Raw genomic sequence first — 57,671 nt, forward strand, 5'->3', positions numbered from 1 at the left:
TCCACAAGCAAGCCTGCCGTCATTGCGCTGGTGAATCTGGATGAAGTGTCGCCTGACTGCCAGCAGCAAGTCACCATGGCCAGAATCAAAACCGTGGCCTATAGTGAAAGTGGCATGACGCCTGAGAAAATCAAGTTTGACTGGCAAGGCAATGCGCTGGATGTGGCCACCAATGTCGGTGAAAACCCGGTATTGACGCTAGAAGAGATTCAGGCCGCCCACCAGTTTATCCGCGTCGGCAAGCAGTACCTGATTCATTTTCAGCTGTGTTCTGATGGTCAGCAACGCAGCCTGATTAATTTATATGCCACGCTGAATCCGCCGAGTCGGCCAGCACGTAAAATCAAATCGTAAGATCGTTCTCCCTATCAAGATGGAGCATGATGCCAGGGTGGGTTGGATGGCCAGCAACCGCTCGCTTTCAGCCCATACTGTTCCAAGCATAGTGCATCAGACCTAGCGAAGTACGTAATGCCTTAGCTCAGCTTGGTCGGGCCGCCAGCGTCTGGCCGTTGAAACCGCACCCTCATCAACGTGCCTATGCCCTCTGCGCCAGCGCTAACGGTGATGCTGGCACTATGCAGCGCCACAATCTCCTTGACGATGGACAAGCCCAAGCCACTGCCTTCCTGTGAATGGTTGAGCACGCGGTGAAAGCGTTCAAACACCATGGCATGCTCTTCTTCCGGGATGCCGATACCGTTGTCTTCCACCTGGATTTCCGTCCATTTTTCCTGGGCAATCACAGACAGCGTCACCTTGCCCCCTTCCGGTGTATAGCGCACCGCATTGTCCAGCAGGTTGACCAGCAGAATCTTCAGGCGTTGCTTGTCGGCATGGATGGTGAAGTCTGGCAAAGGCCCGGCACCACTGGATTCCAGTCCCAGATCTATATTTTTTTTCAGTGCAAAATGAATCACTTCCACGCAGGCATCTTGGGCCAGGGCCAGCAGATTGACAGGTTTGAGCGCAATCACGTTAGCGGCTTCAGGCTGGTTATTTGACAGCCGCAACAACTGGTTGACGATATGTGTGAGCTTGCTCACGCTTTCGCTGATCATGCCCAGCTGGTGTTGAGACTGGTCCTTGGCCTTCTCATGGCGCAATGCCAGCTCCAGTTGCGCCTGTATGCCCGCCAATGGGGTACGCAATTGATGGGCGGCATCGGCAATAAACTGGTTCTGCGCCAGGATGGCGTTATTGAGCCTGCCCATGAGCAGATTGATCGAGTTGATCAACACCATGGCCTCTTCGGGCACGTTGTTGAGCATGACCGGGTCCAGTTGCGTGCTGGAGCGTTTGGCGATCTCTTCGTTGAGCTCGTGCAGTGGCCGTAGACCCTTGGTCACCCCGGCTAACAGCATGACACTGCAGACCAGCAGCAGGAGCAACTGTGGCAGGACGATGGCGAATAGAATCCGGCTGCGCAAGTCATTACGTTTGTGCACGGTTTCGGCAATCAACACCGAGTACATGAGCGGCTGGTTCTGACGATCGACAATCGTGCTTTTCTGATTAAGCAATCGCACGACCTCGCCATGCGCTCTGGCATAGCGTAAATGACGATGATTCAAGCTGTCCTTGTGGTTAAAGGGCAGTGTCGGGTCGCCACTTAAATAATGGCCTTGCGCGTCGTAAATCGCAAAATAGGTTTTATCATCCTTGTCAGAAAACAGCACTGTTTGTGATTCGGTGCTCATTCTGAAATTTTCCGGGGTCTTGCCGGATTCGCTGATCATGGCGATCACGTCATTGGCAATATCCTCCAGCATCTCATCAAACGATTGCTCAATAAAGTGGCTTCCTACCTTGTACAAAATGGTGGTGTCCAGCGGCACCAGGATGAACATGGGGATGGTCACCCACAAGAATAACTGTTTGCGCAGGGTGCGGCCCTGGCTCAATTTGAACAGTCGATTCATGGGTTTTTTTGTTCCATGATATAGCCCAGACCGCGTACGTTGGAAATGCAGACTTCGCCGTCGCCCAGTTTTTTGCGCAAGCGGTGCACATAAACCTCAATCGCGTTCTGGCCGATATCCTGTTCCCAGTTGCACAGGCTTTCAATCAGCGCCTCTTTGGTCACCAACTTGCCGCATTTATTGGCCAGGGTTTCCAGTAAGGAAAACTCGCGTGGCGACACACTGAGTTTCTCGCCCTTGAGGTGAACGCTATGCTCCTTGGTGTCCAGTTCCAGTGGACCTATCGTAATCTTGGAGGAGTAGTGCGCATTCACGCGCCGGATCTGGGCACGGATCCTGGCAGCCAGCTCGGGCAGTCTGAATGGTTTGATCAGGTAATCATCCGCGCCCATGTCAAAGGCGTTGACGATATCATCCGGGTTGTCATTCGCGGTCAGCACGATGATAGGGACGGATTGTTTGCTGTTGCGCAAGCGCTGAATGACTTCAAAGCCGGTTAAAAACGGCAACCCCAAATCCAGTAACACCAGATCATAGGTTTGTGCTTGTGCCGCCAGTACACCGTCCTTGCCATTTCTGAACCAGTCAACCGCATAGGTTGCATTGACTAGCGATTGCACGACGGCATCACCGAGTACCACATCATCCTCAACCAACAAAATACGCATTCATCTGAGTCCTGCTTCAAGATTACTGCTAGCTTGCCTCATGCCTACTTACAGCTTGCTTACATCAATTTGGCCACTGAATGACTGTAAGTGTTTCGTAAGAATTTGACTGCATGATGACGCCGTAACCAAGATTGACCGGTAGGCGCAACAGGAGAGGCCTGCTGTTCGGACCAGATTGCTGTTGTCGAAAAATAAGGAGAGGGTGATGTTATTTATTGTGGATTTTGATGGCACCATTTCAAAGTCGGACACGATTGATGCCTTGCTGGAGAAGTTTGCCGATGACCGTTGGCAGCAGTATGAGCAGTCGTGGCTGGCGGGCGAGATCGATGCCGTCACCTGCATGAGCAACCAGTTGGCGCTGGTTGAAGCCGATCACATTGCCCTCGAAAGTTTTTTCCGCACCATAGAGCTAGACCGTAGCTTTTGCCAGTTTCATAGCTTTGCCCGCCAATTTGCGCGTGTGGTGATTGCCAGTGATGGCCTGGATCATGCGATCAAGGTTTCCATGCAACACTCCGCCTTTCCTGAGCTGCCGGTGTTTGCCAATCGCCTGAATTTTGAACCCAAAGGCATCCGCATGACTTTCCCTAACCGTCAGCCTGATTGTGCGGGCGGCAACGGCAATTGCAAATGTGCGATTGCCACGGCCCAGCGCGCCTATCCTGGCGAAAAAGTGGTGTTGATCGGCGATGGCAAGTCAGACGCCTGTCTGGCCAAACGCGCTGATGTGGTATTTGCCAAAGGCTCACTGGTCAAGCATTGCGAAAAAAACCAGATTCCTTTTATTCCGTTTTCAACCTTTGACGATGTGGTGGCCGTCTTGCAAGACTGGCCCGAATGTCAGATTTCAACCACCCTTACCCACCAAACAGCCTAGTGAGGCGATTTCATTATGGACCAAAAAATTATAGAAATTCTTGATAAGAACAATCAGTACTGTTCACATGGTGACACGGTGAACTATGCCGATCCTCCCAAAGTGTTTGAGGGCTGTGATGGCAGCTTTTTGTATGACGAAAAAGGGGTGAAATACCTCGATTGGCAAATGTGGTATTCCGCTGTCAATTTCGGCTACAAAAACGAGCGCATTGCCAATGTGCTGAAAAAGCAGATTGATACCTTGCCTCAACTGGCCAGCCAATACCTGCACAAGGAAAAAGTCGAGCTGGCAGAAATCATCTGCCGCTACATGGAAGAAAAATATGGGGTCAAAGGCCGCGTCCACTTCAACGTCGGCGGGGCACAGGCGGTTGAAGACTCCTTGAAAGTGGTGCGTAACCATACCGGTAAAACACATCAGTTTGCATTTATGGGCGGTTACCACGGCCGTACGCTGGGCGCCTCTGCGATTACTTCCAGCTACCGTTACCGCCGCCGGTTTGGCAACTTTTCTGACCGCGCGCACTTTGTGCCATATCCATACTGCTTCCGTTGTCCGTATGACATGAAAGTGGAAACTTGCGATACCTATTGCCACAAAGAGTTTGAAAAACTGTTTGAAACCGAATACCAGTCTTTCTGGGATGAAAAATCCAAACAGTGTGAATTTGGCGCGTTTTATATTGAGCCTATGCAGGGGACCGGCGGCTACATTATTCCGCCTGAGGGATATATGCAAAAGCTGCAAGCTTCACTGAAAAAACGCAATGTGTTGCTGGTGGCCGACGAAATTCAGATGGGCGTTTACCGGACGGGTAAATTGTGGTCCTGGGAAAACTTTGGCATCGTGCCGGATATTTTTGTGTTTGGTAAGGCGATCACCAACGGCCTGAATCCGCTGTCCGGCATCTGGGCGCGTGAAGAATTGATCTCGCCTGAAAAATTCCCACCAGGCTCAACCCACTCTACTTTTGCCTCGAATCCGCTCGGCACTGCCGTGGCGCTCGAAGTGTTGAAGATGACGCAAGAGTCTGATTTTGAGCCGCATGTGCGTCAACGTGGTGCGCATTTCCTCAAACGTTTGCATGAGCTGAAGTCGCGCTGGAAGTGCGTGGGCGATGTCAGCGGTCTGGGCCTGGCGCTCAGAATCGAGTTGTGCGAGAGCGACGGTTTCACCGCGAGTCGTGCCCTGGCTGACCGCATGTTTAACGAAGGCCTGAAAGGCGATTTGCTGATCGGTGACAAGCAGTATGGCTTGGTGCTGGATATCGGTGGCTACGAGAAAAACGTGATCACGCTGGCGCCTTCGCTGATGATTACCGAGGAAGAAATCGACCTGGGTATCCAGCTGTTTGAAATGCTGCTCAAGCGTTGCGGGGCAGAGTAACTTGCTTGAGATGGAAGTGGTCGCTTACGATTTTGATGGCAGCATTCAGGCGCAGCTGGCCATGCTGAACGCGCAAGGGGTGCAGCCGGTGCTGCATGCCATGCGCCAGCATGAAACGGCGACGCGCCTGTGGGCTTCCGCCAAGGCGTTTGCCGCCATGGCCAGCCAGTTGCGGCCGCGCACAAGCCTGCCGCAATTTTCGCTGATTGGTTCCGGCGACTACCACCATATCTCACTGGCCTTGATTGCGCGTTTTGAAACGCCGTTGACGGTGGTGCTGTTTGACAATCATCCTGACTGGATGCAGCCACCGCATCAGTATCACTGTGGTACCTGGGTCTATCAACTGGCCCGTTTGCCACAGGTCAAGCGCGTGATCATCGTCGGCCTCGAAAGTGGCGATATTGATCACGATCAGTTTAAAAAAGGCGATGTAGAAAGCTTTCTGCAGCAAAAAATCATTTTGTTGCCCTATCGCAAGGTGCAGGTGAATGCGCCGCAGCCCCTGTTTTTGCACAGCAAGCTGGCGCAAGACCTGGTGACGGGGATTCAAGAGGTGCTGTCGTACATAGACACTGAGCAGGTCTATATCAGCATTGATAAAGACTGCCTGCAAGCGGCAGACGCCAAGACCAACTGGGAGCAGGGGAGTCTGCCTCTGACCACCGTTACCACCGTGATTCAGGCGCTCAGCCAGCATAAACAGCTCATAGGTGCGGATACAGTGGGCGACTTTTCGCCGTTGCGGTTCCGCTCGCCACTCAAATGGATCGCCTCTTATTTAGACCGCAAAGTGCATCCGCGCGAGACTGTGCAGGCTGCCGCCCGGGTTAATGCTGCCGCCAACCTGCGCTTGTTGCATGCCCTGAAGGGGGGCGCATGATGATACATACCGGCGCATTATTTGTCGCAGCCGTCCTGCTGGATACGCTGGGCACCACCTTGTTTAAGCTGGGTGCCATGCAACCGGAAACCACGGTAGAAACTTCGCCGATGGCGCTGTTGCGGTCTTGCCTGACCCGCTGGCATGTGCCGGCCGGCTTGCTGGTCTACGTGGTGGAATACGTGATCTGGATTACCTATTTGTCCGCCTCTTCGCTGAGCCAGGCTTTTCCGATGTATAGCATCACCATTGTATTGATCATGCTGGTGTCACGACTGGCGCTAAATGAACAGATTGGCATGAAGCGCTGGCTGGGGGCCTTGCTCATTGTGGCCGGCGTTGGGTTGTTAGGGAGCAACACATGAACACATTGCAACAACTGATAGGCGAAAACGGCTTCTGGCTGCAACAGTCAGAACATGCCGTATTACTGGTCCACGGTTTGACCGGCACGCCTGCAGAAATGAAACATTACGGCAAGCAAATCGCCCGCAAAGGCCTGTCTGTCGTGTGCCCGGTGCTGGCCGGGCATTGTGCCTCGGTGCAGGAGTTGAGTCGCACCCGCTGGCAAGCGTGGTTTACCTCGATTGAAGCCGTCTTTCTCGAGATGCGCAAACATTATAAAAGCGTGTTTGTTTCAGGCCTGTCTATGGGCGCACTGATTGCCTTGCTGGTGGCTGCCAAACACGGCAAAGAAGTGGCTGGCGTGGTGCTGTTGTCGGCGACCTTTGTATATGACGGCTGGAATATCCCCCTGTTCAAGCAACGATTTTTGTTGCCCCTGGTGCTGTATTCGCCCTTGCGCTATGTCATGCAGTGGGAAGAAACCGCGCCTTATGGCATCAAGTGCGAGCGTACACGCGCCATGGTGGCTGCCGTGCTTGAAAACAAGGATGCCCGTACCTCGGAAAAAATCGGCTATTTCAAGACCCCGGCGACCGTCATCTACCAGAGTGTCAAATTGATCCGCGCAGCGCGCAAGCAGCTGCCACAAGTCACTTGCCCGGTATTGATTGTGCATTCGACCGAGGATGACATGGCCAGCCTTAAAAATGCCTATCTGGTAGAAAAAGAAATTGCCAGCAAGCATGTGGAAACCTTTTATATCGGCGATACCTACCACGTGGTGACACTGGACAAGCGCAAGGATGATATCGCCAGACGCAGTGCAGAGTTTTGTTTGTCCGTGATTAACGCCTGATCACTAGAAGTGAGATAAGTAAGGAGTGCTTATGCAGAATACACAGAATACATTTGAAGTCGTCAGCGGCCTGATCGCCAGCAAGCTGGAGATAGACCAGAAGACGATTACACCGCAGAGCAAGCTGGTCGACCTTGGCCTGGACTCGCTGGATATTTTTGACATTATCTTCCAGGCTGAAGATCAGTATGGCATCAAGGTGCCTAACCCTTCAGAAGAGATTGCCACCGTAGAAGATGTGGTGCGCATGCTGGACGACTTGCTCAAGACCGAGGCCAGCGCATAATGAGCATGCCGCGTCGGGTGGTGATCACGGGGGCGGGCATCGTTTCGCCGCTAGGCAACGATGTGACGACCTTTCAACAAAGCCTGTTGAATGGGGTGTCAGGCATTGGTGCGCTCAAGGCCGAGTTTGCCGAGCAACTCGAAACGCGGATTGCTGCCCAGTGTCAGTTTGAGCCCGAGCAGCATTTCAGCCGCCAGGAGCTAGCCTTGCTCGACCGGGTCAGCCAGTTTGCCTTGCACAGTGCCGAGCAAGCCTTGCAGCAGTCTGGTATCGATTTAGCTGCCTTCAGTCCAGACGCGCTTGGTTGCTTTATCGGCACCGGCATGGGTGGCGCTGCCGCCACGGAAGAAGGCTATGCGCGCTTGTTCAAACAGGGCCTGAACCGGCTCAAACCGTTTACGGTACTGATGGCGATGAACAGTGCCGCTGCCTCGCAAATTGCGACCAAATACCAGCTCGCTGGCCCGAATCAAACCATTTCCACCGCATGTTCTTCTGCCGCGATTGCCATTGGTGAAGCCGCCAAACAGATTGCCTTTGGCCGCTGTGAAGCGGCGCTGGCCGGCGGCAGTGAAGCCTTGCTCACCTTTGGTACCATCAAGGCCTGGGAGGCATTGCGTACCCTCGCCAAAGAAGACCCGCAAGCCGCTGCAGCCTCCTGCAAACCGTTTTCTGCCGATAGAACGGGCCTGGTACTCGGCGAAGGTGCAGCCGTGTTCGTGCTCGAAACCTACGAACATGCCAGTGCGCGCGGCGCGCATATTCTGGCGGAAATCGTCGGTTTTGGTACGTCAAATGACTTTAGCCATATGACCCAGCCTTCGGTCGAAGGTCAGGCCCTGGCCATGCAAAAAGCCTTGCAAGATGCCGGCCTCAACCCTGAGCAGATCAGCTATATCAATGCTCACGGCACCGGCACCCAGCTCAACGATGTAACCGAGACCCGTGCGATCAAGCAAGTGTTCGGTGAGGCGGCGGCGCAGATTCCGGTCAGCTCCACCAAATCCATGCATGGTCACTTGATGGGCGCTGCGGCCGCGGTCGAGTTGGTCGCCTGCATTGTCGCCTTGCAGCAAAACACCTTGCCACCCACCATGCATTTGCACACCCCGGACCCGGAATGTGATTTGAATTACGTGGCCAACCAGGCGCAACCCGTTCAGCATCTCGAGACTGTCATGAGTAACTCGTTTGCCTTTGGCGGCACCAGCGGTGTCCTTATTTTGAGAAAGATCTAATCATGCAAACTGCCTTATATATGGATTCCAACCTCAGTGCTGAAACGCCTGTGTTTGACGTCGAAGTTGGCTACAGTGCCGCCAAGTTTCCCGAGGAAACCTGGAAAACACTGTTAAAGGATGATCTCGAAGGCTACCGCTTGCATCTGGCGTTTGACTCCGCCAATGTGCAGGGCTTTAAAACCGGTTACCTGGCGGTCAAGAAAAACCAGGTCATTGTTTGCCTGGCGCCGTTTTTTATCACCGATTACAACCTGGATACCACGGTGCAAGGGCGCCTGAAACCCTTGCTGCAAAAAGTCCGCGAGCGTATTCCTTTCCTCATGCGGGTCAAATTACTTTGCGTCGGTTCGCCGATTACGGATGCCTGCAAAATGACTTTGCATCCTGACTATCCGTTTGATCCAGCCATGATGCAAGCCCTCAATGCGCAGTTGCAAAAAATCGCTGCCAAGGCAGGGGCTTCAGTGATTGCGTTTAAAGACGTGCTGGCACGTGACCTGCAAAAAGTGGGTGCCCCGCTCAATGCGCTGGGCTACAGCACGCTCAGAAACATGCCGGTCGCCGTCAATCAGATCGCATTTGAATCGATGGAGGCCTACTTCGCCAGCCTGAGTTATGCCACGCGCAAAGACCTGCGCAGAAAGCTCAAAAAACGCTCGCAGATTGAAATCCGCGAAGTGCAGGGCATGCCGTCCAATCTGGACGAAATCTACCAGCTGTATCTCGAAACCTATGAGCGCAGCGAATTGAAGTTTGAAAAACTGACCAGCAGCTTTTTTGAGTTTGTGGCGGGCCTGATGCCAGAAAATACCCGCTTTGTGCTGTATTACCTCGAAGGCAAACTGATTGCGTTTAACATGCTGCTGCACAACGGCCATAGCCTGATGGATAAATATATTGGCATGCACCAGCCTGTCGCGGCGGAGCACAACATTTACTTCTTAAGCTGGATCTATAACATCGAGATGTGCCTGCGCGATGGCATCACGCAGTTTCAAAGCGGGCAGGCCTCCTACGAGGTGAAGAAAAGACTGGGTGCCGAGCTTGAAGACACTTATTTGCTGTTTAAACATACCAACCGCTTCCTGAATCAACCGCTGGCTTGTCTGGCCAAATTGCTTGCTTATGAAAACTTTGACCAGAACATCTAACGCCAGTGTCGTCTGGTTATTTTCACTGCTGATTTTCTGCGATACGTTTAGTCAGGTGTTATTCAAGATGGCCTCGCTGGAGGTTGGCGCGGCCTCATTGGAAAGCTGGCAGAGTTTTTTTGCCTTTGCCGGCTCACTGTTGCTGCAGCCTGCGCTGGTGGGAGGGGTGATGCTGCTACTGGTGGCGTTTTGTTGCTGGATGCTGCTGATGTCTCGCACCGACCTCTCCAAGGCACATTTGATCTCTGGCATTGCCTATGCCACCGTGCCACTGGTCTCGGTTTATTTGTTTGCCGAGCATCTAAGCCCGGCACAAATCATGGGCATTGGCCTGATCACCCTGGGGGCGACGATTTCCAGTCTCAGCTAGCAGCGGGCGATTAGCGCAATGCCAGCCTCCATTCACGCGTCCAGCATGCGATGTCACACCTGAATGTGCGGGTGACAGGGTTTAAAAATAAAAGTGTCACATCTCCCCACTACAGTGTTGACGGTTTTCCGGTGAAACATCTGACTTTTTTGCTGTTTTAGATAATGTTTTTATGTTTAGATTAATTTTTGTTTGTATAATACATTAATATAAATTTGTTTTTGTAATAAATATGTTTACGGTATTGGTGTATAAAAGTCGCTCAGTGAAGCAGCTGGTGGGGGATGAACTTGCTGCATTGGTTGACGCTGCTGCTGAAAAGAATCAAAAGAATGCCATTTCAGGCGTGCTCTTATACGATGGCGACTATTTTCTGCAATATCTGGAAGGTCCGGATATTGCCATCAAGCTGCTTTATCATCTGATTACCTTGGATGACAGGCATCGTAATGTGGTCAAGCTGATGGAGGACTTTTCTCCTGCGCGGCGATTTGGCGGCTGGTCCATGTACTGCATTGATGTGCAAAAGGTGTATGGTGAAGACATTTATGCCCTGTTGTCAGAGGGGGCTACCTTTAATAGCTGCGAGTCGCTCCCCGATCATGACCGTGTTATCAAACTGATCACGGCCTTTGCCACCTCCCGCTGGAGCGATGGCGAGCGGACACTGCACGCGGAAGACTGGCAGTTTCAGCCCCAACCATCCCCTTTTGATGTCGTGAATCCTGCCCGCATTCAGCAGGCGGCTTGCCAGTTTGCATTTCAACCGATTGTTTCTCCGCTGACCGGACTGATCTCTTCGATTGAAGCGCTGATCCGCAGTCCGTCTGGCGGCTCCCCGCAGCAATGTTTTGAGGGATTGTCAGCCGAGGAGTTATATGTATTCGATCTGGAATCCAAGCAGCACGCGTTGGCCCTGGCATCGCAGATGCAACTCGGGCCGATCAAGTTATCCATCAATCTGTTGCCGATGTCTTTGGTGCGGGTGCCCAATGCGGTGGAAAAGCTGCTCAGTTATATCGCACAGTTTGATTTCAAGCCGCAGCAAATCATCGTTGAAATCACCGAGCAAGAGTCTATCGCCAACTTTGATGACTTTCAGCGCGCCATCAGGGAATTACGTCTGGCAGGCATTAGCGTGTCGATTGATGATTTTGGTGCCGGCTTTGCCGGGCTGACCTTGCTGTCCAAATTCCAGCCTGAGAAGCTTAAGGTGGATAGACTCATTGTCGAAAATATTCACAAGGATGGCCCCAAGCAGGCGATTGTGCGGGCGCTGATTGAGTGTGCTCATGCGCTGGGCATTACGATTGTGGCCGAAGGGGTAGAGACCGTGGAGGAATGGTGCTGGTTACAATCTGCCGGCGTCGATTTGTTTCAAGGGTTTTTATTTGCCAAGCCCATGCTCAATGGGGTGGCACCTATCCAGTGGCCTGTTCAGACTTAATAGTTAGACTGGGGCAGCACGTAAGCGCCACCCAGTGCCACCATCAAAGCCACTGAAGCATTGAGCCTGCGCCCGGTGATGGAGAGCAGGTTGCGCTCGGCGCTCAACAGGGTGGATTGCACGTTGACCACGTATTGGTATTCACTGATGCCGGCACGGTAGCGGTTCTCGGTTTGGGTGACGGCTTCGCGTGCAAATTTGACGGCCGTTTCCTGTTCTTTTGCCTCCGCCTCCAGAATACGCAGCAAGGCCAGATTATCCTCAACTTCGCGCAAGCCATTGATCACGGTTTGTTTATAGGTGGCGACACTGGCATCGTAGCGGGCAATCGCCGCATTGGTATTCGATCTACGCAACTGATTATCAAAAATCGGCCCGGCCAGCGCGGGGCCCAGTGACCAGAGGCGGTTAGGCAGCGAAAGCAGATTGCTCAGGCTGTTGTCGCTATAGCCAAAGGTCGCGCCCAGCGTCAGCGTGGGGAAGAGTGCCGCCCGCGCAACGCCGATCTGTGCATTGGCGGAGGCGACCCTGCGCTCAGCCCCGGCAATGTCTGGTCTGCGTTCCAGCAGGCTGGCAGGCAAGCCAGTATTCGCGGCGGGTAGGGACAAATTGGCCACGTCCTTGTATGGTTGTTCGGGGATGGACAGCTCTGCTGGCGGCTTGCCGATCAGTACTGCAATCGCATGCTCCAGTTGCGCGCGTGAGGCGCTGATATCAATCGACTGTGCCAGCGTATTGCGCAATTGCGTTTCGGCCTGGGCGATTTCCGTGCGCGACGCCAGGCCCACGTTATAGCGGTTGGTGGTCAGCTTGAGTGAGCGATCAAAGCTTTTGGCCGTGTTATCCAGCAGCAGCTTTTGCGAGTCGAGAATCCTGAGCTGAAAATAGGTTTGTGCCAGCGTAGACTGGACCGAGAGCTTGGCCGCTGCCAGATCGGCGGCCGTGGCTTCGGCATTGGTTTCGCCGGCAATCACGCTGTTACGTATCCTGCCCCACAAGTCCATCTCCCAACTGGCGTTGAGGCCAATGCTGTAATCGCTGCGCACGCCTGTGGTATTGGTGGTCTCTCCGCGGGTGGCGCCTGCCTGCCCGTTGAGTGCGGGCAATTGCGGCGAGTGGCTCGCCCGCGCCAGTGCCAGCCCTTGCCGATAATTGGCCTCCGCAATCAGGATGGTATAGTTGGCTTGATTGGCCTGCGTGAGTAAGGCGGTCAGCTGGGGATCGTTGTAGCGTTCCCACCAGGCCGCAGACAGTTCTGGTGAACCGGGCTCGGCCACTTTCCAGCCTGCAGGCGGCGGTTCTTTGTATTGTGCCGGTATCTCGACGCGCGGGCGTACATAGTCTTGCCAGACACTGCATCCTTGTATCATCAGGCCCGCCATGGCCAGCACCCACATTTTGACTATGTTCATACCGTTTGATTCTTCAAAGAATTTGAGTTTAACGAGAGGCCGAAACGCTGGCTGAGCCAACGTCCCGCATCATCCAGATACAGATAAACCACGGGCGTGGTGACCAGCGTCAGTACTTGCCCTACCAGCAGGCCACCGACAATGGAGATGCCCAGCGGCTGGCGGATTTCAGCACCATCGCCGACACCCAGCAACAAGGGCACCGCCCCCAGTACCGCCGCCAGCGTGGTCATTAAAATGGGCCGCAAGCGTTGCAGGCAGGCCTGGGTGACGGCAGCTTCAGCAGAGAGCGCGTGTTCACGCCGCAAATGAATCGCCGCATCAATCATGATGATGGCGTTTTTCATGACAATGCCCACCAGGAGCACAATGCCTATCATGGCGATAATGGTCAACTCGCTGTCAAACCATAACAGGGCCAGCAAGGCGCCTATGCCCGCCGAGGGCAGGGTGGAGAGGATGGTCAGCGGATGGATCAGGCTTTCGTACAGCATGCCCAGCACGATGTAGATCGCGATCACGGCGGTCAGGATCAGCCACGGCTGGCTATCCATGGAATCCTGAAACGCTTTGGCTTTGCCGGCAAAGGTGCCATGGATGCTCTCTGGCGGCGCCAGCGCGGCAAAGGTCGATTCGATGGCCTGGCTGGCGGCATCCAGCGCATAGCCCTGGGCCAGGTTAAACGAGACCGTGGCGGCGGCAAACTGCCCCTGGTGGTTGACCGCCAGCGGCGTATTCACGGGTTGCCAGTGGGCAAAACTGGCCAGCGGAATGCGCTGGTTTTTCAGGCTGGTCAGGTAGATATTCTGTAAGGATTCCGGTCCCTGCGCAAAGCGGGCCGCCACCGTCATCACCACATAGTATTGATTAAGTGGTTCGTAAATGGTGGAGACCAGCCGCTGGCCAAAGGCATCATTCAAGGCACTGTCAATCTGCTGCTGGGTGATGCCCAGGCGCGTGGCCGCGTCGCGGTCCACCACCAGATTAATCTGCAAGCCCTTGTCTTGTGCATCACTGGAGACGTCAGTCAGTTGCGGCAGCTTGGCCATGGCATCCTTGAGTTTGGGAGCAAACTGGCGCAAATCGTCTACGCTGCTGGAGAGCAAGGTGTATTGGTATTCCGCCGAGCCCGGACGCAAGCCGATATTGAATTCCTGTTGTGGTCGCAACCGTAACGATGCTCCGGCCACGCGGTCCAATTGCGGGCGCAAGCGATCCACCACTTCTTGCGCGGAGGCCTGGCGCTCTGCACGGGGTTTCAGCCGCGCATTGAGCATGCCAGTATTGGATTGCCCGCCGCCAAAGCCACCCGTGTATTCATAATAGGTATCGATATCGGGGTCGCGGGCGATGATCTGCATGAATTGGGCCACTTTTTCACGCATGGCCCAAAACGACAGATTCTGGTCGCCCTCGAAGTTGCCTTGCAAGCGGCCAGTATCTTGTAGCGGAAAAAAGCCCTTGGGCACCAGGGTATATAGATAAAGGTTGCTGCCGATAGCCACCGTGAAGAGCAGCAGAATCAGGCGCCTGTGGTGCAGGCTCCAGCGCAGCACACGCTGATACACTGAGGCTGGCCAGGGTTGGTCCTGCGTGGCGGGAGCGGGACTCGTATGGTCAGCGCCACCAGCCTTTGCGCCATGCTTTGCTGCTTGCGGCCGCAGTAGTTTGGAGGAGAGGACGGGTGTCAGTGTCAGCGACACCAGCAATGAAATGATGACCGCACTGGCCAGCGTGATTGAAAACTCGCGGAACATGCGCCCGACCACACCGTCCATGAACAGCAGCGGAATAAATGCCGCAATCAGCGCCAGACTCATGGCGATAATGGTAAATGACACCTCGTGCACTGCCCGCAGTGCCGCCTGCAAGGGGCTGAGGCCATGTTCAATGTGCCGGGCCGTATTTTCTACCACCACAATCGCATCATCCACCACAAAGCCGGTGGCAATAATGAGCGCCATCAGGGTCAGGTTATTGAGGCTGAACCCGCACAGGTAAATCACGGCCAGCGTCCCCAGCAAGGACACCGGAATGGCGATGCTGGGAATCAGCGCCGCGCGCCCGCTTTTTAAAAACAGAAAAGTCACCACTATCACCAATCCAATCGAAATCAGCAGGCTGTGTTCGACTTCTTCTAACGATTTGCGGACGATGGTGCTGCGGTCTATGAGTACTTCCATGGCAATGCCAGGCGGCAACAAGGGCTGCAGCCGGGGTAGCAAGGCCTTGATGCCATCAACCGTGGCGACAATATTGGCGCCCGGGATATTATTCACCGCGATGACCACGCCGGGCTTTTGCTTGACGCTGCCGGCGCTGCGCAGCTCCTGCACCGAGTCTTTCACCTCGGCAATGTCGCGCAGCCTGACCGGGGCGGCATTGCGCCAGGCCACAATCAGGTCACGAAAATCGGCCGCCTGGCGGTTACTGTCGTTCACCTCCAGCTGCCAGCGTTTGCTGGCACTCTCGATAAAGCCTTTGGGTAAATGGGCGTTGGCATTGGCGATGGCCGTGCGGATCTGGTCCAGGCTAATGCCATATTGATTGGCAGTGAGCGGATTCACTTCTACCCTGACCGCCCGCAAGGCGCTGCCATTGACGTTGACCTGGCCCACGCCATCCACTTGCGAGATGCGCTGCCCGACCAAGCTGTAGGCCACATCGTACAGCTCGGACTGGCTGTAGCGGTCCGAGGTCAGCGCGATATGCATGATCATGGTCGGGCCACTCTTGCGCCAGGTTGGGTTGCTTTGCATGCCGGCTGGCAGCAAGGGGATGGCGGTATTGATGGCCGCTTGCACATCGCGTGCGGCACTGTCTGCATTGCGGTCCAGGTCAAACTGCAAACTGACCCGGGTCTGGCCTTTGGTGCTGCTGGAGGTCATTTCGTTGAGGCCGGCAATATTGCCCAGCGAACGCTCCAGCGGCGAGGCAACGGCGGAAGCCATGGTTTCGGCGCTGGCGCCGGGCAGCCGCGCAAACACATCGATGCTGGGCATTTCCACTTGCGGCAGCGAGGCAATCGGCAGCGCCACATAAGCGGCTATGCCGGGCAAGGCAATCGCCAGTGCCAGCAAGGTGGTGGCCACGGGGCGGCGCAAAAACAGCGTGAGCCCACTCATGGGTTCGCCTCGCTGTGTGTGACTGCTTTGTGCTGACCAGGCTGGGCCAGGCGGTCAAACATCAGGTAGATGACTGGCGTAGTAAACAAGGTGAGCAACTGGCTCACTAACAGGCCGCCTATCATGGCAATGCCGAGCGGCGCACGCAATTCTGAGCCGGGCCCATCGCCGGTGACCAGCGGCACGGCACTTAACAGCGCCGCCAGCGTGGTCATCAGGATAGGCCGGAACCTGAGCAGGCAGGCTTCATAAATGGCTTCTTCAGGCGACTTGCCATGATGGCGCTCGGCCTCCAGTGCAAAATCAATCATCATGATGGCATTTTTTTGCACAATGCCGATCAGCAGGATAATGCCGATGATGGCAATCACGCTGAGCGGGTGCCCGGTCAGCATGAGCGCCAGCAAGGCGCCGACGCCCGCTGAAGGCAAGGTGGAGAGGATGGTCAGCGGGTGGATATAGCTTTCATACAAAATGCCCAGCACGATATACATGGTGAGGATGGCGGCTAACATTAAAAATAATTCGTTGCCGAGTGCGGCATTAAAGGCGGCAGCCGCGCCCTGAAAGCGGCTAATCATGGTGGCCGGGAATTGCATGCGCTGTTTGACTGCATCAATCGCGGCCACAGCATCCCCCAGGGCATAGCCGTCGGCAAGGTTAAAGCCAATGGTGACCGAGGGTAACTGGTCTTCCCGGTTCACCACCAGCGCCGCCGGTTGCTCGCTGATGCGGGCGATACTCGCCAGCGGCACCTGGCGCCCGGTATTGCTGGTGACATAAACCTGATCCAGCGCCTGCAAGCCCGAGGCCGAGGACGGTTGCGACTCAAGAATCACGCGATACTGATTGGCCTGGGTGAAAATGGTACTGATCATGCGCTGGCCAAAGGCGCTATAGAGCGCATTGTCCACATCCGCCATGGTAATGCCCAGCCGCCCGGCACTGTCGCGGTCCACGGTCACGGCGGCGCGCAGGCCGTCGCTGTGCAAGTTATGTGTGACGGTGGTCAGTTGCGGCAGCTTGCGTAGTGCTTGCATAAAGCCGGGGAGTGCGCTTTGCAAGGCTTGCGGATCGGTGCTGGTCAGCAGGTATTGATACTGGGTCTGGCTGACACGGTCTGACAACGTCAGGTCTTGCACCGGTTGCATAAACAGCTTGAGCGGGGCGGTGGCCTCCAGGCGAGATTGCAAGCGGGAAATGACCTCGCTGGCGCTGGCCTGGCGTTGCGGGTAGGGCTTGAGATTGATCAGCATACGGCCACTGTTATGCGTGGTGTTGACCCCATCCACGCCTACCACTGAAGAAATACTTTCTACATCGGCATCCTGCAAAATGGCTTCTACCACGGCTTGCTGCTTGTGGCTGATCACGCTGAAGGCATCCGAACCGTTGGCCTCAGTCATCACCTGGATAAAGCCGGTATCCTGGGTCGGGAACAGGCCTTTGGGGATGCTGATCACCAGCGTGACCGTCAGCACCAGCGATGCGGCCGCAAGCAGCAATACCAGCGGCTGGTGCCGCAAGGCAACCTGCAGTCCTCTGCCGTAATAGGCAATGATGCGGTCTATGAGGTTAGTCTGGTTTGCGACAGGGGCTTTGGCTGGTTTGAGCAAGCGCGCGCACAGCATGGGCGTCAGGGTGAGCGAGACTACCGCCGAAATCAGGATGGCAACGGCCAGTGTGACGGCAAACTCGCGGAACAAGCGGCCAATCACATCGCCCATAAATAGCAAGGGGATCAGCACCGCAATCAGTGAAAAGGTCAGCGAGATGATGGTAAAGCCGATCTGGCGGGCGCCCTTGATGGCGGCATTCATCGGCGTCTCGCCTTCTTCAATATGGCGCGCGATATTCTCAATCATGACAATGGCATCATCGACCACAAAGCCGGTGGCAATGGTCAGCGCCATCAGGGTGAGGTTGTTGATGCTAAAGCCCGCCGCATACATGATGCTAAACGTGCCCACCAGCGACAACGGCACAGTCAAACTGGGGATGACGGTGCCCGCCGCCGTGCGCAAAAACAGGAAGATCACCATCACCACCAGGGCAATGGCCAGCATGAGCTCAAACTGCACATCTTCAAGCGCGCTGCGGATGGTATGCGTGCGGTTAGTGAGTTCGCTGACGCTGACATCGGCCGGCAAGCCCGCGGTCAGGCCGGGCAGGCGCTCGCGAATCTGCTCGACCACCTCAATCACATTGGCGCCGGGCTGGCGGCGGATATTGACCAGAATGGCGGGCGTTTGATTGGACCAGGCAGAGATATACAAGTCTTCTTGTGCCTCTTTCACCTCAGCCACATCCCGCAGGCGCACGGGCCGGTCACCGGTGTTGGCAATAATCAGGTTACGGTATTCCTCTGCGGACCGCAGTTGGCTGTTGGCATCGAGTTCATAGGCCAGCAAGGGGCCATCAATATTGCCTTTGGCCTGGTTGGAGTTGGCGCTGTCTATGATGGTGCGCAGCGTATTCATGCCCAGCCCGTAGGCCGCCAGCACGGGCTGATTCACCTGAATGCGGATCGCCGGTTTTTGCCCGCCATCCACACTGACCAGGCCCACGCCACTCACCTGCGCAATTTTTTGTGCCATGCGCGTATCCACCAGGTCGCGTAACTTTGGCAATGGCAGGCTCTGTGAAGTCACGGCCAACGTCAGCACCGGGGCATCGGCCGGGTTCACCTTGTTATAGATAGGCGGGGAGGGTAAATCCGCAGGCAAAAAGGTACTGGCCGCGTTCATGGCCGCCTGAACTGACTGGACGGCAACATCGAGGCTGTTTTTCAGGCTGAACTGCAAGGTAATGACTGAAACGCCGCCAGAGCTGGCAGAGGACATATGTGCCAGGCCAGCCATAGAGCCAAATTGACGCTCCAGCGGTGAGGTCACATTCATCGCCATCACCTCGGCACTGGCGCCGGGGTAGAGCGTGACCACCTGAATCACCGGGTAATCAACCTGCGGCAAGGCAGATTTGGGCAACAAGGTATACGCCAGCAGGCCCGCCAGCAGAATGGCGACCATCAATAACGAGGTCGCCACCGGTCTTAAAATAAACAGCCGTGAAGGGTTCATCATCGTCAGGCGTGCCGCTTATGCCCCGGCTGCCGCGCGGCGTCTATGCTTGGATGCTTGTCCCTCAGCGCCACCACTGGCCGGCGCTGGGTCCGCCTGCTCAGCCGGATCCAGCGCGTGATTCGGGTCCTTGACCCGCACTTTGGCGTCTTGCTTGAGTTTATCAATGCCGCTGCTCACCACCTGGTCACCCGGCTGCAAGCCCTTGGTAATGGCCGCGATTTCTGCATCGGTATGCCCCACGGTCACCGCTTGCAACACCACTTTTTCGCCGTTGGTATCTGGCACAATTTTATACACAAAAGCGCCGTCCGGCCCTTGCTGCAAGGCATTGATCGGGATCACGCTGGCATGCGGAATCGTCTCGCTAAACAGTTTCACATTCACAAACTGGTTAGGAAACAGGTGGTCGTCCTCGTTGGCAAAGGCCGCCTTGAGCTTAAGTGTGCCCGAAGTCGTATCAATCTGGTTATCAATACTCTCAAGCACCCCGCTGGCCAACCGCCGCGTATTGCCTTTGTCCCACGCTTCTACCTTGAGTTTGTGCAAGCCAGCGCTTGACTGGCTTTGTGCCACCAGGCGCGTGATGCGGTCTTCCGGTAGCGTAAACACCACATGGATAGGATGAATCGCATTAATCACCGCAATCGGGCTGGTGGTATCGATATTGTTGCCGCTATCGACCTGGCGCAAGCCAATGCGGCCGCTGATCGGCGCGGTGATGTTGGTAAAACTGAGCTGTAACCTGGCGTTTTCCACCGAGGCTTTGTCTGCCTGCACCGTGCCCTGATATTGCTGCACCAGCGAGGCTTGTGAGTCTACTTGCTGCGAGGCAATCGAGTCTTGCGCTTGCAGGGTTTTATAGCGCTCCAAATCAATCTGGCTGTTTTTGAGCAAGGCCTGGTTGCGCACCGCCTGCCCCTGAATCTGCCCCAGCGCCGTTTCAAAAGGACGCGGATCAATCTTCGCCAATAACTGCCCTTGCTTGACCAGCTGACCTTCCTGAAAAGCCACTTGAATCAATTGTCCGGCCACGCGGCTGGTCACCGTCACCACCGCAGACGGAATCGCCGTCCCCAGCGCCGTATGTGTCACCGGAATATCTGCAACCGTCACCGTGGCCGCTGTCACTGGCGTGGGCTTGTCTCCCCCCGGGCCATGATGGCCGCCGTGTCCGCGACCATGCCCTTGCCCAGCTTGCGCCTCGGCCTGGGGCACCTCAGCCCCTTGATCGGTACGCGAATGTTTCCAGAACCAGAGTGCCAATCCCAGGGCAATCAGTCCTATTGCAGTGTTCAATAGCGCTTTTTTATTAGACATAGCCGACTCAATATGCTTGCTCAACGTTGAAAATACAAACATCTCTTCATGCGGTCAATCATTCACCCCCGCGACTTGCATTTTATCGCGCCCATCCTCCGATTCTGGTTTTCCAGAAAAAGAAAATTCCAAATCGCAAACGGGAGGAGTTTGTAATTCGGGTGGGACTCACTGTGATATCTGTTTACAGGGCGTAACCTTGCATCACCGCATTGAGTGCTGCATTTGCTAGGCAGCTAATCTAACAATTGGTGCGATTATTGTGCAAAAGATTTTGTCACGAAATGTATCAACCCCTGATTCAACGCCGGGGATTGAAGCGGGCTTAGCCAGGGGTTTGGACGGCGAAGACAAGTCAGGAAAAAATAATTTTGCGGGCTAGCTTCTGCTAGAAGCTCAAAGACGATTGCAACGGCGCATCTGTTGCAGACTCAGCGACCATCACCCGCACCGGGTCTCCTCGCTGCAGTATCCCACTTTTTAAAACCCGAGCGGTGACCCCGCCATGACCACGCATGGCGTTGTAACCGCCTGTCCCCAGCACCTGCTCCATACGTGAGCATGGCTCACAAGGGCCAGTCACCTCCAGCACCACTTCACCGATCAATAGATGCAAGGGCTGATCTTTAAACAGCGATTTAGCCGCCAGCAGATTGAGCCCGGAGACAATCAGGTTGCGCCTGAGCACCGCCGGATCCACCTGCGCCCGACCCGTGAGTGCCGCAATCACCGGTAAATGCTCGGCTTGCAGCAAGGTTACTTGCCGTTTGCTGCCATTCGCTTGTGATGACGCGCGCAAGCTGGCTCTATCCCCTTGCAATCCACGGTTTGCTATCGCTAAGGCTTGATTGGGTGACAAACAAGGCTGGCCGCGATCTGGACGAAGGTAAATGTTTTCCAGTCGACCGTGTTGGCTAAAGTGCTGGGTTAAGTCACGCAGGGTGGCGGTTTGCATTGATTGAGTCTTAAAAATAAGCAGCGATTCATAAATTGGGGTGCTGGGAAAACACAATTGATTTTGTTTGCGTATCGCCCAGAACGATTATATCGAGTTTGAATAGCGATTCATGCAACCCATGTTCAAACTTTCTATCTGCAGGCGATGATCCGCTTTAAGAGCAAAAAGTATCAATATCCAGCAGCATTGTATTTCCATGCTAAGGGGTATAGTATTCGGAATAGACAGACCTGTCTTGCATTGATTCTTTTTAAAACATGACGGCATATAACAGTGCGCTTGGAGTGTCATATGAATGATGTTGCAGATGTAGTCCAAACCTTTCATGGTGGTTGTCCGCATGATTGTCCTGATACTTGCGCGATGCAGTTTCATGTCAAAAACGGCGAGCTGATTTCAGTTTCAGGTAACCCTGATCATCCGATGACGCGAGGCGGGTTGTGCGTCAAATTAAAAGATTACGAAAAGCGGCATTATCACCCCAATCGCCTGCTGTATCCCATGAAGCGGGTAGGGCCCAAAGGCAGCAACCAGTTTGAGCGCATCACCTGGGATGAAGCACTGGATACCATTGTGGATCGCTGGCAGGCATTGATTAAAGAAGATGGTCCACGCGCCATATTGCCTGTGAGTTATTTAGGGAATCAGGGATTGGTGCATGGCCTCAACGGCGGTGATGCCTTTTTCAACAAGCTAGGCGCCACCGTTTGCGAAAGAACCTTTTGTGGTGAAGGGTCTTGCACGGCCTGGTTGCTGACCGTCGGGCCGACCGCAGGTGTGGATCCCGAAAGCTTCATCCATGCCAATTTCATCGTCATCTGGGCCTGTAACTCTGTCTCCACCAATCTGCATCACTGGCACATTATTAAAGACGCCCAAAAAAGAGGGGCCAAAGTCGTGGTGGTGGATTCGTTCGCCTCCAAAACCGCAAAAGAAGCCGATTGGCATATTGCCCCCAAACCTGGCACCGATGGCGCGCTGGCGATGGCAATGATGCACGTGATCATTGCAGAAGACTTGGTCGACCATGACTATGTTGAGAAATATACCGTCGGTTATGCCGAGCTGGCGGAAAGAGCTAAACCCTGCACGCCGGAATGGGCGGCTGACATCACAGGCATCCCCGCCGACCAGATTCGGTTGTTTGCCCGCGAATATGCGACCACGCCGCCAGCCGCCATCCGCATTGGCGTCGCACTGGAGCGTAGTTATGGCGGCAGTCAGGCGATACGCGCTGTCACCTCATTGCCAGCTCTTATCGGGGCCTGGCGCCACGTAGGCGGCGGTGCGCTGCAATTCCCGGTCTGGGAGCATCCTTACAGGTTTGATGTGATTTGCAGGCCGGACTTGATCCCTGAAGGTACGCCGGTGGTGAATATCCTGCAATTAGGCAGAGCGCTGCTTGGCGAAACGCCGCTAGAGGTGCCGATTAAATCGATCATGGTGTGGAATACCAACCCGGTGACCCAATCGCCCGAAACTGACAAGGTCATCGAAGGGCTCAAGCGCGAAGACCTGTTTACCATTGTGGCGGATCATTTCATCTCTGATACCGCCTCTTATGCAGATATTGTCTTGCCCGCCGCCATGGGTGCAGAGCAAGAAGACATGATCTTATCCTGGGGCCATTTATACCTCACCTATAACACCAAATGCATAGAGCCTCCCGGCGAAGCCTTACCCAACAATGAAATATTCCGGCGCTTGGCAAAACGGTTAGGATTCGAAGAAGACAATTTCAAATGGAGCGACAGCGAATGTCTTGAAAACTATGTAGATTGGAATTCGCCCGCCTGCAAAGGCATAGACCTCAACTACATGCGTGAGCACGGGTTTGCAAGACTGAATGTCGGCACAAAAGACGATCGCGCCCCGCATCGCGAGGGCAATTTCCCCACCCCAACCGGTAAATGCATGTTCATGGTCGAAGGCGCCAAAAATTTTGTCGCCGGCCCCTTCAGGCAGATGTATGACGGTTTTCAACCAGGCGAAGATTTAGACCCATTGCCGGCCTATGTGCCCAGTCGGGAAGCTCCTGATACCAACGCTGCGCTGGCGGCCAGGTTTCCTTTAAACATCATCTCCCCCAAAAGCCATGGCTTTATCAATTCCTCATACGCAAATATGGAATCCAAACTCCGTGTGCAAGGCGAGCAATACCTGATGATCAACCCGGTAGATGCACTCGCACGCGATGTGCAGGATGGCATGATGGTCAAAACCTATAACGAAAGAGGCGCTTTTGAAGCGGTCGCCCGTGTCACTACTGATGTGAATCCCGGCATCGTGGTCGCTACTCTGGGCTATTGGCGCCAACTCAACAAGGGGACGGTGAACTGTATCAGCTCAGCCGAGTATGGTGACATGGGCCACTCAAATACGTTTAGCGATAATCTCGTTGAAGTCGAGCTTGTTTGAACAGTTAATTTATAAAAGCAGAGGCACGGGTTCGAGTGATCTATCGAGTTTTTTCACTCGGGATCTCCACTAACTGTGAAAGGCTGTTCAATCAATCGGCTGAACAGAGTCTACAAATTAGTGGCGATTCAGTCTGATGGCTACTACCTTACTTGCCATTTCCTTCTAAGAGAGTTTCTAAAACTCCGATTCTCCCGCACTTGCTGGTGTATTTATACATTTTTTATACGCCAGCATTTTTTCATTACAACTTCTTTATTTTCGAAGGCGTAACCTGACTCAGGTGTCAAAAGTTGTTTTTGACGTTTTAGAAATTAAAGAGGTACTGAGCATGATTTACATCATTAGCGGAGTCACAGCAGCGTTCCTGTTTGTATATCTCATTTACGCCCTTATCAATCCGGAGCGCTTTTAACATGTTCACGAATGGATTTATACAAGTTGGTTTGTATATGCTCGTGTTGCTGTTGCTGACCAAGCCAGCAGGACAGCTGATATACAAGGTCATGGAAACACGATCTTTGCAGGATCACAAATGGCTAGGCGCACCAGAACGCCTGATTTACCGCTTATCCGGCATAGACCACAAAATCGAAATGAACTGGAAAGCTTATGCATTGGCTTTGTTAGCGTTTAATGCAATCGGTGTCCTGTTTGTTTTCTTGTTGCAAATATTGCAGGCATGGCTGCCACTCAACCCGGAAAAACTTGCCAACGTGACTTGGGATTCTGCCTTCAACACGGCAGTGAGTTTTGTCACCAACACTAACTGGCAAGGTTACAGCGGTGAAACTACCATGAGCTATTTCACGCAGATGATAGGCTTGTCTGTTCAGAACTTTGTTTCTGCAGCAACAGGTATTGCAGTTGTGATTGCATTGATTCGCGGCTTTGCCAGAAGCAACACTGACCGCATCGGTAACTTTTGGGTAGATTTGACTCGCTCCACCTTGTATTTGTTAATGCCTGCTTCATTAGTGCTGGCGACAATCTTCATGCAACAAGGGGTGATCCAGAACTTCAACCCTTATGTCGATGCACGAACCGTTGAAACAACCCAATATGAAGTGGCCGTTGCAGGTAGCGAGATGACCGAGCAGGCAACAACTCAGACACAACATATTGCCATGGGTCCTGTTGCCTCGCAGGAAGCAATCAAAATGCTGGGCACCAACGGCGGTGGTTTCTTTAACGCCAACTCTGCACACCCGTTTGAAAACCCTACCCCGCTGACTAACTTTATTCAGATGCTGGTCATCTTTCTGATCCCGGCTGGATTGTGCTATGCCTTTGGCATGATGGTGGGTGATCGCAGGCAAGGCTGGGCTGTATTCGGTGCAATGGCCATCATGTTCGTGGTCATGGCTGGCGTGACGATTCGTTCTGAATTGATCGGCAACCCTCTGTTGACCAGTGTCGGTGCGGATACTACCTCTACCTTGCAACAGCCTGGTGGCAATATGGAAGGAAAAGAAACACGTTTCGGTATCGTGACATCAGCCTTATTTGCCACGATCACCACCGCTGCATCCTGTGGCGCAGTGAACGCCATGCATGATTCCTTTACACCTATTGGCGGCATGATGCCGATGTGGTTGATGCAATTGGGCGAAGTAGTGTTTGGTGGTGTCGGTTCCGGTTTGTACACCATGCTGATTTATGCCGTGATCGCCGTGTTTGTAGCCGGGCTGATGATAGGTCGCACACCTGAATACCAAGGTAAGAAAATCGAAGTGTTCGAAATGAAAATGTCAGCACTGATTATTCTGGTAACGCCATTGTTGGTACTGATCGGAGTGGCAATTTCGGTGGTGGTTGAACCAGGTCTTGCTGGTATTGCTAACCCAGGGGCGCATGGCTTGAGTGAAATTCTTTATGCCTACTCATCTGCAGCCAATAACAATGGCAGCGCCTTTGCCGGGTTATCTGCCAACACCCCGTTTTATAACTTCATGCTTGCATTTGCCATGTGGTTTGGCCGGTTTGGCATCATTGTGCCAGTGCTTGCGATTGCCGGTTCATTGGCTACCAAGAAACGCATTAAACCGGGCTTAGGTACTTTGCCTACGCATGGACCGCTGTTTATCGGCCTGTTGATCGGTGCAGTGATTCTGGTAGGGGCATTGACCTATATCCCAGCGCTAGCACTAGGTCCAGGCATTGAGCATTTGATGTTGTTTTCACAACACTAATGCGACCCTAAGAAAGTAAGAGAGTGAGTAAATTGATGGCTACAAATACTGTTAGCAACTTACCGAAGATGGATCAACTGAAAACGGCATTCGTTCAGTCCATCCTGCGTTTGGCACCACAGGTGCAATGGCGCAATCCGGTGATGTTTGTGGTGTACCTGGGCAGCATCCTGACCACAGCTTTGTTCTTTGCCGGATTGTTCTCCGAAGTGAATACGCAGTCAGGCTTTGCTGGTTTGATCAGTCTATGGCTGTGGTTCACTGTGATTTTTGCCAACTTTTCCGAGGCAATTGCTGAAGGTAAGAGCAAAGCTCAGGCAGCCAGTTTGCGTAGTTCCAAGAAGAACGTGCCTGCCAAAAAACTGGCCAGCGCTAGCAAGTCGGCCAAGGTCAGTCTAGTGGATAGTCTGTCACTGCGCAAAGACGATATTGTGTTGGTTGAAGCAGGTGATACGATTCCAGCCGATGGTGAAGTGCTTGAAGGGATTGCTTCAGTGAATGAAGCCGCGATTACTGGTGAATCTGCACCAGTGATCCGTGAGTCCGGTGGTGACTTTAGTGCTGTCACTGGTGGTACACAGGTACTGTCTGACTGGATTGTAGTACGCGTTACCGTCAATCCGGGCGAAGCATTTTTAGACCGTATGATTGCCATGGTAGAAGGTGCTACGCGTCAGAAAACACCCAATGAAATTGCATTGACCATTTTACTGGTGTCGTTGACGATTGTTTTCTTGCTGGCCACAGTAACCTTGTTGCCTATGTCGATCTTCAGCGTCAATGCAATGGGTGCAGGTGAACCTGTTTCTATCGTCGTGTTAGTAGCTTTGTTGGTCTGTCTGATCCCGACCACGATTGCCGGACTGCTGTCTGCGATTGGCGTTGCCGGTATGAGCCGCATGTTGCAAGCCAATGTGATTGCTGTGTCTGGTAAGGCGGTGGAAGCTGCAGGTGACGTGGATGTGTTGCTGCTGGATAAAACCGGAACCATCACGCTAGGTAACCGTCAGGCTTCAGCCTTTTTCCCAATTAGTGGAATTACCGAAGAAGCTTTGGCGGATGTCGCTCAGCTGTCTTCGCTAGCTGACGAAACACCTGAAGGCCGCAGTATTGTCGTATTGGCTAAAAACAAATTCGCTATCCGCGAACGATATATGCAATCCTTAGGTGCAGTGTTTGTGCCTTTCTCAGCACATACCAAAATGAGTGGAATCAATCTGGGTGAACGCCAAATCCGCAAAGGTGCAGCAAGTGCGATCAAACAGCATGTCGTTAGCCTGGGTGGTGCATATCCTGATGAATTGATTCGGATTGTGGACGATATTGCCAAGCGTGGTAGCACGCCACTGGTCGTCGCAGATGATGCAAAGGTGTTAGGTGCAGTCGAGCTGAAAGATATCGTCAAAGGTGGTATCAAAGAGCGCTTTGCCGAATTGCGCAATATGGGCATCAAAACCGTGATGATCACCGGCGACAACCGTTTAACGGCTGCATCTATTGCTGCAGAGGCAGGGGTAGATGATTTTCTGGCTGAAGCAACCCCCGAAGCGAAATTACAGTTGATTCGTGACCATCAGGCTGAAGGCAAACTGGTTGCCATGACCGGCGACGGTACCAACGATGCACCAGCATTGGCGCAGGCCGATGTCGCTGTAGCAATGAATACAGGTACACAGGCAGCAAAAGAAGCCGGTAATATGGTTGACTTGGACTCAAACCCGACCAAACTGATTGAGATCGTTGAGATCGGTAAGCAAATGCTGATGACGCGTGGCTCGCTGACCACTTTCAGTATCGCTAATGATATTGCCAAGTATTTTGCAATTATTCCAGCTGCTTTTGCCAGCACTTATCCAGCATTAGCTGCACTCAACGTGATGCATCTTGGCTCCCCCAACTCTGCCATCTTATCTGCAGTGATTTTCAATGCCCTGATTATTTTCGTTTTGATTCCTCTCGCCCTTAATGGCGTGGCCTATCGTGCCATAGGCGCGGCAGCATTATTACGAAGAAACATGCTGATTTATGGGCTAGGCGGCATTATCGTCCCGTTTATCGGCATTAAAGCCATCGATGTCTTGCTAGTTGCAATTGGCATTGTCTAGTGAGTTGAAAGGTGAATTTCATGAAAAATATAGTACATGTCTCTCTAGTAATGTTTCTCAGCCTGACCTTGGTCACTGGTGTGGCTTATCCACTATTGGTCACAGGCATAGGTCAAACATTTTTTCCTGAACAGGTTGAAGGCTCGTTGATTAAAAAAGATGGCAAAGTGATTGGTTCAGCCCTGATCGGCCAGAACTTCAGCGACGAAAAGTATTTCTGGGGCAGACCTTCTGCTACTAGCCCATACCAAAATAATGCGGCAGCTTCATCCGGCTCTAATTTAGGCCCGTTAAACCCTGCCTTGACAAAAGCAGTGAGCGAGCGTGTAAAAATCCAACAGGCCGCTACACATAGCAATCATCCAGTACCTGTAGACCTGATTACAACCTCAGGCAGCGGCCTAGACCCGGAAATCAGCCCAGCAGCCGCTTTATATCAGGTAGAAAGAGTCGCGAAAGCCAGGCAGATGGATAACGAAACAGTGAAAACATTAGTCATGACACATGTGGTGGGTCGTCAATGGGGAATCTTTGGTGAACAGCGTGTCAATGTGCTCCAGCTTAACCTGGCACTGGATGAAATCAACCGCTCCTAGAGGTAGATGATGTTTCAGCTATTTCCAAAACAAGCTCAGAGAATGGTTGAGCGCATGCCAACCACCTCGATAGAACTGTATGCTCAAAAAGAATGTGTAGATTTGGTTAAAAAAGTGATTTTTGCAACATGTGGTCAACAGATCCATGTATTTACTGTAGAGAATGGTGCATTGAACGGTAAAACGCAGATGATTTTTGATGTGCCTACTGCGCTGGCAGACAAAGTGACCGTCAGGATTATTTTGTCTTTGCCGGGAAATAGCGTGCATGGCTTGCATCCTTTACACTGATAGCATCACCTTCCCATACAAGCTGTGATAAATGAATAAAACTGCGGTACGCCCTAATCCAGATCAATTGCTTAAGCAGCTTGATCTTGAAAACCGGAAAAGCCTTAGAGGCAAATTAAAAGTATTCTTTGGTAGTTCGGCTGGCGTCGGTAAAACTTGCGCCATGCTGAATGCAGCGCATGCCTTGCAACGGGAACATGTACATGTACTCGTTGGTGTCATCGAAACACATGGCCGTTCAGAGACTGCTTTAAGAGTGGAAGGTCTGCGATGTTTGCCACTGAAGGAAATTCCCTATCGGAATAAAACACTTAAAGAGTTTGATATTGATGAAGCGTTGCGCATTCACCCAACCGTGATTCTGGTAGATGAATTAGCTCACTCGAATGTAGAAGGCTCAAGACACAAGAAACGCTGGCAAGATGTTGAAGAGTTATTGTCTTCTGGCATTGATGTGTATACCACTGTCAATGTGCAGCATATCGAAAGCCTGAATGATATCGTAGCTCAAATCACCGGTGTAAAGGTACAAGAGACCATTCCGGATAGCGTGTTTGATTTAGCCGATGAAGTGGTACTCATCGATTTGCCTCCAGAAGAATTATTACAGCGTCTGGACGAAGGCCGGATTTATATCCCGGAGCAAGCGCAAAAAGCACTTAAAAACTTCTTCCGTAAAGGCAATCTGATTGCTTTACGTGAGCTGGCATTAAGGCGTACAGCAGACCGCGTTGATGCACAGATGCAGGAGTATCGCCAGGATCAATCGATACAGCATATCTGGCAGGCTAATGAGCGTATTTTAGTTGGTATCGGTCCCAACAAAGAATCTGAGAGCCTGATCCGCACTGCAGCTCGACTGGCACAAAGCCTGAAGGCGGACTGGCTGGTGGCTTATATCGAAACGCCTGCATTGCAAAATATCAGCATAGCAGCGCGAAAGGAAATTACCGAATTGCTCAGATTGGCACAATCACTAGGCGCCACAACTGCCAATCTTAGCGGTGACTCAGTGACCGACAAGTTATTGGAATATGCACTTAGCCATAATGTCTCACGCATTGTTATAGGGAAGCCAACCCGATCAATTTTGTCACGCTTTTTCCAACCTAGTGTCAGTGATGCACTGGCAAAAGCAGCTACAGATATTGATGTGCATATCGTGATGAAGGGCAGGGAAAGATCATCCAAACATAAAAGATCAAAACTGAGTGCATTAAGCATGAGTGCGCACTTTAACAACCAGAAGCGGCAAGGTTATGTCTGGGCGGTCGTCATCAGCGCCATTACTTCACTAGTAGCCAGCGTCTTGCTGCTTTATTTTGAATTGGCAAATATCATCATGCTGTATCTGCTTGGCGTGATGCTGATTTCTATTCGTTATGGAAGAGGCCCTGGTATTGCTGCTTCATTCTTGAGCGTGTCTATTTTTGATTTCTTCTTTGTGCCGCCTCGTTTTTCTTTTACTGTTTCGGATACCCAATACTTGCTCACGTTTGCCATTATGCTTTCAGTGGCTTTAGTAATCAGCAATCTGACCTCCAGTTTGCGCAAGCAGGCAATGATTGCCAACTACAGAGAAAAGCGCAGTTTGGCATTGTATGAAGTGGGTAAAGAATTAGCCTCAGCCATGACTACCAGTCATATTGTTGAAGTCAGCATTCATCACGTTGCCAGAATGTTTAATTCCAAAGTAGCCATTCTGACGCCAGATTCAAATGAACAATTGCAAATTGCACAGGTTACGGAGTCTAACGATATCTCTTTGCTGGAAACAAAATTACCTGAGGTAGATCTGGGCATTGCGCAATGGACATATGACAGGCAACAGCAAGCCGGATTAGGTACAGATACTCTACCTTCAAGCAAAATTTTGTATATCCCACTCAAAGCACCTATGCGTACTCGCGGTGTGCTAGCGATTTCACCAGAAAGTAATCAGGATATCTATCTACCAGAGCATCGACAGTTGCTAGATACTTTTGCTTCGCAAATTGGGCTGGCGCTGGAGCGTAAACACTATGTAGAAATTGCTCGTGATGCTGTTATTTCGATGGAAACTGAACGTTTAAGAAACTCTCTGCTGAGCGCAATTTCGCATGATTTAAGAACTCCCTTAACCAGCATCATTGCCACAACAGGGCAACTAAAAGAGTCTATTGATGTAACAACCAATGAGTATAAGCTGATCGCTGGTTTGCATGACCAAGGGATCCGGATGCAAAATCTGGTTTTGAATCTCTTGGATATGGCCAGATTGCAATCCGGTACTGTGAAATTAAACAGTGATTGGCATGTGCTAGAAGAAATAGTCGGTTCTGCTATTAATGGCTTGCAAACGACACTGCAAGGTCATCGGGTGACAGTAAAACCAATGGAGCATATTCCATTGCTGTTTGTTGATGCCATTCTGATTGAACGTGTATTAAGTAACTTATTAGATAACGCCTGTAAATACAGCGAGCTTGGCACAGAGGTCATCATTGCGGCACAGCAAAATAAACAACATATCCATGTGTCATTTACTGATGAAGGTCAAGGATTGCCAGATGGGATGGAGGCCAGCATCTTTCAGAAGTTTACCCGTGGCCGTAGCGAATCATCCATTCCTGGTATAGGGTTAGGTCTGTCAATTTGCAAGGCAATTATTGATGCCCATGGTGGCAAAATCTGGGCGGAAAAAAATCCGAAAAAAGGAACGACCTTTATTTTCACCTTACCTGTGAAAACACCGCCACTGGTTAGTGAAATGGAGATTTAAAGATGTCTGATACAAAGGGTAATATCGTCGTTGTTGAAGACGAAGATCAAATTCGTCGCCTCATTACCATTATTTTGGAAGCAGAGAGCTTTGCGGTTTATTCTGCAGAAAATGGCAAGCGTGGCTTGGTGGAGATTGGCACGCGAAAGCCTGAGGTGGCTATTATTGACTTGGGATTGCCCGATATGAATGGTGTTGAACTGATTCAAGAAGTACGGACCTGGAGTTCTATCCCAATTATTGTGCTGTCTGCCCGCTCTAACGAACACGATAAAGTCAACGCGCTAGATGCTGGCGCAGATGATTACATTACTAAGCCATTTGGTTCTGAAGAGTTATTGGCCAGAATACGTGCCCATTTGAGAAGGCACAATACAGTTCAGCAGAATAATAGCCAGTCCAATATCAAGTTTGGCCGTATCACGGTGGATTTTATCAAGCGCCAGGTCTATCGGGATGGACAGCCCGTATCGCTGACGCCGATTGAGTACCGTTTATTAACCGTGTTATTGCGTTCAGCAGGCTGTGTGTTGACCCAGCGTTACTTATTGAAAGAAGTTTGGGGGCCATCTAATGTTGAACATACGCACTATTTGCGTATTTATATGGGCCATTTGCGTAACAAACTGGAAGAAGATCCAGCCCAGCCCAAGCATTTTATAACCGAAATTGCGGTTGGCTACAGGCTGGTACTGGATGCTGACACAGCTTAAGCGGCTTGAATAAGGCCTGTCTCTGACAGGCTAAATGCTTGAATCAGTTCTTTTTTGAGCGCAGGTGTCACATCAGTCATTGGTAGTCTTAGCTCCGGATATATCAATCCTTGATGCCCCAGTAACGTTTTCACAGGTGCCGGGTTAGGCTCTTTAAACAATAAATGAATCAGTGTTTCCAAGTGGGCAAATTGTTGGCTGGCCTCACGACATTTCTGCTGTTTAGCAAGCTCGTACAGACGAAGGAAGCTTTCTGTATGGATATGTGCAGAAGCCGAGATAGCACCTGCAGCACCATGCAGCAATCCATCCAGAATAAGGCTATCGTCTCCACACATCACGCGCAGATTGGTTTCTTTAATAGTGCGGTACAAAGTTTCCGAGTTGCCGCTGGATTCCTTGATACCAATAAAGGTGGGATTGTTTGCGAGACGCTGCACTGTCTCCAGGTGAATCGGAACGCCAGCGCGTGCGGGAATGTTATACAACACAATGCTGGAAGAAATGGCGTCAGCTAATGCGCTGAAGTGAGCGAACAAGCCTTCTTGGGATGGTCTGATAAAGGATGGTGGAGCGATCAGAAAGCCAAAAGGGTTTAATGAGTCTAGTAATTGCGCCTGATGTACTAATGCACGCGTATCTGTGCCAAGCAGACCGATTAGAATTGGCATTTTTTTGTGCGTGACTTGCTGTACCGTTCGGATGATCTGTAATTGTTCATCTAGTCGCAAACTACCCATTTCGCCTGTGGTGCTACAGACCACCAGACCATGCACGCCATAATTTACCATGCGTTGCGTAAGCGTTTTTAATGCATCCAGATCAAGCTCGCCATGTTTGAATGGCGTTACCAAGGGTACCCAGATCCCTTCCAGTGGTGTTTTATCGTTTATGACCACTGAGTGTACGTCTTTAACCTTCTCATATCCATGCGATACCAAACAAGCAGAGTCTCCATCCATGATTCAAACCTCCTTCGTGAAATGGCCAAACTCGGCAGATTCAAAGAATTGCATGACCACTGACATGATTTTCTGCTCACAGCCGGACACTGCTTTGATAGATATTTTGACACGTTTGGAACGGTCAACTGTTTTCACGCTGTAAGAAGGCACTAGGTTTTTGAACTGTGTGGCTAAGATGAATCGGAATTGAGACATTAAATGCACATCAATGGTGACTGTCATTCGAATATAGTCCAGATGATTGGCTATGTGTCTAGGTGTTCGTAGGATGCGTCTGGAATGAATATATGGGATATTTAAAAGCGCTTTGGTAAGCGAATGCTGCAATGGTGCATCAGGAATTAAATAAAACATACCTCACTCTTTCATGTTGTTACGAGGTATTCAGTCTATTAAAACAGGTATTAAAAACCTGTAAATTGAAAAAAGCCAAAAATAAAAATTGTATAAATGTCTGTAGTGGCTATAAACCCAGGCAACCCTATTCTCACAAGCATAAAGTGTCTCCAGCAGAGCCGCCTAGAGATAGCCTTGATAATCCGCCTTCATACAGAGACAGGCTTGATCAGTAAGAGTTGGGAGGGTAGCTATAAGCTATAAGAAGAGCACCAAGTCGAAACAAAAAAGCCAAGTTAGAAATCACTATCTTGGCTTTTATTTTTTTGATGGTGCGCCCGGCGGGAGTCGAACCCACGACCCTTGGCTTCGGAAACCAATACTCTATCCAGCTGAGCTACGGGCGCAATCCTGCCATTATAGCAAATTAAGTGCGGCTGGCTTCGCTTGTCGCCGCTCAATTTTTAGGTGTGTTTGATTCAAAGCGTTGCTCACTGTTATTTAAACTGGATCTTTTTGATTAAGTTGCTTTCGCCTTTGTAGTAATAAGCTTCGTATGCGATTTCTTTGAGGGAATAGACTTTTTCGATGACAATTTTGTCAGCGCCTATATTCTGCGCGTTTACATAAGCTTGTCTTGGTGCATCCAGTGCTGCGAATGGAATAATTCGTTCAAATTCAAAGCCTTCGCCGTATTTGAACTCAATGGTATAGATTAAATCATCCCAGTTTAAGGTGGCGTCGTAGCCCTTGGATACGCGGACGATGTGTACGTTAGGGTCGTGAGCCTCTTGAATGCGTAGGATGGCGCTGTTTAGTAACAAGACGCCGGACAGGACCATGGCACCGTAGCCAACTTTGCTGAAGAGGCTGATGGAGATTTTAGGCAGCACGTATTTCATCAGATAGGTGGCTGCGACGGCAGCAATGGCGACCAGTATGCCGATGGTGAGTGCTTTTAGCGTAAATAATCCGAAATAGGCATATAGGCCCAGTTTGACGATGTGCAGAAAAATCTCATTGGCTGCGCGGGTGGCGATGATTTCTTCTTTGCTGAGCCCGTATCTGAGGTAAACACCATTGAACAAGACGCCGACTGCGCCGGTGAGGGCGGAGATAAAGCCTGCGAGAAAGCCGATAAATTTAAGAAAGTGGTTGGATAGCGCGGGTTTGTCTGCACTGGGGGCGGCGGCTTTTTTAAAGAGGTAGGGCAGGTTGGAGACCAGAAAAATGGCCATGCACAGCTCGACGTACATCGGCGCCAGGTAGCTGAGTAGCCAGGCGCCGACTATGACCCCCAGTAAGGCGAGGGGCAGAAAGTGCCTGACGATGCGCCAGTTGATGTGCTGGAAGAATAAATAAAGCTTGGTCAGTGAACTCACTGAGGTGCCTACCGATAGCGCCGCCGGCACCTGAGACGCCGGGAGCACGTGGCCCAGAATGGGGATCAGTAGCAGGCCTGCGCCGCCGCCGCAAACCATACTGATTGCAAACGCGATGAAGGCAATGAGGAAAACATTTAAATAAATCATGTGGGGCAGGACAGGCGTTATGTTTGTGGTTGCATTTGAAACGCTTAAATCATAGCCCAAATGCCTGGGCTTTTAGTAAGCATCTATAAAAAAGCGGCAGTCGTTTGGCGGGCAGGGGGTTGGCGCTCACCTTGCCTTGACCCGGGGAGCGTACTAAAGGTTGCAATAATCGTGTCATAGAGCGTGACTATGCTTGGCTGATAAATCTAAACATATGAGGATATAGCACGATGAAAGCCATGATTTTAGCTGCGGGGAAGGGCACTCGCGTTCGGCCACTGACTTATGATTTGCCTAAGCCGATGATTCCGGTGCTGGGCAAGCCGGTGATGGCTTATCTGGTGGAGCACCTGGCATTGCATGGGGTGGCGGATATTATGGTCAATGTCAGTTATCTGCACAAAAAGATTCAGGATTACTTTGAGGATGGTCATCGTTTTGGCGTGAATATCGGCTACTCGTTTGAGGGGGATATTGTGGATGGTCAGGTAGTGCCGCATGCAGTGGGCTCAGCCGGTGGCATGCGCAAGATTCAGGACTTTAGCGGCTTTTTTGATGAAACGACGATCGTGTTGTGCGGGGATGCGATTATTGATCTGGACATTACACGTGCGGTGAAAGAGCACAAGGAAAAAGGCGCACTGGCGAGCCTGGTGACCATGCAGGTGCCCATGGACAAGGTGTCTGGCTATGGCGTGGTGGTGACCAACAATGAAGGGCGCATTATTTCGTTTCAGGAGAAGCCTAGCCAGCTGGAGGCGCGCTCTAACTGGGCGAGCACCGGCATTTATATTTTTGAGCCGGAGGTGCTGGACTTGATCCCCTCTGGCAGCGAGTTTGATATTGGCTCGGACTTGTTTCCATTATTGGTGCAAAAAGGCTTGCCGTTTTATGCGATCCAGCATCCGTTTAACTGGATTGATATTGGCGTGGTGACCGATTACTGGCTGGTGATGCAGCAAATGATGCAAGGCTTCTTCCCGTCGATGCCGATTCCGGGCACGCAGGTGAAACCGGGTGTGTGGGTGGGCCTCAATGTGCATATTGACTGGGAGCACACGCAGATTGAGGGGCCGGTATACATTGGTTCTGGTAGCCGGATTGATAAAAATACCCGCATTGTTGGCCCAACCTGGATTAACTCGGGTTGCCATATCCAGCGCGACAGTACAGTCATACGCTCCATTTTGTTTGATTACACCCGCATTGCGCAGGGCTATGAAATTGTTGAGCGCATCGTCTGTGGTGAGTATTGCGTAGACCGTAATGGCCGCATGGTGCATATGGATGATGACAGTTGCGACATTATCTGGACTGATGCACGGGAAAAAGTGGTCTATCCGCAAAACTACGCTTATGCGAGGTTGTAATTTCAGCGCGGTTTGATTTTAAATGACTAGTCCGTTTTCATTTGATTGACATTTAACTGTCAAGGATTTGTCATGCATGATGCCTATGCTTTTCTCACTTTATGAGGAGAGTATACACATGAAAAAAATGACTTTAATGATTGGTTTGCTAGTGGGCAGCATGGGCGTGGCTGAGGCTGCAACCAGTTATCAGATTAGCAAAGAATGGACCTTTAGCCATAGTGGGAGTGGTTATTTGTCTGAAATTCCGGCATTTGATGCCATGACCAATACTTTATGGGTCGCAGGCGTCAAAGGCGTAGATGTTTTGAATGCGGCTACAGGCAGCCTGGTGCAGCATATTGACACCAGTAGCTTCGGTAACATCAATAGCGTCAGCATCAGCAATGGCATGGCGGCATTTGCCATCGAAAACAGTGCACGTACTCAACCGGGGATCGTGCACTTATATAACACCACAACCAGAAGCCTTGCGTCTGGGACTAACACATTTACGGTCGGTGCATTGCCAGATATGCTGACTTTTACGCCGGATGGCAGCAAGATTTTGGTTGCCAATGAAGGAACCCCAGATGTGTATGGCACACGTAAAGGCAGCACGGTGCCACGCGTATTCAACCCGGCAGCCAATGATCCAGTCGGTAGCGTGACTATTATTGATGTAGCCAAGCGTAGCGTGGCTGCCACTGCCACGTTGTCTGGAGTGCCTACTTCAGGTAGCCATATTCGCAATAATACTGGCATGGATTATGAGCCTGAGTATATTGCGGTCAGTGCAGATGGCAGCAAGGCTTACGTGACCCTTCAAGAGGCGAATGCCATCGGCATTTTGGATATGCACACCAATTCGTTTACCCAGGTGGTTGGCTTGGGTGCCAAAGACTTCAGCCTGCCGGGTAACAGCATAGACCCGCTTAACAATGGTAGCGTTAATTTTATTAGTGCCAACGTAAAAGGGTTGTACATGCCTGACGGGATCGCGACTTACAACGTCGCTGGCAAGGACTACTTGGTGACTGCGAACGAAGGTGATTTCCGTGAGGATGACGGTGATCGTTCTAATGCCAGTTCATTAGGCGCGACTGGGGATTTGGCCAATATCCGCGTATCAAACACCGATTCATCTGCAGGCGATCTGTACGCCGCGGGTGCGCGTTCTTTCAGCATCCGTAATGCCGATGGCAGTCTGGTTTACGACAGTGGCGATATCCTTGATAAGGAAGCTTTTGCACGTGGGATTTATGATGACGCCCGTAGCCGCGACAAAGGGGTTGAGCCAGAAGGTGTGGACTTGTTTACCCTGGGTGGCCGTACCATCGCTGCTATCGGTTTGGAGCGAACCCTGAAAGGGGCCGTAGCACTGTTTGATATCACTGATCCTACCAAAGTCAGCTTTATTGATATGATTGTCTCAGACGGCGACAAAGCGCCAGAAGGCTTGGTTGCGTTTGAAAAAGCCGGACAGATTTTCCTGGCGTTTTCGAATGAAAGCTCCAACACCACTTCCTTGTTCAAGGTCAGTGCTGTCCCTGAACCCGGCTCCGCAGCGATGCTGGGGATGGGCTTGCTCTCATTGGCGATGTTGCGTCGTCGACAAAAGTAGTACGGTTTTATCTGTGCAAATGTCAGCCGGGTCTGGGAATCAGCCCGGCTGTTTGTTTTGCATGGCAGTAAATACCGGTGCGCGTTTCCTGTCTGGCGGTTCTGCGCTATAATCACGTGGAAAATTTTTCTAACGCAACGGGATGCAGATATGTCGGGTTACAATCAGAGTTCAAGCATTAAAGAGTTAATTATTGCCATTCCAGGCGCCATTATTGCTTTCACATTGCTGGTTTCGCTGCTGGCATATCTTTTTGGCGTGTTTGGTGCCGAAAAAGCGGCCCCAAGCAAAGAAGCGGCTGAAGCAGCAGAGCAAAAAGTGCTCGCCAATATTGCCCCGGTTGCGACAGTGGCCGTGGCTGAAGCAGGTGGCGCGCACGTTGAAAAGAGTGGTGAAGAGATTGTTAAAGGCGTGTGTATCGCTTGCCACGGTGTGGGTGCCTTGGGTGCGCCAAAAATCGGTAATGCCGGTGACTGGGGTCCACGTATTGCACAAGGCTATGAAACCTTGGTAAAACATGCCATCGAAGGGATTCGTAGCATGCCAGCGCGCGGCGGTAACGCAGAGTTGACTGACCACGAAGTCGCGGATGCGGTGGCCTATATGGCGAATCAGGCAGGGGCCAAATTTGATCCTGCCAGCTTGAAAAAATAAACAGCAATATTGCGATAAGCCGCTTGAATCTCAAGCGGCTTTTTTATTGGTCAGGGCGCTTCTACACCTTCAAATCGCTAAGCCAGACAAGGCGCGCATGAAAAAATTTGATGCTGCATATAGTTGATATGGCAGGAGAAATTTCTTGATGAGCAACGCCGTATTGCGACGGAAGTTGTGTGTGTAGCAGTGCCCGTAAATCGATTTCAGATAGGTGCATAGCCATGGCGAGATACGCAATTGGCGACCTGCAAGGTTGCTATCATTCTTTTATGCAGTTGCTGGCAAAGCTAAACTTTGCGCCTGGGCGCGACCAGTTGTGGCTGGTTGGCGATTTGATCAACCGCGGCACGGGATCACTACCGGTATTGCGCTGGTTATATGCGCATCGCGAGCATATCAAGGTGGTGCTGGGTAACCATGATTTGCATGCCATTGCCGTCGCACACGCCGTGCGGCCACCGCATCGCTTTGACACTTTAGCGCCTTTATTGGCAGCCGAGGATGGCGAAGCGTTATTGCACTGGTTGCGGCATCAACCATTGATGGTGCTGGAAGATGACTATGCCATGATACATGCCGGCTTGTATCCGCAGTGGTCGTTGCTGCAAGCCAAGGCGCTGGCTGCCGAGGTTGAGGCGGTGTTGCAATCGCCCGACTATCTGGGCTTTTTGCAACAGATGTATGGTAATCAGCCTGCCGCCTGGCACGCGGACTTGACCGGCATGGACCGCTTGCGGGCGATTACCAATGCGCTCACCCGCATGCGTGTGGTGGATGCGGCCGGCGCGATGGAGTTTGCGTTTAAAGGCGAACTGTCTGAGCTACCGGCCGGGTATCTACCCTGGTTTCAGGCGGCCGGTCGCCAGTCCGCCCAGGCCAAGCAGCCCATCCTGTGTGGGCACTGGTCAGCGTTGGGCCTGTATCAAGCGCATGGCGTGATCGCGCTGGACACCGGTTGTTTATGGGGGCGAGAACTGACGGCATACGCCCTGGACACTGGCGAGGCGACGCAGGTGGCACTAGATCCGCGTGATCAGCCGCCCGGCCTGGGTGGCGATTAGTCCGGTGGTGGGGGTGGAACTCTGGTGGGTGATCCTGGCCGCGTTTGGGGCGGGCGTGGTGGATGCAATGGTGGGCGGCGGTGGGCTGGTGACCGTCCCCGCTTTGCTAACCAGCTTTCCGAATACCGCGCCCGTGCTGTTGCTTGGCACCAATAAATGTTCCAGTGTGTTTGGCACCAGTGTTGCCGCCTGGCGCTATAGTCGGCATGTGCGTCTGGATTGGGCCTGGTTAGTCCCTGCAATGCTGGCTGCATTTTTAGGCGCCTGCCTGGGGGCATGGACCTTGACCTGGGTCGCGCCAGATTTTTTGCGCAAGCTATTGCCAGCGGTGTTGTTGCTGGTGTTGGTGTATACGCTCAAGTCTCCGCAGTTTGGGGTCGAACAGGGTGCCCGGGGCCACAGTGTGCGGCAGCGATGGATGATTGCGTTGGCCATTGGGGTCAGCATCGGCTGGTATGACGGTTTCTTTGGACCAGGCACCGGCAGCTTTTTTATTTTTATGCTGGTGCGTTTTCTCGGCCAGGATTTTTTGCATGCTTCTGCCTCTGCCAAAGTGTTAAATGCCAGTACTAATCTGGCGACGTTAGCGGTGCTGGGCTGGAGCGGTGCAGTCTGGTGGCAACTGGGCTTGGCCATGGCGGCCGCCAATATCGCTGGCAGCCTGCTAGGCAGTGCACTGGCGCTAAAGCATGGAACCACGCTGGTGCGCCGGGTGTTTGTGGCAGTTGTGACGCTTTTGCTGCTTAAAACGGCCTGGCAGGCATATGTCTAACGATGGGCTGAGCCATCACAGTCAGGCTTGCTTTTGCACCGCTGGTTCGCTGACGGTTTCAGGCACGGTCGCCCAGGGTAAGCGCGCTATGATTTCATTTCTTGCCTGGCTGGCCAGCGTTTGCCGGTCCAGCAGGCGCGCCTCTATCGGCGCACAAAAATGCAAATGCACTTTGGGTGACTGCATGTTCAGAAAAGACAGCATGGATTCGATCATGCTGGTTTCACCGGCATACGCTGCCGCCAGGTTAGGGCCGCCGTCAGGCATGGGATAGTGGATCGCAATCGGGATCACCGTCGCCTCTGCATCAATCGCGGCCTGAATCAGGCTACTTTTAAACGGTAATACTTGCTGTCCATCGGTGGTGGTGCCTTCGGGAAACACGCACAGATTGTCCCCCAGTTTCATCGCCTGCGTGACTACTTTCAGCACGCGTGCCGCATCACGTTGGCGTGTCCGGTTAATAAAAATGGTGCCAGACTTTTTGACCAGATAGCCAAACACTGGCCAATCCTTGATTTCGACTTTTGCGACAAAACGCACTGGAATCAGGCTGTTCAAGGCATGGATATCTGACCAGGAAATATGGTTGGCAACAAACAGCACATGCTTGGACTGCGGCGCCGGGCGTACGCCGCTCACCGATAACTGCAGGTTAAAACAGCGCAATAGTTTGGCACACCACCAGCGAATCAACTGCTCGCGGCCACGACGGCCACACACAGGCAACACGAGTGTTGCCAATGTGAGTCCGGTGAGTGTGTGGAGAAAAATGCGGGCGGTGCGCCAGCAGAAGGTGAGAAAATTTGTTTTTGGCAAGTTATTTCAAGAAATGCGCAGCATATCTGGGATTGATTCTGGATAAAGGTAACAATACCAGCATATCGGCTGTATTAAAAGCCGGATCCCAGGCAGGTTCGCCACAAATATAAGCCCCCAGGCGCAAATAGCCTTTCACCAATGGTGGGCAGGTCACTTCGAGTGACTGATCCAGGGCCTCGATCGGCAATGGATGGTGCGGAAACACACGATATTCCGCGGGAGACAGATAGTCTTCTCGCAGACTGTTGAACAGCGAGGCAGCGGTGTGGCCGCCATCGTGCATGGAAATGCTGGCGCAACCAATCATGTATTCATACTGGCGGGCCATCATGTATTTGGCCAGGCCTGCCCACAACATGGTGATGGTGCCACCGGTGCGATAATCGGCATGCACACAGGCACGGCCCACTTCTACCATCCGGTCAGACAAGGGGGCCAGACGGCTCAAATCAAACTCTCCGGCAGAGTAGTAACCGCCTGCCAGCATGGCCTGCATCGGGTTCAGGATGCGGTAAGTGCCCACCACTTGCTGCGTGGTATCATCGCGGACCAGCAAGTGATCGCAAAAGGCATCGAAGCCGTCTACATCAAGACCATTCTGGCTCTTGATCTGCGCGCCCATTTCTTCAGCAAACACCTGATAGCGCAAGCGTTGCGCTTCCATGATTTCTTCTGCGGTTGTTGCCAGAGCAACACTCAGCGTTGAGTTGACTTTACGGTTGTTCTCGGTAGTTGGCTGAATTTCGGCTTGATATAGGCCATTTTCCTGCAAATTGCGTTCTAACATCACGCGACTCCTTGGTTGAGGTTTAGGGTGATATTAGAAGTGTCACATGAATGATTGGTGACGTTCACATGACAATTCTGTGACGTTGACTATGGTGGCGGACATGCCCCATGCACTAATAAAAAGAGCAGCCTAGGCTGCTCTTTTCAATGACCACACACCAGAAGGTGATGGTTGCCATGCGTCGTTTAACGCCAGCTTCTGTTAGTGGGAAACGCGTGAGGTGCCGCCGTTTTCAACGATGCGTACACGGTCGCCCGCATTAAACTGTTCGTCCGCTTCCTGCACGATGGCCACCAGGCCGCCGCCATCCAGTTTGACGGTGATTTCCAGTGCGTTTTTGCGGGTGACGGCTTCTTCTGCGGCTGAACCAGCCAGGCCACCGGCGACGGCACCAATGACAGCTGCAATCGCGCTGCCGCGACCACCGCCCACTGAGCTGCCAGCAATCCCACCAATTGCCCCCCCTGCAATCGTACCTACAGGGGACTTGGTGCCTTCAAGTTTGACGGCACGCACGCTTTCCACTACCCCGGTTTTCACCGTTTGTGCTCTGCGTGCTTCATCACGCGAATACACACTACCAGAGTTAGAGCTCGCGCACGCGGCCAGAATGCCGGTGACCAATACCACAGCAAGCCATTGCAATACACGTGTTTTCATTTTTTTCTCCAATATTGAACAAGCTTCTTTTAATGGGTAGCCTGGCCCAGACTAGGATCCTCTTTCAAGGCATCCTGTACCAGGGCGTGACTGTAAATGTTTTCAATCTCGGCCCGGCTCGGCTGATGATTCTGCCCGCCACGGCTCGCAATCTTGATCGCGCCCATGGTAGACGCCAGCCGGCCACAGGCTTTCCAGTCCCAGCCACGCACAATGCCATACAGCAGGCCAGCACGGTAAGCATCGCCACATCCTGTTGGGTCTACGACCTTATCTGCTCTAACGCACGGAATGTCATGGCGTTGACCGTCAGCATAAATATGCGAGCCCTCGCTACCCAAGGTCACAATCAAGGCTTTGACCTTGGCCGCCAGTTGTTCCAGACTGAGCCCTGTTTTGTCTTGGATGACTTGTGACTCGTAATCGTTCACTGCCAGATAGTCAGCCATTTCAATAAAGTGCATGAGCTCTTCGCCATTAAACATCGGCAAGCCCTGGCCCGGATCAAACATGAAGGGAATCCCGGCCTCATGGCACTCTTTTGCGTGCTGGAACATGGCATCGCGACCATCTGGGGCAATGATGGCCAAGGCAATATCTTTGGCGTCGTTCACGCTGTTGGTATGCGCATATTGCATGGCCCCGGGGTGAAACGCGGTAATCTGGTTATCATCCATGTCGGTGGTGATAAATGCTTGAGCAGTGTAGGTGCCGGCAATCGCCTTGATGTGCTGCGTATCAATATGATGCTGGTTCAGCCATGCCTCATAGGGGGCAAAGTCATCCCCGGTTGTCGCCATGATCTGCGGCTGGCCTTCGAGCAATTGCAGGTTGTAGGCAATATTGCCCGCGGTGCCGCCAAATTCGCGGCGCATTTCAGGGACCAGAAATGCCACGCTCAGTTTATGAATTTTGTCTGCCAGAATATGATTTTTAAACTGGTCAGGGAACACCATGATGGTGTCGTAGGCGAGTGAGCCGCAAATAAGAATTTTCATGAAGTGAATACGGGGTTGGATAAAAGTAGGGCTATTATTGCTGTGCGCCAGCAGTGTGGCAAGTGTTACGAGCGGCTAAGAGTGGTCACGACTGCTTGATGGCCAGATCAATCAGCGTTTTGGCGGCCTTTTTGGCAGACTTGATGGCGCCTGAGCCGCGTTTGATTTGCTCGGCCTGTACGGCACCTTCAAACAGAATGGAGAGTTGCAGCGCCAGTCCTTCGGCATCTTTGATATTGGCTTCTTGTGCCAGCTTGGTAATAAATTGCCTGAATTCACGGGACTGTTGCGAAGACAGCTGATGAATCCGGTTTTCTTCATTGGGGAACTCGGCGGAAGCCTTGATAAAAGCGATCCCGGTGAACGAGGGGGAAGTCACCCACTCTTCAATAAACTCAAACAGTTTTTGGATTTTTTCATTTGGGCTGCCACCAAGACCGCCCAGTTTTTCATTCATCCAGTCCTGAAAGTCCTGGTGGCTCTGTTGCAACACGGCCAGGATCAGTTCTTCCTTGTTTTCAAAATACTTGTAAAGCGTCATTTTGGTGGTGCCTGCGACAGCCACAATCGTGTCTACCCCCGTGGAATTAATGCCACGTGTCTGGAACAGATCCGTCGATACCTGCAAAATTTTTTGCTTAAGCGCATTCATGCCTAAAATTATAACACCCTATACAAGTTTGTATACCCCCAGAACTTTCAGCCAGGGAACAAATCCTATTGTTTGACTTTGCTTGCCGTGTTAAATATACTATACCGTATAGTATACATTTATGGTCAATTTATTTACAATGTACTTCATCTACAACAAGGAGAAAATCATGCGTCAATTATTATTAGCTAGCCTGTTCGCCCTCTCAAGCACGGCATTTGCGGCCGAGCCACTGTATGTCGTTAAATCTGTGGAGCTGAATCAGCCGGTAGACGTGGTCTGGAAAAAAGTCTCTGACTTTGGCGATTTGGGTGCCTGGCATCCAGCCGTTGCCAAAACCGAGATCGTTGCGGGTAAAAATAACAGCGTGGGCGCCAAACGCGTGCTGACGCTCAAGGATGGCGGCAAAGTGAATGAAACACTGACTGCTTACAATCCAAAACAGAAAAGCTATGGCTACAGGATCACTGATGGCGTGTTACCGGTGAATGACTACGCATCCACCGTGAGTGTGCATAGCAATGGGGATGGCAAGTCTGTGGTGGTGTGGGAAAGTCATTTCTTGCCAAAAGCGCCTGCAGATGAAAAAGCAGCCTCTGACGCGATTAAAGGCGTTTACGATGGTGGTTTGAATCAGCTTAAAACCCTGTTCCAATAAATCAGCGTTTGCTGTAAAAAAAGCCGTCACGAGCAGTGGCGGCTTTTTTGTTATGCAACGACGGCCTGTTTTATTGTCAGGCAGTCTACTGTCTCGAGTTGGCCATCAGTTTGGGCGTGTAATTGCATTGCACCTGATCAAGCAGTTGGTTGACCAGTACTTGCTCGTCACGGTTGGTTGTGACGTGACCATTGATGATGTTTTCGATGTAAACGCTTTTCAAACGTTCTGGCAGTTGAATCGCTTCGATCAGTCGGCAATCACCATGTTTCATGGTTTCGAGGCGGCTGTAAATGGCTGCGGTTTCGGTGGGACTGGCCTCGAATGATAACGGGCGGGGCGGAGGCTGATGCACCGCTGCGGTCTGGAGGCTGGGCGCGGATTCGAGCTGCATATGCCAGTAATAACCGCCCACGACGCCACAGACCAAGGTGACCGCCACCACGCCATAGTTGCGGATGGCCAGCCAGTCGATTTGCAGTTTGGTTTGCTCGTCGATAAGTGCTTTTGCTGCCTGTTTTGCATGTTGCAGGGCACTGGATTGTCTGTGTGCCAGCTTTTCCTGACAGGCGCTGAGTGCCATGAAATAGAGCTGGTTAGCGAGCATATCAGGCAGGCGCGCGCCTGCCAGTTGTGCCTGTGTGCTCAGGTATGCCTGCAGTCGCCCAGGCTGGGTCGATGTTGTCGCGGGCGTGGTTTGCGCCTCTGCGAGCGGGCTGGAGAGCAAGTCATCCAGAATGATGAACAAGCCTAGCAGCTTGTGCGCGGCCTGCTTGCCGGACTTGTCCAGCATGGTTATCAGCCAATCTGATTGTAATAATGCGTGCAACATACCGGCTTAAAATGGCTTGACGACCACCAGAATCACCACGGCGAACAGGATCAGCACCGGGACTTCATTAAACCAGCGAAACCAGACATGACTACGCTTGTTTTGCTGCGCAAGAAATTGTTTAAGGAGTTTGCCGCAATAGTGATGGTAGCCAATCAGCAGGATGACCAGGGTCAGTTTGGCATGCATCCAGCCGCCAGTGATGCCGTAACCCAGCCATAACCATAAGCCAAATGCGAGCGCCAGCAGCATGAGGGGCTGCATGAAGCGGTAGAGTTTTTGCGCCATGAGCAGCAAGCGCGCATAGGCGTGAGTTTCAGTTTCCATCGCCAGGTTGACGTAGATACGGGGCAGGTAAAACAGGCCGGCGAACCAACTGGTGACAAAAATAATATGTAGCGCTTTGACCCACAACATTTAGCTGGCTTTCTGATTCAGGAGTTTGCGTAATTCGGCAAAGTTGAGTTCGCCTATGGTTTTCTGGATGCGGTTGCCGTTGCCGTCAAAGATAAAGGTGGTCGGGGTCAGGTTGACATTACCAAACGCCTTGACCATTTCGCCGTAACCGTCATGCATGACGGCAAACGGCAGCGCTTTTTCCTGGGTGTAATTGAGCACTTGCGCAGGCGGGTCGTAGGGCATCGCCACGGCAATCACCACCAGGTTTTTGTCTTTGTATTGCTGGTAAGTGTGGATGAGGTCAGGCATCTCCTTGATGCAGCCCGAGCAGTCTGTTGCCCAGAAGTTGACCAGCACCGTTTTGCCGCGCAGGCTTTGCATGCTGATTTTCTGGCCATCCAGCGTGGTGAAGGTGACTTCTGGTGCCTGCGGTTTTTGCATGACGGCAAATACCAGGCCTGCGATGAGCGCCAATGCAACTATTGCTACGCCCCATGTTCTGAATATTGATTTCAACTTAGCCTCTTAAAAAACGGATGACTCAAAAATGCACGCTAAAAACCATAGGCCGTGTAACGTGTTTGTGCTGTATACGACATGGTATAATTGACTTTTGTTTTTGATAAATTATCAATGAACGCACCTGTCAACGCAGATTTGTTAAAGCGCAATTCTACCCCTCTCGCACGATTACGCGAAATTCCGTACAACTATACCTCTTTCTCTGACCGCGAAATCGTCATCCGGTTTCTCGGCGAAGAAATCTGGGAAATCCTCAATGTGCTGCGCGCCGAGCGTAAAACAGGCCGCAGTGCGCGCATGCTGTTTGAGGTGTTGGGCGATTTGTGGGTGGTGTCACGCAACCCTTATCTGCAAGATGACCTGCTGGAAAACCCCAAGCGTCGCAAGGCCTTGATCGAGGCGCTATATCATCGTATTTCTGCCATTCAAGAACGTAGCGGGGGCAATGAAAAAGTACAAAAACTGGTGTCTGCCGCGACCAAAGCGGTAGAGAAGTTTGCCGATGATTTCAAGCAAACGGCCGAGTTACGCAAAAAAGCCCTGGCCAAACTGACCAAGTACACTCGCAAAGACAATGTGCAGTTTGATGGCTTGGCGCGTGTCTCACATGTCACAGACGCGACCGACTGGCGCGTCGAATATCCATTTGTGGTGATCAACCCGGATACTGAAGCCGAGATCTCTTATCTGGTGCGCGCCTGTATCGAATTGGGTCTGACCATTATTCCACGTGGGGGCGGAACGGGTTACACGGGCGGCGCGGTACCGTTGACGCCATTGTCTGCAGTCATCAACACCGAAAAACTGGACCAACACACAGGTGTGCAAATGCGCACCTTGCCCGGCGTCTCCCGTCAGGTGGCTACGATTGAGTGCGGCGCGGGTGTAGTGACCCGTCGCGCCATGGATGCGGCTACCGCCGCCGGCCTGGAATTCGCCTGCGACCCGACCTCTGCCGATGCCTGTTGCATTGGCGGTAACGTCGCCATGAACGCTGGTGGTAAAAAAGCCGTGCTGTGGGGGACTGCGCTGGATAACCTCGCCTCATGGCGCATGGTGACGCCAGATGCGACCTGGCTGGAAGTGGAGCGTCTGGATCACAACCTGGGCAAAATTCACGATATTGACATGGCGCGCTTTAAAATCAGCCGCTACGACATCGACCATAAAAACTTGCTGTCCGAGCCTGAGATTCTTGAAATCCCGGGGCCGAGCTTCCGTAAGGTCGGCCTGGGTAAAGACGTGACCGACAAGTTCCTGTCCGGCTTGCCTGGTGTGCAAAAAGAGGGCTGTGACGGCCTGATTACCTCTGCGACCTTTATTTTGCACCGCATGCCCAAACATGTACGCACCATTGCGCTGGAGTTTTTTGGCAATGTGTCGCATGCCGTGCCCGCGATTGTCGAGATCAAGGATTATCTGGACGCTACTGCCAAGCAAGACCCGTCGGTGATCATGGCTGGTCTGGAGCACATGGATGAGCGCTATGTGAAAGCCGTCGGCTATGCGACCAAGGCCGCACGTCAGCAACGGCCAAAAATGGTGTTGTTGTGCGATATCGCGTCTGATGATGAAAACGCCGTCGGTGAAGTGGCTTCTGCCGTGGTGCGCATGTGTAACGCGCGTAACGGTGAAGGCTTTATTGCCGTCTCGGCCGAGGCCCGTAAAAAATTCTGGCTGGACCGTTCACGCACGGCGGCAATTGCCCGCCATACCAATGCCTTCAAGATTAACGAAGACGTGGTGATTCCATTGCCGCGCCTGGGCGAATACTCCGACGGCATTGAGCGCATCAATATCGAGCTGTCTATCAATAACAAGCTGCGTCTGGTGGATGCGCTGGAAGCCTTTGTCGCTGGCGACCTGCCTTTGCAGCCGGATGAAGACGGCAACTCCGACCCCGAAGGTGTCAAATCCAAACAAAACATTGCCCTGCAGTTGTTGCGTGATGTGCGTGCCAAATGGCGTCTGATTTTGAATACCCTGGACGAGCCTGTCACCGTGCTGGGCGAGATGGGCAAGGCCTATGCCCAATATGAAAATGTGTTCCGCGCCGTGCAGTCTTACGATTTGCGCGTTTCCTGGAAGCGCGAGCTCAAGCGGCCAATGGCGGATATTTTTGCTGGCCGTGAATACCAGAAGATTCTGGACAAGCTGGATGAGATTCAGAAAACCGTGTTGAAGAGCCGCGTGTTTATCGCGCTGCACATGCACGCCGGTGACGGTAACGTGCATACCAATATCCCGGTCAACTCTGACGACTACGGCATGATGCAAGACGCCCACGCCGCTGTTGCACGTGTGATGGCGTTGGCACGTAGCCTCAATGGCGTGATTTCTGGCGAGCATGGGATCGGTATCACCAAGATGGAGTTCCTGGATCAGGCCACCATTGATACCTTTGCTGCTTACAAAGCCAAGGTAGACCCAGAAGGCCGTTTCAACAAAGGCAAACTGATGATGGGTTCCGGGCTGGAAAACGCCTATACCCCCAGCTTTGGTTTGCTCGAGCAAGAGTCCATCATCATGGAGCAGTCTGCCATAGGCGAGATTGCCGATGATATTTCTGACTGCTTGCGTTGCGGCAAGTGTAAGCCGGTGTGTTCTACACACGTGCCACGCGCCAATTTGCTATATTCCCCACGTAACAAGATTCTTGGCACCTCCTTGCTGATCGAGGCCTTCTTGTACGAAGAGCAAACCCGTCGCGGCATTTCGCTCAAGCACTTTGACGAGTTCAACGATGTGGCTGACCATTGCACGGTCTGCCACCGTTGTGAAAAACCTTGCCCGGTCAATATTGACTTTGGTGATGTGTCCGTCAAGATGCGTAACTTCCTGCGCGAGCAAGGCAAGAAGAAATTCAACCCTGGCACGGCTGCCGGTATGCTGTATCTGAATGCCAAAGATCCGGCCACCATCAAGTTCTTGCGTGCAACCATGATAGGCATGGGCTACAAGGCGATTAATATTGCTAACAGCCTGGCCAAGAAGTTTGGCCTGCTCAAGGACAAAAAAGCACCACCGGCGACGGTGGGCAAGCCAGAGATCAAGGCGCAGGTGATTCACTTCATCAACCGGCCGATGCCGAAGAAAATGCAGTCCAAGACATCACGTGCCATGCTGGGCGTGGAAGATGACACCATGATTCCGGTCATCCGCAACCCGCAAAAGGTGAATGAGGATTCGGAAGCCGTGTTCTATTTCCCGGGCTGCGGCTCCGAGCGCCTGTTCTCTAACGTCGGCCTGGCGACTCAAGCCATGTTGTACGAGGTGGGCGCGATTACGGTCTTGCCGCCAGGCTACCTGTGCTGCGGTTATCCGCAAACGGCGTCAGGCAACCACGACAAGGGTCAGGAAATCACGGCGGACAACCGCGTGCTGTTCCACCGTGTCGCCAACACCCTGAACTACCTGGATATCAAGACCGTGATTGTGTCTTGCGGCACCTGTATGGATCAGTTGCAGAAATACGAGTTCGAGAAGATTTTCCCGGGCTGCCGTCTGCTCGACATCCACGAGTACCTGATGGAAAAAGACATGCGCCTGCAAAGCGTCACCGGTACGCGTTATATGTATCATGACCCATGCCACTCGCCGATGAAGACTTACAAGCCATTGGAAGTCACCAACAAGCTGATGGGCACTGACGTGACGTTGAATGACCGCTGCTGCGGTGAGTCCGGCACTTTTGCTGCGGCGCGTCCTGACATTGCTACCCAGGTCAAATTCCGCAAACAGGAAGAGCTGGAAAAAGGCATGGAGAAAATGGGCTTGACCGTGGGCGCCCCCGAGCAGCCAGTCAAAATCCTGACGTCTTGCCCAAGCTGCCTGCAAGGTCTGTCACGCTATGGTGATGACACTGGCATTGAAGCTGACTACATTGTGGTGGAAATGGCCAAGCACGTGCTGGGTGAAAACTGGATGGAAAATTACATCCAGAAGGCCAATAACGGTGGCATTGAGAAAGTATTGCTGTAAACCCACAAACCCCGCGTAAGCGGGGTTTGTTTAAGTGGCGGCGTATCGTGTCAGTGCAAAGGGTTTATGATTGTCGCGCTTTGACATAGACATAAATCCCTGCCCAAATCATGACCACTAAAATCACAGCAATCACGATAAAACTCATTAAACCGTAGTCAGTCGATAACAAATCAATCAAAATTTTCATGGGTTTCCTCCAGTAAGCGAATCATGTTGCAGGCAATGAATCTGTAGAGGATTTTGAACCCTTATGACATCATGGTTTTTGATGTAACGCAAAAGTCATGTCAGCGACACCTGGTGACTGTATTGTCTGGCAGTCACTGCTGGCAAAATGCAACGATAGAGTTGGAAAATTAAAAGTTCAGGAATCAAACGGATGAATGTTTACTCGCTGCTTAAACCTCTGCTGTTTCAACTGGATGCAGAGCAAGCACACGATATTACTTTGCAATCGCTCAAACGTGCAGAAAAGCTCGGCCTGCTCACACTCGCCGCCTGCCGTTTACCTGCACAACCGACGCAGGTCATGGGCCTCACGTTTCCCAACCCGGTCGGCCTGGCGGCCGGGCTGGATAAAAATGCCGCTGTGATTGACGGCATGGCCGCGCTAGGCTTTGGCTTTATTGAGGTGGGCACCGTCACGCCACGCCCGCAGCCTGGCAACCCCAAACCACGCTTGTTCCGTTTGCCACAAGCCGAGGCCATTATTAACCGCTTTGGCTTTAACAACCTCGGTGTCGATCAACTGATCCAGAATGTGAAGGCGTCCAAATTCAAAGGCATCCTGGGCATTAATATCGGCAAAAACTTTGATACGCCGAACGACCGTGCCGCTGAAGACTACCTGACCTGCATGCGCAAAGTGTATAACTATGCCAGCTATATCACGGTGAATATCTCTTCGCCCAACACCAAAAACCTGCGCGCCCTGCAAGAAAAAGAGGTGCTGGGCCAACTGCTCGCAACGCTCAAAGCCGAGCAAAAAATCCTCTCGCAACTGCATGGCAAATATGTGCCCGTTGTGCTCAAAATCGCCCCCGATTTAACCACCGAACAAGTACAAGAAATCGCTGAACTGCTCATGCAGCACCAAATGGACGGCGTGATTGCCACCAACACCACCTTGTCGCGCGATGCTGTGGCCGGCTTGCCAAACTCGGAAGAGGCAGGTGGGCTGTCAGGCGCACCGGTAAAAGCGGGTTCTACACGCGTGATTCAAACACTGGCGGCCAGCTTGCAAGGCAGCCTGCCGATTATCGGCGTCGGTGGTATTCTCAATGGCGACGATGCCAAAGAGAAAATGGCGGCCGGTGCCAGCCTGGTTCAACTCTACAGCGGACTCATCTATAAAGGCCCGCAGTTAATTAAAGATTGCCGCAAAGCCTTGCTCTAATGGCATTGCCCATCCTCTACTCCTACCGCCGCTGCCCCTACGCCATGCGCGCCCGTATGGCGATCTGGGCGGCGAATATTCAGGTAGAAGTGCGCGAGATTTCATTGCGTGAAAAACCTGCGCATTTGTTGCAGATTTCCCCCAAAGGCACCGTGCCCGTATTACAACTGCCAGACGGTACCGTGCTAGAGCAAAGCCTGGATATCATGCAGTGGGCACTTGCCCAGAGCGATCAGCAAGGCTGGCTGAATGCAGACCCTGAAGCAGTCAACGCGCTGATTACGATCAACGACGGTGACTTTAAAAAAGCGCTGGACCGCTATAAATACCCTGACCGTTACCCTGAACATACACAACAATTTTACCGTGCTCAAGGTGAGCAATTTTTGCAGCAACTTGAGCATGCTTTAACCCAGCACACCTTTTTGCTGGGCGCTTCGGCCAGTATGGCCGATATCGCGATCTTCCCGTTTATCCGTCAGTTTGCGGCAGTAGATGCGGAGTGGTTTGCGGGTAGTGATTATGCGAAACTGCGTGTCTGGTTAGAAGGGTGGTTGCAAAGCCCCTTATTTGAAAAAGTGATGCAGAAGTTTCCGACTTATACACAGTAAACATTCCTGTTGAAATAATATTGTGTTAGAGTTTCCATAGAAAGGAATTTTTATGGTCGCGACCACACAAAATACCGTCACCCAAGCCGATGCGCAATCCGTGTTAACCAAAGCGGTAAGTCGCGCGGCTGAGCGTTTGCAGATTTCCAAAGCCTTGTTGGCAAGCATTCTTGGCCTGAGTCCTGCCACCATCACCCGCCTGTATAGTGGTGAATATGTCCTCGACCAAAAACGCAAAGAGTGGGATTTTGCTTTGCTATTTGTCCGAGCGTTCCGCTCGTTGGATTCCATTGTCAACAATGATGAAACCGCCCGTGTCTGGTTAAACAATCAAAACCTGGCGCTCAATGCGCGCCCCATCGACCTGATTAAACAAACTGAAGGCCTGGTTCGTGTCGTCCAATATCTGGACACCTCACGCGGTATCGTCTGAGGCTTTTGCTTGGGCATCATTGGCTTGGCGCATGGTCGAGGCGCAACATGTCGCCTCAACCATGAAGCTGGTCGATACTGAAGCCGAACAAACCCTGCTTGAAGCCTTGCTCGATAGCAATAAGCCACCTTTCGCCGCGGATACCGAGCATCTTGATTACTTGCTCTCCACACCATTCCGTTACCCCAGCCGCGCTGGAGGTTCACGCTTTCGCGGTCCAAATGACCCCGGCGTGTTTTATGCCGCAGAAACAGTTCGTACCGCCGCAGCTGAACTCGGCTATTGGCGCTGGCGCTTTCTCATAGATGCGCCTGCACTCAGCCGCATAGAGCCCGTGCCACACACCGCTTTTCAAGTGTCACTAGCCACACAAGCGATTGATTTAAGAAATCCACCGTTTAATCAAGACCCAGCATGGCAACACAAAACTAACTACCAGCCTACCCAAGCATTAGCAGTCACAGCAAGGGAGGTGAAGTTAGGCGCGATTATTTACACCTCTGTGAGAGACCCGCAACCAGCGTGGTGTATTGCAGTATTAACTCCGCAAGCGTTTAAAGAGAATACGCCTAGATCAGAAAAGCAGACTTGGTGGCTGGTTGTGAATACTCAAGAAGTGATTTGGCGTAGGGACTATGAATCATTTGCTTTTGACTCAGTATATTGGGAATAACCTTTGGATATTACTTAATTGTTAAAATTGGCTCATAATCGGTAAGAGAGTTTTAATCTTCTGTTCTCTGGCAGAACCACTTGTAGTAAGTTGCAATTATCGGAATTGAGTAATTTTAATAATTATGTGAATTTAAAACGCTTAAGGATTTAGTTGTCTTGTCATTTAAAGCGCTAATTGAGGGAGCTCAAAGTGGGCACAACAAAAAAACAAATTTTAAGTGCTGATCAGGTTATTTGTGAAAACATAGCGCGCCTTGCTAACCAACGAGACTTATTATCACAAAACGTTTTATCCCAGCTTCGAAATCTAATCGAAGGGATCGTAGTATTTCTCCATGAAAATTCAATGGTTGTAGAGTTCCGATATGATAAGGTTGAACCTGCAATTGCCTTCGTTAAGAGCAGAGCAAAAGTCAACTTTCTAGCCAAATTTCATAAACTAATTCAAAAAAGTGCTTCGCACTTCACTCTTGATGGAGATGCGTCCGAGCGATTGATGCTCAAATACTATGAGTATCTTTTTAGAACACGTAGCTTATTAAAGCAAAATCATGGTGTTGAAATACTCACCAATCTTGAAGACTTTCCTCTTGATCTTGATCCATCCCTCAAAGAGTATCACGAAAAAATTGCTGCTCGCATTGAGGCGGTGCGTTTAAGAAAACCAGAGAAAAGTAACAGCTCTCGTTACTACATACACAAGGTGCGCCCATTTTTTGTTAAAGGCAGTATTTATTACGAAGTAACTTTTTATCGTGCTGCAAATAATGTGAGCAAATTTGACCGTATCATCGCTTTTACGGATATTGATCTTACAGATAAATATGCGGCAATGTTGACTCTAAATTCGGACTCTATTCAAGTGCTAGAGCAGGCGATGCCGATTACCATTATTCGAAAATGGGAAGTTTCAATCCGGCCATGTGAATTCAATAACTTTGCACGTCTTTTTGGCCTATTAACAAAGGTAGAAAGTTCTTCAAGAGAATATCGCGTCTTAATGGGATATTTGACAAATAACAATGAGAGTTTGCTGAGTCTTCTAGAGATGTCTGATAGTTTGTATCAGTCTATGAAAGACCAAGGTTTATATGGAATTAGTAAGCCTCAAATTTTTCCAGTTTTGGATAGGGCTCGCCAATTAATGCAGTCTAAATTACCTGGGCAAGATATTATTCGTTATTTGATGTTGAGAATGAATAACCAAGTTATTAAGTCGCAATATAACTCGGAGCCATGTAATCGACTTTCAAATTTAAAATTGCAATATGGCTGTATTCCCTTTGACTCAATGCCTTTTTGTAGTTCTCCTATTGGGCACAACCCAAGGTATTGGGATCTTATAGAAAGTCTTGATCACAGCACGCGCGAGCATGAGCTACTTGCAAGACGCGTAAGAAATAATATCGAATCAAAAGGAATGCTTTATACGCCAATTGATGACCTTAAATCATTTCAGAGTATTGATGATTTAATAGCGACATATAACCGCAATCTATACTACAAGCATGCTGATAGGCAGCTTTTACAGGATAAAGGGCATGTATTTATTCGTGGCTACGAGGATGGTACTGTTGCAATTATTGAAAAGTTACAGCAGTTTGCGAAAGATGGAATTGATGGATACTCGCAGGCGGTAGACTATTGGCTTAATGAATCAAACAGAGGTATTGACGACCCAGTGAAGAGTGAGGCACTTAGGAAGCTTTTCAGTCAATCAAAGGTTGCTTTAATTTATGGTGCCGCTGGGACTGGGAAGTCCACCATGGTTAATTACATTGCAAATTACTTTAACGATAAATCCAAATTATTTTTAGCCCATACAAACCCTGCGAAGGATAACTTACAAAGGAAAGTAGTTGCTCAGAATTCAACATTCAGAACAATAAATAGTCAGATATATAGAAGAAGGGATTTGAATTTTGACATAGTAGTGATTGATGAGTGTAGCACCGTTAGCAATGCAGATTTGCTTGCAGTGCTAGAAAAAACCACTTTCAAATTGCTTGTACTTGTCGGAGATATTTATCAAATTGAGTCTATTCAGTTTGGTAACTGGTTTAGTCTTGTACGCTCATTTATTCCTTCCACGGCAACTTTCGAGCTGAAGACACCATATAGAGCAAAAGACGAAAAGCTACTTACTTTTTGGAATAAAGTGAGAAGTATTGAGGATGATATTGCTGAATTTATCGCCCAAAACGAATATTCGACTGTGCTTGATAAGTCATTATTTGAATCTCAAGGTAAGGATGAGATTATTCTTTGTCTGAATTATGATGGTTTGTATGGAATCAACAATATAAATAGATTTCTTCAGGGAAGTAATCCACGTCCTGAAGTAATATGGAGGGATACTGTTTATAAGATAGATGACCCCGTTCTTTTTAATGAAACAGGGCGTTTTGGTGATGTCATTTATAACAATTTAAAAGGTTGGATTGAAAATATAAAAACATTCGATAATAAGATTCAGTTCGACATAAAATTAGATAGACCAGTCAGTGAGTTTGATGTTGATGGTACAGAACTGGAATGGATGGGCGAGTCTACCGTTCGATTCTCAGTGTTTGAATTGGAAAGTAGCGATGATGATGACGATGAGCTAAATTCAACTGTGCCTTTTCAAGTCGCTTATGCGGTTTCAATTCATAAGGCACAGGGCCTTGAATATGATTCAGTAAAAATTGTGATTACTGATTCAAACGAAGACCAAATCACGCACAACATTTTTTACACGGCTGTCACGCGAGCACGCAAGACACTAAAATTATTTTGGACGCCTGAAACGCAGCAAAAAGTAATTCGTGAATTAAGTAGGGATAGTAATTCCAAAGATGTTCATATAATTTCAATGAGAAGAAACTTAAAACTTCCAGTTTGATATGAAACGGTTGGATCAGCCAAGCCAAGCCAAGCCAAGCATTGTTCGAGTATCTTATTCTTTCTGAATACTCTGCTCAAACTTCTCATACGCATTAATAATCTTCTGCACCAGTGGATGCCGCACCACATCTTGCGACATAAAATGTGTAAAGGCGATGCCTTTGACTTCCTTGAGGATTTTTTGCGCTTCTACCAAACCACTTTTCTGATGACGTTGCAAGTCAATCTGCGTGACGTCGCCGGTAATCACGGCTTTGGTGCCAAAGCCGATGCGGGTTAAGAACATTTTCATTTGCTCGGGCGTGGTGTTTTGCGCTTCATCCAGAATAATAAAACTTTGGTTGAGCGTGCGGCCACGCATATAGGCGAGCGGAGCAACTTCAATTGCGCCGCGCTCGAACATTTTATTCACGGTGTCGTAACCGGCCAAGTCATACAGTGCGTCATACAGCGGGCGCAGGTAGGGGTCGACTTTCTGGTTGAGGTCGCCGGGCAAAAAGCCCAGGCGTTCGCCTGCTTCTACAGCCGGGCGCACTAATACGATTCTTTTCACGCGGTCACGCGTCATGGCATCCACCGCGCTGGCAACAGCCAGATAGGTTTTACCTGTACCCGCTGGGCCGATGCCAAAGGTGATGTCATGGT

At 51.4% G+C, this 57,671-nt stretch carries 51 protein-coding genes and 1 tRNA gene (2 of these 52 only partly in view); 31 read left to right on the forward strand and 21 right to left on the reverse strand.

Translation table 11 applies throughout. The features are described from left to right. A protein-coding gene (locus tag ACT53G_RS13475) for a hypothetical protein (protein WP_338656643.1) crosses the window boundary here: on the forward strand, positions 1-354 show its 3' portion. It extends 153 nt beyond the left edge of the window; only the last 354 of its 507 coding nucleotides appear in the window; the start codon falls outside the window, past its left edge; its stop codon occupies positions 352-354. A 122-nt stretch (positions 355-476) separates the two neighbouring features. Here the strand turns inward: ACT53G_RS13475 and ACT53G_RS13480 are convergent, their stop codons facing one another. After that, complete coding sequence (locus tag ACT53G_RS13480) at positions 477-1,922, reverse strand: sensor histidine kinase (protein ID WP_476169656.1); 1,446 nt, start codon at positions 1,920-1,922, stop codon at positions 477-479. Further along, positions 1,919-2,590: a response regulator transcription factor gene (locus tag ACT53G_RS13485; RefSeq protein ID WP_194749362.1), complete on the reverse strand. Its 672-nt coding sequence runs from the start codon at positions 2,588-2,590 to the stop codon at positions 1,919-1,921. Before ACT53G_RS13485 ends, ACT53G_RS13480 begins: the two co-directional genes overlap by 4 nt. Positions 2,591-2,798: 208 nt before the next feature. Between ACT53G_RS13485 and ACT53G_RS13490 the strand changes: the two genes are divergently transcribed. The 10 genes from ACT53G_RS13490 to ACT53G_RS13535 all read left to right on the forward strand — a co-directional run bounded on the left by ACT53G_RS13490 (position 2,799) and on the right by ACT53G_RS13535 (position 11,441). Continuing rightward, positions 2,799-3,473: an MtnX-like HAD-IB family phosphatase gene (locus ACT53G_RS13490; RefSeq protein WP_194749363.1), complete on the forward strand. Its 675-nt coding sequence runs from the start codon at positions 2,799-2,801 to the stop codon at positions 3,471-3,473. A 15-nt stretch (positions 3,474-3,488) separates the two neighbouring features. Further along, positions 3,489-4,862 (forward strand): aspartate aminotransferase family protein, encoded by a 1,374-nt coding sequence (locus ACT53G_RS13495; RefSeq protein ID WP_338656648.1) that lies wholly within the window; start codon positions 3,489-3,491, stop codon positions 4,860-4,862. 10 nt (positions 4,863-4,872) lie between these two features. Then, positions 4,873-5,745 carry an arginase family protein gene (locus tag ACT53G_RS13500; protein ID WP_476169707.1) on the forward strand — a complete coding sequence of 291 codons (873 nt, stop codon included), beginning with the start codon at positions 4,873-4,875 and terminating at the stop codon, positions 5,743-5,745. Then, the gene (locus tag ACT53G_RS13505; protein ID WP_476169657.1) at positions 5,742-6,110 is read left to right on the forward strand and encodes an EamA family transporter; all 369 of its coding nucleotides are present in this window, start codon (positions 5,742-5,744) and stop codon (positions 6,108-6,110) included. The genes ACT53G_RS13500 and ACT53G_RS13505 overlap by 4 nt, the downstream gene beginning before the upstream one ends. Continuing rightward, a complete protein-coding gene (locus ACT53G_RS13510) occupies positions 6,107-6,946 on the forward strand; it encodes an alpha/beta hydrolase (RefSeq protein ID WP_275356715.1) in 840 nt (279 codons plus the stop codon). The genes ACT53G_RS13505 and ACT53G_RS13510 overlap by 4 nt, the downstream gene beginning before the upstream one ends. 31 nt (positions 6,947-6,977) lie before the next feature. Further along, on the forward strand, positions 6,978-7,232 hold the full coding sequence (locus ACT53G_RS13515; protein WP_313987085.1) for a phosphopantetheine-binding protein: 255 nt from the start codon (positions 6,978-6,980) through the stop codon (positions 7,230-7,232). Next, positions 7,232-8,470, forward strand: a complete 1,239-nt coding sequence (locus ACT53G_RS13520; RefSeq protein WP_275356717.1) for a beta-ketoacyl-[acyl-carrier-protein] synthase family protein — start codon at positions 7,232-7,234, stop codon at positions 8,468-8,470. The genes ACT53G_RS13515 and ACT53G_RS13520 overlap by 1 nt, the downstream gene beginning before the upstream one ends. Positions 8,471-8,472: 2 nt before the next feature. Then, positions 8,473-9,624 carry a GNAT family N-acetyltransferase gene (locus ACT53G_RS13525; RefSeq protein ID WP_476169658.1) on the forward strand — a complete coding sequence of 384 codons (1,152 nt, stop codon included), beginning with the start codon at positions 8,473-8,475 and terminating at the stop codon, positions 9,622-9,624. Next, a complete protein-coding gene (locus ACT53G_RS13530) occupies positions 9,599-9,994 on the forward strand; it encodes a DMT family transporter (RefSeq protein ID WP_194749370.1) in 396 nt (131 codons plus the stop codon). Before ACT53G_RS13525 ends, ACT53G_RS13530 begins: the two co-directional genes overlap by 26 nt. 232 nt (positions 9,995-10,226) lie before the next feature. Beyond that, positions 10,227-11,441, forward strand: a complete 1,215-nt coding sequence (locus ACT53G_RS13535) for a diguanylate phosphodiesterase (RefSeq protein WP_476169659.1) — start codon at positions 10,227-10,229, stop codon at positions 11,439-11,441. Here the strand turns inward: ACT53G_RS13535 and ACT53G_RS13540 are convergent. The 5 genes from ACT53G_RS13540 to ACT53G_RS13560 form a co-directional block, all read right to left on the reverse strand. Beyond that, positions 11,438-12,853, reverse strand: a complete 1,416-nt coding sequence (locus ACT53G_RS13540) for an efflux transporter outer membrane subunit (protein ID WP_275356720.1) — start codon at positions 12,851-12,853, stop codon at positions 11,438-11,440. The two genes, ACT53G_RS13535 and ACT53G_RS13540, sit on opposite strands and share 4 nt — an antisense overlap. Further along, positions 12,850-15,978 carry an efflux RND transporter permease subunit gene (locus ACT53G_RS13545; RefSeq protein WP_476169660.1) on the reverse strand — a complete coding sequence of 1,043 codons (3,129 nt, stop codon included), beginning with the start codon at positions 15,976-15,978 and terminating at the stop codon, positions 12,850-12,852. Before ACT53G_RS13545 ends, ACT53G_RS13540 begins: the two co-directional genes overlap by 4 nt. After that, positions 15,975-19,061: an efflux RND transporter permease subunit gene (locus ACT53G_RS13550; protein WP_476169661.1), complete on the reverse strand. Its 3,087-nt coding sequence runs from the start codon at positions 19,059-19,061 to the stop codon at positions 15,975-15,977. Before ACT53G_RS13550 ends, ACT53G_RS13545 begins: the two co-directional genes overlap by 4 nt. 15 nt (positions 19,062-19,076) lie before the next feature. Then, positions 19,077-20,378: an MdtA/MuxA family multidrug efflux RND transporter periplasmic adaptor subunit gene (locus ACT53G_RS13555; protein ID WP_476169662.1), complete on the reverse strand. Its 1,302-nt coding sequence runs from the start codon at positions 20,376-20,378 to the stop codon at positions 19,077-19,079. 388 nt (positions 20,379-20,766) lie between these two features. After that, positions 20,767-21,333 (reverse strand): MOSC domain-containing protein, encoded by a 567-nt coding sequence (locus ACT53G_RS13560; RefSeq protein ID WP_379073636.1) that lies wholly within the window; start codon positions 21,331-21,333, stop codon positions 20,767-20,769. A gap of 294 nt (positions 21,334-21,627) precedes the next feature. On the opposite strand from ACT53G_RS13560, the gene ACT53G_RS13565 reads away from it, so the two are divergent. The 8 genes from ACT53G_RS13565 to kdpE all read left to right on the forward strand — a co-directional run bounded on the left by ACT53G_RS13565 (position 21,628) and on the right by kdpE (position 32,412). After that, positions 21,628-23,754: a molybdopterin-containing oxidoreductase family protein gene (locus ACT53G_RS13565; RefSeq protein ID WP_476169663.1), complete on the forward strand. Its 2,127-nt coding sequence runs from the start codon at positions 21,628-21,630 to the stop codon at positions 23,752-23,754. Between the two features lie 331 nt (positions 23,755-24,085). Further along, positions 24,086-24,169: a K(+)-transporting ATPase subunit F gene (gene kdpF, locus ACT53G_RS13570; RefSeq protein ID WP_379073774.1), complete on the forward strand. Its 84-nt coding sequence runs from the start codon at positions 24,086-24,088 to the stop codon at positions 24,167-24,169. A 1-nt stretch (position 24,170) separates the two neighbouring features. Then, a complete protein-coding gene (gene kdpA, locus ACT53G_RS13575; protein WP_379073640.1) occupies positions 24,171-25,946 on the forward strand; it encodes a potassium-transporting ATPase subunit KdpA in 1,776 nt (591 codons plus the stop codon). A gap of 68 nt (positions 25,947-26,014) precedes the next feature. After that, positions 26,015-28,051, forward strand: coding sequence for a potassium-transporting ATPase subunit KdpB (gene kdpB, locus ACT53G_RS13580; RefSeq protein ID WP_476169664.1), 2,037 nt, complete (start codon positions 26,015-26,017; stop codon positions 28,049-28,051). A gap of 20 nt (positions 28,052-28,071) precedes the next feature. Beyond that, entirely contained in the window at positions 28,072-28,647 is a 576-nt protein-coding gene (gene kdpC / locus ACT53G_RS13585; RefSeq protein ID WP_476145070.1) for a potassium-transporting ATPase subunit KdpC, read from the forward strand. Positions 28,648-28,653: 6 nt separating this feature from the next. Continuing rightward, entirely contained in the window at positions 28,654-28,938 is a 285-nt protein-coding gene (locus ACT53G_RS13590) for a hypothetical protein (RefSeq protein ID WP_476169665.1), read from the forward strand. A 31-nt stretch (positions 28,939-28,969) separates the two neighbouring features. Next, a complete protein-coding gene (locus ACT53G_RS13595) occupies positions 28,970-31,699 on the forward strand; it encodes a DUF4118 domain-containing protein (RefSeq protein WP_476169666.1) in 2,730 nt (909 codons plus the stop codon). 2 nt (positions 31,700-31,701) lie between these two features. Then, on the forward strand, positions 31,702-32,412 hold the full coding sequence (gene kdpE / locus ACT53G_RS13600; RefSeq protein WP_476156701.1) for a two-component system response regulator KdpE: 711 nt from the start codon (positions 31,702-31,704) through the stop codon (positions 32,410-32,412). On the opposite strand, the gene dapA is transcribed toward kdpE, so the two are convergent. The 4 genes from dapA to ACT53G_RS13620 all read right to left on the reverse strand — a co-directional run bounded on the left by dapA (position 32,409) and on the right by ACT53G_RS13620 (position 35,305). After that, on the reverse strand, positions 32,409-33,374 hold the full coding sequence (dapA, locus tag ACT53G_RS13605; protein ID WP_476169667.1) for a 4-hydroxy-tetrahydrodipicolinate synthase: 966 nt from the start codon (positions 33,372-33,374) through the stop codon (positions 32,409-32,411). The two genes, kdpE and dapA, sit on opposite strands and share 4 nt — an antisense overlap. Before the next feature lie 3 nt (positions 33,375-33,377). Next, a complete protein-coding gene (locus tag ACT53G_RS13610) occupies positions 33,378-33,731 on the reverse strand; it encodes a hypothetical protein (RefSeq protein ID WP_379073654.1) in 354 nt (117 codons plus the stop codon). Between the two features lie 312 nt (positions 33,732-34,043). Next, positions 34,044-34,120, reverse strand: a tRNA-Arg gene (locus tag ACT53G_RS13615). A gap of 90 nt (positions 34,121-34,210) precedes the next feature. Next, positions 34,211-35,305 carry a sulfite exporter TauE/SafE family protein gene (locus tag ACT53G_RS13620; RefSeq protein WP_476169668.1) on the reverse strand — a complete coding sequence of 365 codons (1,095 nt, stop codon included), beginning with the start codon at positions 35,303-35,305 and terminating at the stop codon, positions 34,211-34,213. 170 nt (positions 35,306-35,475) lie between these two features. Between ACT53G_RS13620 and ACT53G_RS13625 the strand changes: the two genes are divergently transcribed. From ACT53G_RS13625 to ACT53G_RS13645, 5 genes are all read left to right on the forward strand, one after another. After that, entirely contained in the window at positions 35,476-36,615 is a 1,140-nt protein-coding gene (locus tag ACT53G_RS13625) for a nucleotidyltransferase family protein (RefSeq protein ID WP_313987117.1), read from the forward strand. Positions 36,616-36,733: 118 nt separating this feature from the next. After that, entirely contained in the window at positions 36,734-38,218 is a 1,485-nt protein-coding gene (locus ACT53G_RS13630; RefSeq protein ID WP_476169669.1) for a choice-of-anchor I family protein, read from the forward strand. Positions 38,219-38,368: 150 nt separating this feature from the next. Continuing rightward, the gene (locus ACT53G_RS13635) at positions 38,369-38,872 is read left to right on the forward strand and encodes a c-type cytochrome (RefSeq protein ID WP_194749441.1); all 504 of its coding nucleotides are present in this window, start codon (positions 38,369-38,371) and stop codon (positions 38,870-38,872) included. 224 nt (positions 38,873-39,096) lie between these two features. Then, positions 39,097-39,936 (forward strand): symmetrical bis(5'-nucleosyl)-tetraphosphatase, encoded by an 840-nt coding sequence (locus tag ACT53G_RS13640; RefSeq protein ID WP_194749442.1) that lies wholly within the window; start codon positions 39,097-39,099, stop codon positions 39,934-39,936. Beyond that, on the forward strand, positions 39,905-40,708 hold the full coding sequence (locus ACT53G_RS13645; protein ID WP_476169670.1) for a sulfite exporter TauE/SafE family protein: 804 nt from the start codon (positions 39,905-39,907) through the stop codon (positions 40,706-40,708). The genes ACT53G_RS13640 and ACT53G_RS13645 overlap by 32 nt, the downstream gene beginning before the upstream one ends. 21 nt (positions 40,709-40,729) lie before the next feature. Here ACT53G_RS13645 and ACT53G_RS13650 read toward each other — a convergent pair whose 3' ends face one another. From ACT53G_RS13650 to ACT53G_RS13670, 5 genes are all read right to left on the reverse strand, one after another. Then, positions 40,730-41,527: a lysophospholipid acyltransferase family protein gene (locus ACT53G_RS13650; protein WP_476169671.1), complete on the reverse strand. Its 798-nt coding sequence runs from the start codon at positions 41,525-41,527 to the stop codon at positions 40,730-40,732. Position 41,528: 1 nt separating this feature from the next. Then, positions 41,529-42,317 (reverse strand): GNAT family N-acetyltransferase, encoded by a 789-nt coding sequence (locus ACT53G_RS13655; protein ID WP_476169672.1) that lies wholly within the window; start codon positions 42,315-42,317, stop codon positions 41,529-41,531. Between the two features lie 204 nt (positions 42,318-42,521). Continuing rightward, on the reverse strand, positions 42,522-42,980 hold the full coding sequence (locus ACT53G_RS13660; RefSeq protein ID WP_194749444.1) for an outer membrane lipoprotein: 459 nt from the start codon (positions 42,978-42,980) through the stop codon (positions 42,522-42,524). 29 nt (positions 42,981-43,009) lie between these two features. Next, complete coding sequence (locus tag ACT53G_RS13665) at positions 43,010-43,978, reverse strand: carbohydrate kinase family protein (RefSeq protein WP_194749445.1); 969 nt, start codon at positions 43,976-43,978, stop codon at positions 43,010-43,012. An 85-nt stretch (positions 43,979-44,063) separates the two neighbouring features. Next, entirely contained in the window at positions 44,064-44,630 is a 567-nt protein-coding gene (locus ACT53G_RS13670) for a TetR/AcrR family transcriptional regulator (protein ID WP_194749446.1), read from the reverse strand. Positions 44,631-44,799: 169 nt separating this feature from the next. On the opposite strand from ACT53G_RS13670, the gene ACT53G_RS13675 reads away from it, so the two are divergent. Continuing rightward, on the forward strand, positions 44,800-45,288 hold the full coding sequence (locus tag ACT53G_RS13675; RefSeq protein WP_379073671.1) for an SRPBCC family protein: 489 nt from the start codon (positions 44,800-44,802) through the stop codon (positions 45,286-45,288). Positions 45,289-45,373: 85 nt separating this feature from the next. Here ACT53G_RS13675 and ACT53G_RS13680 read toward each other — a convergent pair whose 3' ends face one another. The 3 genes from ACT53G_RS13680 to ACT53G_RS13690 are packed head-to-tail and all read right to left on the reverse strand — an operon-like array spanning position 45,374 to position 46,960. Then, a complete protein-coding gene (locus ACT53G_RS13680; RefSeq protein WP_338656692.1) occupies positions 45,374-46,081 on the reverse strand; it encodes a hypothetical protein in 708 nt (235 codons plus the stop codon). 45 nt (positions 46,082-46,126) lie between these two features. Further along, entirely contained in the window at positions 46,127-46,537 is a 411-nt protein-coding gene (locus ACT53G_RS13685; RefSeq protein ID WP_194749449.1) for a CopD family protein, read from the reverse strand. Next, entirely contained in the window at positions 46,538-46,960 is a 423-nt protein-coding gene (locus ACT53G_RS13690; protein WP_313987144.1) for a TlpA disulfide reductase family protein, read from the reverse strand. Positions 46,961-47,152: 192 nt separating this feature from the next. Here ACT53G_RS13690 and ACT53G_RS13695 point away from each other — a divergent pair, with 192 nt between their 5' ends. After that, complete coding sequence (locus tag ACT53G_RS13695; protein ID WP_476169673.1) at positions 47,153-51,022, forward strand: DUF3683 domain-containing protein; 3,870 nt, start codon at positions 47,153-47,155, stop codon at positions 51,020-51,022. Positions 51,023-51,086: 64 nt separating this feature from the next. Here the strand turns inward: ACT53G_RS13695 and ACT53G_RS13700 are convergent, their stop codons facing one another. After that, positions 51,087-51,212, reverse strand: coding sequence for a DUF3149 domain-containing protein (locus ACT53G_RS13700; protein WP_194749452.1), 126 nt, complete (start codon positions 51,210-51,212; stop codon positions 51,087-51,089). Between the two features lie 192 nt (positions 51,213-51,404). Between ACT53G_RS13700 and ACT53G_RS13705 the strand changes: the two genes are divergently transcribed. From ACT53G_RS13705 to ACT53G_RS13725, 5 genes are all read left to right on the forward strand, one after another. Beyond that, entirely contained in the window at positions 51,405-52,421 is a 1,017-nt protein-coding gene (locus ACT53G_RS13705; RefSeq protein ID WP_476169674.1) for a quinone-dependent dihydroorotate dehydrogenase, read from the forward strand. After that, the gene (locus ACT53G_RS13710) at positions 52,421-53,032 is read left to right on the forward strand and encodes a glutathione S-transferase (RefSeq protein ID WP_476169675.1); all 612 of its coding nucleotides are present in this window, start codon (positions 52,421-52,423) and stop codon (positions 53,030-53,032) included. The genes ACT53G_RS13705 and ACT53G_RS13710 overlap by 1 nt, the downstream gene beginning before the upstream one ends. 52 nt (positions 53,033-53,084) lie before the next feature. Beyond that, the gene (locus tag ACT53G_RS13715; RefSeq protein WP_476169676.1) at positions 53,085-53,465 is read left to right on the forward strand and encodes an antitoxin Xre-like helix-turn-helix domain-containing protein; all 381 of its coding nucleotides are present in this window, start codon (positions 53,085-53,087) and stop codon (positions 53,463-53,465) included. Between the two features lie 31 nt (positions 53,466-53,496). Beyond that, positions 53,497-54,138, forward strand: a complete 642-nt coding sequence (locus ACT53G_RS13720) for an RES family NAD+ phosphorylase (protein WP_476169677.1) — start codon at positions 53,497-53,499, stop codon at positions 54,136-54,138. Between the two features lie 192 nt (positions 54,139-54,330). Beyond that, entirely contained in the window at positions 54,331-57,024 is a 2,694-nt protein-coding gene (locus tag ACT53G_RS13725) for an ATP-dependent DNA helicase (protein WP_338656701.1), read from the forward strand. A gap of 54 nt (positions 57,025-57,078) precedes the next feature. Here the strand turns inward: ACT53G_RS13725 and ACT53G_RS13730 are convergent, their stop codons facing one another. Further along, positions 57,079-57,671, reverse strand: partial view of a PhoH family protein gene (locus ACT53G_RS13730; RefSeq protein WP_476169678.1) — the 3' portion only. It continues 358 nt past the right edge of the window; 593 of the gene's 951 nt are visible here — the last part of the coding sequence; its start codon lies off the right edge, out of view; it ends in the stop codon at positions 57,079-57,081.

The organism is Methylophilus sp. DMC18, from assembly GCF_056314005.1.

Excerpts from the sequence above, each read along its gene's own strand:
- ACT53G_RS13640 (WP_194749442.1), top strand. The coding sequence starts at position 39,097 with ATGGCGAGATACGCAATTGGCGACCTGCAAGGTTGCTATCATTCTTTT.
- kdpF (WP_379073774.1), top strand. The coding sequence starts at position 24,086 with ATGATTTACATCATTAGCGGAGTCACAGCAGCGTTCCTGTTTGTATAT.
- kdpA (WP_379073640.1), top strand. The coding sequence starts at position 24,171 with ATGTTCACGAATGGATTTATACAAGTTGGTTTGTATATGCTCGTGTTG.
- ACT53G_RS13660 (WP_194749444.1), bottom strand. The coding sequence starts at position 42,980 with ATGAAAACACGTGTATTGCAATGGCTTGCTGTGGTATTGGTCACCGGC.
- ACT53G_RS13480 (WP_476169656.1), bottom strand. The coding sequence starts at position 1,922 with ATGAATCGACTGTTCAAATTGAGCCAGGGCCGCACCCTGCGCAAACAG.
- kdpC (WP_476145070.1), top strand. The coding sequence starts at position 28,072 with ATGAAAAATATAGTACATGTCTCTCTAGTAATGTTTCTCAGCCTGACC.
- ACT53G_RS13700 (WP_194749452.1), bottom strand. The coding sequence starts at position 51,212 with ATGAAAATTTTGATTGATTTGTTATCGACTGACTACGGTTTAATGAGT.
- ACT53G_RS13710 (WP_476169675.1), top strand. The coding sequence starts at position 52,421 with ATGGCATTGCCCATCCTCTACTCCTACCGCCGCTGCCCCTACGCCATG.
- ACT53G_RS13500 (WP_476169707.1), top strand. The coding sequence starts at position 4,873 with ATGGAAGTGGTCGCTTACGATTTTGATGGCAGCATTCAGGCGCAGCTG.
- ACT53G_RS13610 (WP_379073654.1), bottom strand. The coding sequence starts at position 33,731 with ATGTTTTATTTAATTCCTGATGCACCATTGCAGCATTCGCTTACCAAA.
- ACT53G_RS13720 (WP_476169677.1), top strand. The coding sequence starts at position 53,497 with ATGGTCGAGGCGCAACATGTCGCCTCAACCATGAAGCTGGTCGATACT.
- ACT53G_RS13535 (WP_476169659.1), top strand. The coding sequence starts at position 10,227 with ATGTTTACGGTATTGGTGTATAAAAGTCGCTCAGTGAAGCAGCTGGTG.
- ACT53G_RS13625 (WP_313987117.1), top strand. The coding sequence starts at position 35,476 with ATGAAAGCCATGATTTTAGCTGCGGGGAAGGGCACTCGCGTTCGGCCA.
- ACT53G_RS13520 (WP_275356717.1), top strand. The coding sequence starts at position 7,232 with ATGAGCATGCCGCGTCGGGTGGTGATCACGGGGGCGGGCATCGTTTCG.
- ACT53G_RS13715 (WP_476169676.1), top strand. The coding sequence starts at position 53,085 with ATGGTCGCGACCACACAAAATACCGTCACCCAAGCCGATGCGCAATCC.
- ACT53G_RS13655 (WP_476169672.1), bottom strand. The coding sequence starts at position 42,317 with ATGTTAGAACGCAATTTGCAGGAAAATGGCCTATATCAAGCCGAAATT.
- ACT53G_RS13690 (WP_313987144.1), bottom strand. The coding sequence starts at position 46,960 with ATGCAAAAACCGCAGGCACCAGAAGTCACCTTCACCACGCTGGATGGC.
- ACT53G_RS13490 (WP_194749363.1), top strand. The coding sequence starts at position 2,799 with ATGTTATTTATTGTGGATTTTGATGGCACCATTTCAAAGTCGGACACG.
- ACT53G_RS13555 (WP_476169662.1), bottom strand. The coding sequence starts at position 20,378 with ATGTCTAATAAAAAAGCGCTATTGAACACTGCAATAGGACTGATTGCC.
- ACT53G_RS13590 (WP_476169665.1), top strand. The coding sequence starts at position 28,654 with ATGATGTTTCAGCTATTTCCAAAACAAGCTCAGAGAATGGTTGAGCGC.
- ACT53G_RS13630 (WP_476169669.1), top strand. The coding sequence starts at position 36,734 with ATGAAAAAAATGACTTTAATGATTGGTTTGCTAGTGGGCAGCATGGGC.
- ACT53G_RS13545 (WP_476169660.1), bottom strand. The coding sequence starts at position 15,978 with ATGAGTGGGCTCACGCTGTTTTTGCGCCGCCCCGTGGCCACCACCTTG.
- kdpE (WP_476156701.1), top strand. The coding sequence starts at position 31,702 with ATGTCTGATACAAAGGGTAATATCGTCGTTGTTGAAGACGAAGATCAA.
- ACT53G_RS13495 (WP_338656648.1), top strand. The coding sequence starts at position 3,489 with ATGGACCAAAAAATTATAGAAATTCTTGATAAGAACAATCAGTACTGT.
- ACT53G_RS13510 (WP_275356715.1), top strand. The coding sequence starts at position 6,107 with ATGAACACATTGCAACAACTGATAGGCGAAAACGGCTTCTGGCTGCAA.
- ACT53G_RS13685 (WP_194749449.1), bottom strand. The coding sequence starts at position 46,537 with ATGTTGTGGGTCAAAGCGCTACATATTATTTTTGTCACCAGTTGGTTC.
- ACT53G_RS13515 (WP_313987085.1), top strand. The coding sequence starts at position 6,978 with ATGCAGAATACACAGAATACATTTGAAGTCGTCAGCGGCCTGATCGCC.
- ACT53G_RS13595 (WP_476169666.1), top strand. The coding sequence starts at position 28,970 with ATGAATAAAACTGCGGTACGCCCTAATCCAGATCAATTGCTTAAGCAG.
- ACT53G_RS13635 (WP_194749441.1), top strand. The coding sequence starts at position 38,369 with ATGTCGGGTTACAATCAGAGTTCAAGCATTAAAGAGTTAATTATTGCC.
- ACT53G_RS13670 (WP_194749446.1), bottom strand. The coding sequence starts at position 44,630 with ATGAATGCGCTTAAGCAAAAAATTTTGCAGGTATCGACGGATCTGTTC.
- ACT53G_RS13565 (WP_476169663.1), top strand. The coding sequence starts at position 21,628 with ATGAATGATGTTGCAGATGTAGTCCAAACCTTTCATGGTGGTTGTCCG.
- ACT53G_RS13665 (WP_194749445.1), bottom strand. The coding sequence starts at position 43,978 with ATGAAAATTCTTATTTGCGGCTCACTCGCCTACGACACCATCATGGTG.
- ACT53G_RS13675 (WP_379073671.1), top strand. The coding sequence starts at position 44,800 with ATGCGTCAATTATTATTAGCTAGCCTGTTCGCCCTCTCAAGCACGGCA.
- ACT53G_RS13705 (WP_476169674.1), top strand. The coding sequence starts at position 51,405 with ATGAATGTTTACTCGCTGCTTAAACCTCTGCTGTTTCAACTGGATGCA.
- ACT53G_RS13680 (WP_338656692.1), bottom strand. The coding sequence starts at position 46,081 with ATGCTGGACAAGTCCGGCAAGCAGGCCGCGCACAAGCTGCTAGGCTTG.
- ACT53G_RS13530 (WP_194749370.1), top strand. The coding sequence starts at position 9,599 with ATGAAAACTTTGACCAGAACATCTAACGCCAGTGTCGTCTGGTTATTT.
- ACT53G_RS13560 (WP_379073636.1), bottom strand. The coding sequence starts at position 21,333 with ATGCAAACCGCCACCCTGCGTGACTTAACCCAGCACTTTAGCCAACAC.
- dapA (WP_476169667.1), bottom strand. The coding sequence starts at position 33,374 with ATGGATGGAGACTCTGCTTGTTTGGTATCGCATGGATATGAGAAGGTT.
- ACT53G_RS13505 (WP_476169657.1), top strand. The coding sequence starts at position 5,742 with ATGATGATACATACCGGCGCATTATTTGTCGCAGCCGTCCTGCTGGAT.
- ACT53G_RS13485 (WP_194749362.1), bottom strand. The coding sequence starts at position 2,590 with ATGCGTATTTTGTTGGTTGAGGATGATGTGGTACTCGGTGATGCCGTC.
- ACT53G_RS13540 (WP_275356720.1), bottom strand. The coding sequence starts at position 12,853 with ATGAACATAGTCAAAATGTGGGTGCTGGCCATGGCGGGCCTGATGATA.
- ACT53G_RS13525 (WP_476169658.1), top strand. The coding sequence starts at position 8,473 with ATGCAAACTGCCTTATATATGGATTCCAACCTCAGTGCTGAAACGCCT.
- ACT53G_RS13550 (WP_476169661.1), bottom strand. The coding sequence starts at position 19,061 with ATGATGAACCCTTCACGGCTGTTTATTTTAAGACCGGTGGCGACCTCG.
- ACT53G_RS13695 (WP_476169673.1), top strand. The coding sequence starts at position 47,153 with ATGAACGCACCTGTCAACGCAGATTTGTTAAAGCGCAATTCTACCCCT.
- kdpB (WP_476169664.1), top strand. The coding sequence starts at position 26,015 with ATGGATCAACTGAAAACGGCATTCGTTCAGTCCATCCTGCGTTTGGCA.